General features: G+C 69.6%; 51 protein-coding genes and 1 pseudogene. 19 read left to right on the top strand and 33 right to left on the bottom strand.

The features are described 5' to 3' along the window. The 3 genes from ABZX92_RS23750 to ABZX92_RS23740 form a co-directional block, all read right to left on the bottom strand. Positions 1-1,461: HAMP domain-containing protein (locus tag ABZX92_RS23750; protein WP_355563198.1), on the bottom strand; the 1,461-nt coding region annotated here is incomplete at its 3' end. 104 nt (positions 1,462-1,565) lie between these two features. Further along, the gene (locus tag ABZX92_RS23745) at positions 1,566-2,381 is read right to left on the bottom strand and encodes a GAF and ANTAR domain-containing protein (RefSeq protein WP_355563195.1); all 816 of its coding nucleotides are present in this window, start codon (positions 2,379-2,381) and stop codon (positions 1,566-1,568) included. A gap of 342 nt (positions 2,382-2,723) precedes the next feature. Then, a complete protein-coding gene (locus ABZX92_RS23740) occupies positions 2,724-3,419 on the bottom strand; it encodes a GAF and ANTAR domain-containing protein (RefSeq protein WP_355563193.1) in 696 nt (231 codons plus the stop codon). Positions 3,420-3,446: 27 nt separating this feature from the next. Between ABZX92_RS23740 and ABZX92_RS23735 the strand changes: the two genes are divergently transcribed. After that, entirely contained in the window at positions 3,447-3,764 is a 318-nt protein-coding gene (locus ABZX92_RS23735) for a hypothetical protein (RefSeq protein ID WP_355563190.1), read from the top strand. Positions 3,765-3,806: 42 nt separating this feature from the next. Continuing rightward, positions 3,807-4,163, top strand: coding sequence for a DUF2267 domain-containing protein (locus ABZX92_RS23730; RefSeq protein ID WP_355563187.1), 357 nt, complete (start codon positions 3,807-3,809; stop codon positions 4,161-4,163). On the opposite strand, the gene ABZX92_RS23725 is transcribed toward ABZX92_RS23730, so the two are convergent. After that, complete coding sequence (locus ABZX92_RS23725) at positions 4,148-4,462, bottom strand: DUF5335 family protein (protein WP_355563185.1); 315 nt, start codon at positions 4,460-4,462, stop codon at positions 4,148-4,150. The genes ABZX92_RS23730 and ABZX92_RS23725 overlap by 16 nt on opposite strands. Before the next feature lie 38 nt (positions 4,463-4,500). Continuing rightward, complete coding sequence (locus ABZX92_RS23720; protein ID WP_355563182.1) at positions 4,501-4,941, bottom strand: DUF1931 family protein; 441 nt, start codon at positions 4,939-4,941, stop codon at positions 4,501-4,503. 38 nt (positions 4,942-4,979) lie between these two features. Between ABZX92_RS23720 and ABZX92_RS23715 the strand changes: the two genes are divergently transcribed. Then, positions 4,980-5,123 (top strand): hypothetical protein, encoded by a 144-nt coding sequence (locus ABZX92_RS23715; protein WP_355563180.1) that lies wholly within the window; start codon positions 4,980-4,982, stop codon positions 5,121-5,123. A gap of 109 nt (positions 5,124-5,232) precedes the next feature. Here ABZX92_RS23715 and ABZX92_RS23710 read toward each other — a convergent pair whose 3' ends face one another. The 12 genes from ABZX92_RS23710 to ABZX92_RS23655 are packed head-to-tail and all read right to left on the bottom strand — an operon-like array spanning position 5,233 to position 16,042. Further along, positions 5,233-6,162: a PrsW family glutamic-type intramembrane protease gene (locus ABZX92_RS23710; protein WP_355563178.1), complete on the bottom strand. Its 930-nt coding sequence runs from the start codon at positions 6,160-6,162 to the stop codon at positions 5,233-5,235. Then, a complete protein-coding gene (locus tag ABZX92_RS23705; RefSeq protein ID WP_355563175.1) occupies positions 6,159-7,823 on the bottom strand; it encodes an FAD-dependent oxidoreductase in 1,665 nt (554 codons plus the stop codon). Before ABZX92_RS23705 ends, ABZX92_RS23710 begins: the two co-directional genes overlap by 4 nt. After that, a complete protein-coding gene (locus ABZX92_RS23700; RefSeq protein ID WP_355563172.1) occupies positions 7,801-8,064 on the bottom strand; it encodes a UBP-type zinc finger domain-containing protein in 264 nt (87 codons plus the stop codon). The genes ABZX92_RS23705 and ABZX92_RS23700 overlap by 23 nt, the downstream gene beginning before the upstream one ends. Next, positions 8,061-8,486: a DoxX family membrane protein gene (locus ABZX92_RS23695; RefSeq protein WP_355563169.1), complete on the bottom strand. Its 426-nt coding sequence runs from the start codon at positions 8,484-8,486 to the stop codon at positions 8,061-8,063. Before ABZX92_RS23695 ends, ABZX92_RS23700 begins: the two co-directional genes overlap by 4 nt. Next, positions 8,483-8,914: a thioredoxin gene (trxA, locus tag ABZX92_RS23690; RefSeq protein ID WP_355563166.1), complete on the bottom strand. Its 432-nt coding sequence runs from the start codon at positions 8,912-8,914 to the stop codon at positions 8,483-8,485. The genes ABZX92_RS23695 and trxA overlap by 4 nt, the downstream gene beginning before the upstream one ends. After that, a complete protein-coding gene (gene clpB, locus ABZX92_RS23685; RefSeq protein WP_355563164.1) occupies positions 8,911-11,538 on the bottom strand; it encodes an ATP-dependent chaperone ClpB in 2,628 nt (875 codons plus the stop codon). The genes trxA and clpB overlap by 4 nt, the downstream gene beginning before the upstream one ends. Continuing rightward, positions 11,529-11,822 (bottom strand): chaperone modulator CbpM, encoded by a 294-nt coding sequence (locus tag ABZX92_RS23680; RefSeq protein WP_355563161.1) that lies wholly within the window; start codon positions 11,820-11,822, stop codon positions 11,529-11,531. Before ABZX92_RS23680 ends, clpB begins: the two co-directional genes overlap by 10 nt. Continuing rightward, on the bottom strand, positions 11,822-12,718 hold the full coding sequence (locus tag ABZX92_RS23675) for a DnaJ C-terminal domain-containing protein (RefSeq protein WP_355563158.1): 897 nt from the start codon (positions 12,716-12,718) through the stop codon (positions 11,822-11,824). Before ABZX92_RS23675 ends, ABZX92_RS23680 begins: the two co-directional genes overlap by 1 nt. 6 nt (positions 12,719-12,724) lie before the next feature. Beyond that, positions 12,725-13,261, bottom strand: coding sequence for a nucleotide exchange factor GrpE (locus tag ABZX92_RS23670; RefSeq protein ID WP_355563155.1), 537 nt, complete (start codon positions 13,259-13,261; stop codon positions 12,725-12,727). A gap of 3 nt (positions 13,262-13,264) precedes the next feature. Continuing rightward, the gene (gene dnaK, locus ABZX92_RS23665) at positions 13,265-15,136 is read right to left on the bottom strand and encodes a molecular chaperone DnaK (protein WP_355563152.1); all 1,872 of its coding nucleotides are present in this window, start codon (positions 15,134-15,136) and stop codon (positions 13,265-13,267) included. Then, on the bottom strand, positions 15,136-15,645 hold the full coding sequence (locus tag ABZX92_RS23660; RefSeq protein WP_355563149.1) for a general stress protein: 510 nt from the start codon (positions 15,643-15,645) through the stop codon (positions 15,136-15,138). Before ABZX92_RS23660 ends, dnaK begins: the two co-directional genes overlap by 1 nt. A gap of 10 nt (positions 15,646-15,655) precedes the next feature. Next, entirely contained in the window at positions 15,656-16,042 is a 387-nt protein-coding gene (locus ABZX92_RS23655) for an Hsp20/alpha crystallin family protein (protein WP_355563146.1), read from the bottom strand. Positions 16,043-16,148: 106 nt separating this feature from the next. Between ABZX92_RS23655 and ABZX92_RS23650 the strand changes: the two genes are divergently transcribed. Genes ABZX92_RS23650 through ABZX92_RS23635 form a run of 4 tightly spaced genes read left to right on the top strand, consistent with a single transcriptional unit; the run spans position 16,149 to position 19,749 of the window. Next, the gene (locus tag ABZX92_RS23650) at positions 16,149-17,885 is read left to right on the top strand and encodes a helix-turn-helix domain-containing protein (protein WP_355563145.1); all 1,737 of its coding nucleotides are present in this window, start codon (positions 16,149-16,151) and stop codon (positions 17,883-17,885) included. Then, positions 17,882-18,433: an MEDS domain-containing protein gene (locus ABZX92_RS23645; protein ID WP_355563142.1), complete on the top strand. Its 552-nt coding sequence runs from the start codon at positions 17,882-17,884 to the stop codon at positions 18,431-18,433. Before ABZX92_RS23650 ends, ABZX92_RS23645 begins: the two co-directional genes overlap by 4 nt. 38 nt (positions 18,434-18,471) lie before the next feature. Continuing rightward, positions 18,472-19,512: a hypothetical protein gene (locus tag ABZX92_RS23640; RefSeq protein WP_355563139.1), complete on the top strand. Its 1,041-nt coding sequence runs from the start codon at positions 18,472-18,474 to the stop codon at positions 19,510-19,512. A 12-nt stretch (positions 19,513-19,524) separates the two neighbouring features. Continuing rightward, the gene (locus ABZX92_RS23635; RefSeq protein WP_355563136.1) at positions 19,525-19,749 is read left to right on the top strand and encodes a hypothetical protein; all 225 of its coding nucleotides are present in this window, start codon (positions 19,525-19,527) and stop codon (positions 19,747-19,749) included. Position 19,750: 1 nt separating this feature from the next. On the opposite strand, the gene ABZX92_RS23630 is transcribed toward ABZX92_RS23635, so the two are convergent. From ABZX92_RS23630 to ABZX92_RS23610, 5 genes are all read right to left on the bottom strand, one after another. After that, complete coding sequence (locus tag ABZX92_RS23630) at positions 19,751-20,875, bottom strand: glycosyltransferase family 4 protein (RefSeq protein ID WP_355563134.1); 1,125 nt, start codon at positions 20,873-20,875, stop codon at positions 19,751-19,753. Between the two features lie 29 nt (positions 20,876-20,904). Then, positions 20,905-23,013 carry a glycogen debranching N-terminal domain-containing protein gene (locus ABZX92_RS23625; protein ID WP_355563131.1) on the bottom strand — a complete coding sequence of 703 codons (2,109 nt, stop codon included), beginning with the start codon at positions 23,011-23,013 and terminating at the stop codon, positions 20,905-20,907. Between the two features lie 58 nt (positions 23,014-23,071). Next, positions 23,072-23,557, bottom strand: a complete 486-nt coding sequence (locus tag ABZX92_RS23620; RefSeq protein ID WP_355563129.1) for an Hsp20/alpha crystallin family protein — start codon at positions 23,555-23,557, stop codon at positions 23,072-23,074. Positions 23,558-23,728: 171 nt separating this feature from the next. After that, positions 23,729-24,034, bottom strand: a complete 306-nt coding sequence (locus ABZX92_RS23615) for a hypothetical protein (RefSeq protein WP_355563127.1) — start codon at positions 24,032-24,034, stop codon at positions 23,729-23,731. Positions 24,035-24,046: 12 nt separating this feature from the next. Further along, a complete protein-coding gene (locus ABZX92_RS23610; RefSeq protein ID WP_355563124.1) occupies positions 24,047-24,478 on the bottom strand; it encodes an Hsp20/alpha crystallin family protein in 432 nt (143 codons plus the stop codon). Between the two features lie 327 nt (positions 24,479-24,805). Here ABZX92_RS23610 and ABZX92_RS23605 point away from each other — a divergent pair, with 327 nt between their 5' ends. Beyond that, positions 24,806-25,861 carry a hypothetical protein gene (locus ABZX92_RS23605; RefSeq protein WP_355563122.1) on the top strand — a complete coding sequence of 352 codons (1,056 nt, stop codon included), beginning with the start codon at positions 24,806-24,808 and terminating at the stop codon, positions 25,859-25,861. Positions 25,862-25,863: 2 nt separating this feature from the next. After that, positions 25,864-27,000 carry a hypothetical protein gene (locus ABZX92_RS23600; RefSeq protein WP_355563119.1) on the top strand — a complete coding sequence of 379 codons (1,137 nt, stop codon included), beginning with the start codon at positions 25,864-25,866 and terminating at the stop codon, positions 26,998-27,000. On the opposite strand, the gene ABZX92_RS23595 is transcribed toward ABZX92_RS23600, so the two are convergent. Together ABZX92_RS23595 and ABZX92_RS23590 are read right to left on the bottom strand one after the other, a co-directional pair. Next, positions 26,997-27,410 carry a hypothetical protein gene (locus tag ABZX92_RS23595; RefSeq protein WP_355563116.1) on the bottom strand — a complete coding sequence of 138 codons (414 nt, stop codon included), beginning with the start codon at positions 27,408-27,410 and terminating at the stop codon, positions 26,997-26,999. The genes ABZX92_RS23600 and ABZX92_RS23595 overlap by 4 nt on opposite strands. A gap of 18 nt (positions 27,411-27,428) precedes the next feature. Continuing rightward, entirely contained in the window at positions 27,429-29,972 is a 2,544-nt protein-coding gene (locus ABZX92_RS23590; RefSeq protein WP_355563113.1) for a tetratricopeptide repeat protein, read from the bottom strand. Between the two features lie 295 nt (positions 29,973-30,267). Between ABZX92_RS23590 and ABZX92_RS23585 the strand changes: the two genes are divergently transcribed. From ABZX92_RS23585 to ABZX92_RS23570, 4 genes and pseudogenes are all read left to right on the top strand, one after another. Beyond that, complete coding sequence (locus ABZX92_RS23585; protein WP_355563111.1) at positions 30,268-31,128, top strand: hypothetical protein; 861 nt, start codon at positions 30,268-30,270, stop codon at positions 31,126-31,128. A 146-nt stretch (positions 31,129-31,274) separates the two neighbouring features. Next, positions 31,275-31,883 (top strand): DUF4360 domain-containing protein, encoded by a 609-nt coding sequence (locus ABZX92_RS23580; protein WP_355563108.1) that lies wholly within the window; start codon positions 31,275-31,277, stop codon positions 31,881-31,883. Between the two features lie 187 nt (positions 31,884-32,070). After that, a pseudogene (locus tag ABZX92_RS23575) lies at positions 32,071-32,256 on the top strand (hypothetical protein); the annotation flags it as partial. Between the two features lie 77 nt (positions 32,257-32,333). After that, positions 32,334-33,158, top strand: a complete 825-nt coding sequence (locus ABZX92_RS23570) for a GAF domain-containing protein (protein WP_355563105.1) — start codon at positions 32,334-32,336, stop codon at positions 33,156-33,158. A 41-nt stretch (positions 33,159-33,199) separates the two neighbouring features. On the opposite strand, the gene ABZX92_RS23565 is transcribed toward ABZX92_RS23570, so the two are convergent. Then, positions 33,200-33,334, bottom strand: a complete 135-nt coding sequence (locus tag ABZX92_RS23565) for a hypothetical protein (RefSeq protein ID WP_355563102.1) — start codon at positions 33,332-33,334, stop codon at positions 33,200-33,202. 23 nt (positions 33,335-33,357) lie between these two features. Between ABZX92_RS23565 and ABZX92_RS23560 the strand changes: the two genes are divergently transcribed. Then, positions 33,358-33,495, top strand: a complete 138-nt coding sequence (locus ABZX92_RS23560; protein ID WP_355563099.1) for a hypothetical protein — start codon at positions 33,358-33,360, stop codon at positions 33,493-33,495. Positions 33,496-33,567: 72 nt separating this feature from the next. Continuing rightward, positions 33,568-34,065: a hypothetical protein gene (locus ABZX92_RS23555; RefSeq protein ID WP_355563097.1), complete on the top strand. Its 498-nt coding sequence runs from the start codon at positions 33,568-33,570 to the stop codon at positions 34,063-34,065. A gap of 6 nt (positions 34,066-34,071) precedes the next feature. Here ABZX92_RS23555 and ABZX92_RS23550 read toward each other — a convergent pair whose 3' ends face one another. After that, a complete protein-coding gene (locus ABZX92_RS23550; RefSeq protein WP_355563094.1) occupies positions 34,072-35,112 on the bottom strand; it encodes an acyl-CoA desaturase in 1,041 nt (346 codons plus the stop codon). Then, the gene (locus ABZX92_RS23545) at positions 35,109-36,290 is read right to left on the bottom strand and encodes an AI-2E family transporter (RefSeq protein WP_355563092.1); all 1,182 of its coding nucleotides are present in this window, start codon (positions 36,288-36,290) and stop codon (positions 35,109-35,111) included. The genes ABZX92_RS23550 and ABZX92_RS23545 overlap by 4 nt, the downstream gene beginning before the upstream one ends. A 210-nt stretch (positions 36,291-36,500) precedes the next feature. On the opposite strand from ABZX92_RS23545, the gene ABZX92_RS23540 reads away from it, so the two are divergent. After that, the gene (locus ABZX92_RS23540; protein ID WP_355563089.1) at positions 36,501-36,677 is read left to right on the top strand and encodes a CsbD family protein; all 177 of its coding nucleotides are present in this window, start codon (positions 36,501-36,503) and stop codon (positions 36,675-36,677) included. A gap of 52 nt (positions 36,678-36,729) precedes the next feature. Here ABZX92_RS23540 and ABZX92_RS23535 read toward each other — a convergent pair whose 3' ends face one another. Next, positions 36,730-37,338, bottom strand: coding sequence for a hypothetical protein (locus tag ABZX92_RS23535; protein ID WP_355563086.1), 609 nt, complete (start codon positions 37,336-37,338; stop codon positions 36,730-36,732). Positions 37,339-37,612: 274 nt separating this feature from the next. On the opposite strand from ABZX92_RS23535, the gene ABZX92_RS23530 reads away from it, so the two are divergent. The 3 genes from ABZX92_RS23530 to ABZX92_RS23520 all read left to right on the top strand — a co-directional run bounded on the left by ABZX92_RS23530 (position 37,613) and on the right by ABZX92_RS23520 (position 39,098). Next, positions 37,613-38,113: an STAS domain-containing protein gene (locus ABZX92_RS23530; protein WP_355563084.1), complete on the top strand. Its 501-nt coding sequence runs from the start codon at positions 37,613-37,615 to the stop codon at positions 38,111-38,113. Between the two features lie 290 nt (positions 38,114-38,403). After that, complete coding sequence (locus ABZX92_RS23525; RefSeq protein WP_355563083.1) at positions 38,404-38,946, top strand: DUF5994 family protein; 543 nt, start codon at positions 38,404-38,406, stop codon at positions 38,944-38,946. Next, the gene (locus tag ABZX92_RS23520; RefSeq protein ID WP_355563080.1) at positions 38,943-39,098 is read left to right on the top strand and encodes a DUF6307 family protein; all 156 of its coding nucleotides are present in this window, start codon (positions 38,943-38,945) and stop codon (positions 39,096-39,098) included. Before ABZX92_RS23525 ends, ABZX92_RS23520 begins: the two co-directional genes overlap by 4 nt. Positions 39,099-39,296: 198 nt before the next feature. On the opposite strand, the gene ABZX92_RS23515 is transcribed toward ABZX92_RS23520, so the two are convergent. The 5 genes from ABZX92_RS23515 to ABZX92_RS23495 form a co-directional block, all read right to left on the bottom strand. Then, positions 39,297-40,022: a GAF and ANTAR domain-containing protein gene (locus ABZX92_RS23515; protein ID WP_355563078.1), complete on the bottom strand. Its 726-nt coding sequence runs from the start codon at positions 40,020-40,022 to the stop codon at positions 39,297-39,299. A gap of 5 nt (positions 40,023-40,027) precedes the next feature. Beyond that, a complete protein-coding gene (locus ABZX92_RS23510) occupies positions 40,028-40,756 on the bottom strand; it encodes a GAF and ANTAR domain-containing protein (RefSeq protein WP_355563075.1) in 729 nt (242 codons plus the stop codon). Continuing rightward, positions 40,753-41,667: a hypothetical protein gene (locus ABZX92_RS23505; RefSeq protein ID WP_355563073.1), complete on the bottom strand. Its 915-nt coding sequence runs from the start codon at positions 41,665-41,667 to the stop codon at positions 40,753-40,755. Before ABZX92_RS23505 ends, ABZX92_RS23510 begins: the two co-directional genes overlap by 4 nt. Positions 41,668-41,763: 96 nt before the next feature. After that, positions 41,764-42,702 carry an acyl-CoA desaturase gene (locus ABZX92_RS23500; RefSeq protein ID WP_355563201.1) on the bottom strand — a complete coding sequence of 313 codons (939 nt, stop codon included), beginning with the start codon at positions 42,700-42,702 and terminating at the stop codon, positions 41,764-41,766. A gap of 160 nt (positions 42,703-42,862) precedes the next feature. Then, positions 42,863-44,243 (bottom strand): glycoside hydrolase family 130 protein (locus ABZX92_RS23495; protein WP_355563070.1); only part of this gene is annotated, 1,381 nt, incomplete at its 5' end.

Below are 44,243 nucleotides of genomic sequence, written 5' to 3'. Positions count from 1 at the left end.
CTGCGCGACGGCGGTGGTGACCTGGGCGATGTTGCGGACCTGGTTGGTCAGGTTGTTCGCCATGAAGTTGACGTTGTCGGTGAGGTCCTTCCACGTGCCCGCCACGTTCGGCACGCGCGCCTGGCCGCCCAGCATCCCCTCGGTGCCGACCTCGCGAGCCACGCGGGTGACCTCGTCGGCGAACGCGGACAGCGTGTCGACCATCGTGTTGATCACGCCGGCCAGCGCGGCGACCTCTCCCTTGGCCTCCACGGTGATCTTCTGGGACAGGTCGCCGCGCGCGACCGCGGTGGCGACCTGCGCGATCGACCGCACCTGGTTGGTCAGGTTGGAGGCCATGACGTTCACGTTGTCCGTCAGGTGCTTCCACGTGCCGGAGACACCGCGCACCGTCGCCTGGCCGCCCAGGTTGCCCTCGGTGCCCACCTCGCGGGAGACGCGGGTGACCTCGTCGGCGAAGCCGGACAGCTGGTCGACCATCGTGTTGATGGTCTCCTTGAGCTCGAGGATCTCGCCGCGCGCGTCGACCCGGATCTTCTGGGACAGGTCGCCCCGCGCCACCGCCGTGGTGACCTGGGCGATGGACCGCACCTGCGCGGTCAGGTTGCCCGCCATGAAGTTGACCGAGTCGGTGAGGTCCTTCCAGGTGCCCGAGACGCCCTTCACGTCCGCCTGCCCGCCGAGGCGGCCGTCCGTGCCGACCTCGCGGGAGACGCGGGTGACCTCGTCGGCGAAGGAGGAGAGCTGGTCGACCATCGTGTTGATCGTGTTCGCGAGTTCGAGGATCTCACCGCGCGCGGTGACGGTGATCTTCTGGCTGAGATCGCCTCGCGCGACCGCCGTGGTCACCTGGGCGATGTTGCGGACCTGGTCGGTGAGGTTGCCCGCCATGAAGTTCACGGAGTTCGTGAGGTCGAGCCACACCCCGCCGACGCCGGGCACCTCCGCCTGCCCGCCCAGCCGGCCCTCGCTGCCCACCTCGCGCGCCACGCGGGTGACCTCGTCAGCGAAGCTGGACAGCTGGTCCACCATCGTGTTCACGGTGTTCTTGAGTTCCAGGATCTCGCCGCGGGCGTCGACGTCGATCTTCTGGCTCAGGTCGCCCCTGGCGACCGCGGTGGCGACCTGGGCGATGTCGCGCACCTGACTGGTCAGGTTGCCCGCCATCGCGTTCACCGAGTCGGTGAGGTCCTTCCACGTGCCGGACACGCCCTTGACGTCCGCCTGGCCGCCCAGGTTGCCCTCGGTGCCGACCTCGCGGGAGACGCGGGTGACCTCGGAGGTGAACTGCGACAGCTGGTCGACCATGCCGTTGAACACGGTCGCGATCTCGCCGAGCAGACCGTCGGAGTCGTCGGGCAGCCGGATGCCGAAGTCCCCGTCGCGGACCGCGGTGAGGCCGGCCAGCAACTGCCGGAGCTCCGGGAGGTCGACGGCTCTCGGAGTGGTGGTGACGGTCATTTCCTGATGCCTCCACGGCATGGCGAAACCAGTGGGTGAGGGTGACCTGTTGGTTCAAGCGCGCCTCAGGAGCCCGGCTGACATTACTGGACCAAACGAGACGTTCAGGAGTGCCGGACCGAGTCGAGCAATTTCTGGGCCACGTCACGAAGTTTGACGTTCTGGTGCTGCGACTCCTCGACCAGCTTGGCGAACGCCTCGTCGGCGGTGCAGCCGTGCACCGCCATCAGCGCACCCTTCGCCTGGTCGATCGCCGCACGTGACTCGAGGGCGCGCTCCAGGTGCTGGACCTTGTCCTGGGCGTGCTGCCACCGCTGGGAGCTGGTGATCGTCGCCGACGCGGCCGTCGTGAACAGCAGCATGAGGCCCTCGTCGAACGGGTCGAAAGCGGCCGCGGTGCGGCTGTAGATGTTGAGCGTGCCCACGTGGCGCGCTTCCGAGGTGTCCGAACCCGGCAGGACGACGGGCACCGAGAGGTACGCGCAGATGCCCATCTCGGCCGCCACCGCCTCGAACTCGGGCCACGTGTCGTGGTGCTGACCCACGACCGCGCGCACCGGTCTCAGGGTTCTCGCGGACTCGAGACACGGTCCGCGGCCGGCGCTGTACTGCTTCTCGTCGACCCTGACCAGCTGCGAATCGGTGGCGGCCGCGGTGCGGGGCCGATCCGGCGCCATGACGGACACGGTCACGGCGTCCGCGTCCGCGATCGCCCTGGCCGCCGTCTCCACGAGCCTCTGCAACGCGTTGTCGAGAGGTTCCTCGCCGGTGAACGCGTCACGCAGAACCGTCAGCGCTTCAGTGGTCTCGTCCAGACGCGTGAGCAGATCAGGACGATCGTCTGCCGCTGGGCTGACGGGTTTCGGCACCGAGTAGTCGTCCATGCCGCGGTGCTCCTTCGTCAACGAGGTGGAGTCCACGACGCCGGCTGCTTGACGCGCGTTCGAGCATCGTACGTGTTCTGGTCGTGCGGGCGTCTTGTGACGGAACCGAACGGGCGCGCGGCGCTGGAGTGGTCGTCTCAGCAGCGCGCGGCCACTGCTCGGACAGGCCGGGTTGATGTTGCCGGTGTGGGCGGCGCGGCGGTGGGTACTCCGGTGATTGCCGGGCCGGTTCGCCGGACACGGTGGAGACCGCGTTTGTGGTCTGGCCGGGCTTGACGCGGTGCGTTGAGCAGCCAGCCTCCGCGCTGTCTGGTTGCGCGGTGCGGGCACCGGTTGCATCATCGCCCGCACCGCGCCCGCCCGGCTCCGGGGACACGGCTACCGAGCGTGCCGGTTCTCCACGAGCCACGTCGCGGCGTGGTGCAGCTTGACGTTGGTCGACTGGGAGGCCTCCACGAGCATGCGGAAGGCGGCTGCGGCGTCGAGGTCGTGGCGTTCCATGAGGATGCCCTTGGCGGTGGAGATGACGTCGCGGTTCTCGATCGCGATGCCGAGCTGTGCCTCCCGCTGCGCGCCGACCAGGGCGATCGCGGCGTGGGTGGCGAAGAGCCGGCCGTCCTGTTCGGTGTGCTCGTCGAAGGCGTGGGCACGCGACGAGTAGAGGTTGAGCGCGCCGAGGGTGCGGTCGGTCACGAACAGCCGGTACGACAGCAGCGAGTGGATGCCGTTCTCGGCCGCGGCCGGCCCGAAGGCGCGCCAGCGGGGCTCGTCGCGGACGTCGCCGGTGCGGTAGGTCTGGCGCTCTTTGATCGCGTCGACGCACGGGCCTTCGCGCAGGTCGTACTGCAGCTTGTCGATCGTCTCGACGATGGCGCTCGTCGGTGCGACGGTGCGGATCTTCCCGCTTTCGGCCAGGGAGATGCCGGCGTATTCGGCGCCCGGGATGTAGTCGGCGGCGGCTTTGACGATCGCGCGCAGCGTGGTGTCCACGTCCGGTTCCGCTTGCAGCGTTCGCGCGATGCTGCTGAGTGTCTCGGCGAGTCCTCTGAAGCCGCCGTCATCGGTTGCGCTCAAGATGCCTCCATCACCAGGTCGGCGCACGTGCAGGTTTCTTTACCCGGCTGGAACGGTGGATCAAACACGGGTGGTGTCGACCGGCTCGTGCGGATCTCCGGCGGGGCGGACCTGATCGTGCCGGAGCTGCGCGGGCGCCACGACGTGCATCCCGTCACGGTGGAGCTGCTGGGCAAGCTCACGGCCCGGCTGGGATCCCGCGACGTCGGGTTCTGCCTGGTGCAGCGGCACGAGAACATGGTGGGCGCGGAGCTGGCACAGGCGAGCGCGGAAGGCCTTGTCGAACTGCACGAGACCGTGGCGGACGCGTTGCGGCTCTCCGCTCCGTCGAGGTGTCGGAGGTGAGCGGAACGGGCAACCACGGCGACGACCGAAAGGAGCTGTCCCATGGAAGCTCGTGAGTTCTTCCACACCGTCGCGGAGCGCGCCGGGCTGTCCCGCGAGGAAGCCGCGGACCTGACCAGGGCCACGCTGAGCTCGCTCGCCGACCGCCTGAGCGAGGGGGAGACGCGGCACCTCGCCGGGCTGTTGCCGCCGTCGCTGAACGAGCTGCCCGCCGGCCGTGCGGAGACGTTCGGCTTCGACGAGTTCGTCCGCAGGGTCAGCGAGCACACCGGTCTGACCGTCCGCGAGACCACGGATGGCGTCCGCGCCGTGTTCACCACCGTGCACGACGAGATCGGTGACGAGCAGTTCGAGCACGTGACGGCCCAGCTGCCGCGGGAGTTTCAGCCGGCGTCGTAGAACGTCGCCAGCGTGGTCGTCCCGTCCTGCTCGACGATCCGCAGCACGGGTCCGGCGGCCACGTCGATCTCGTCGGGCCGCCACACCATGTGCCGCAGCACGACGGGATACCGCGCGGTCCCGCCGACGGCGATGATCGCGACGTCGTCCTTGGGGTCGTAGGAGGCGTAGGCGAACGGCAGCCGTTCCACCTCGTGCTGGTCCCCGAACTCACGATCGAGCACCTCGATCGTCACCGCCTTGCCCTTGGCCTGCGTGGTCAGTTCGTCCAGCGCGTTCTTCCAGTCCTCACCCGACATGATCACTCTCCTTGTCGTTCGGTTGACCCGAGACGCCGTCACAGCAGGAGGTCGAACAGCCGGAACGCCGTTTCCCAGTGCTTGGACTGCGGGTTCTTCAGGTCCGGTTCGATGATCTTGAACGTGCGGGCGAGGCCCACGCTCACTCCGCCCGCCACCCGCGGCACCCAGGCCTCGGCCTCGTCGGACAACACGACGTCCGGCGGCCGGGGCGCCATCTCGCCCAGCGCATCCGCGAGCTCGGGGAAGAGCTCGCCGAACTCGCGGATGCGCTCCTGCAGGCCCTTGGTGATCGGGAAGTCGTAGGGCTGCAGCACGTCCCGGGCGTTCGTCTTCGCGGTGACCTGGGCCATCAGGTACAGGTCGTGCAGCTTCCGGTCGACGAACTCGTTGTAGCGCTTGAGATCGTCCTTGTCGACGTCGAGACCCGCCGCGGTGCGGAAGAAGTGCTCGAACCTGGTCACGTTCATGACGGGCATCGGTGGCTCCTCGGTACTCTGGGGTGATGGGACTGGATATGCGGAGACGCACGTGCCCGTGGTGCACGGTGACGCACGTGTGGGCGGTGACCGAGGAACGGCTGACGATCGCGCTCAGCGACCACCTGAAGGAGTGCCAGGGCGACGGTTCGCAGCCCCGCGATCCCGAGCCGGCGGGCTAGGACGTCACGGCAGCACGCCCGCGTGGCCAGCCGAACTCCTTCTCGATCTCGTGCAGCATGTGGTTCGTCTTGTCGATGGTGGCGGTGAACGGGACGAAGCCGGTGCCGCTCATCGGATCTCTCCCTCCTGTCCGGGCTGGGTCATGGCGAACGGGCCGATGCGGATGTGCCGGGAGGACGCCGGCGGGCGCGGCTCGCGGCGCGACCGGCGGACGAGCGACCACAGCCACACCAGACCGATGACCGAGATCAGCGCCAGGCCCAGCCAGTCCGTGACGGTGTAGACCGTCACCTGGGACGGGGTCGGCTCGGGCAGAGCGCCTCGCAGCAGCAGCTGGTACTGCCACGGTTCGCCGGTCAGCGCCAGGGTCACGAGCACCGCGATCAGGGACATCGAGTCCCAGAGCGCGTGCAGCAGGGACACCCCGAGAAACGCGAGCAGCAGCGGCCAGGTCAGCACGAAGTGGCGCCGGGTGCTCCACGCGAAGAGCGTGCCTCCGAGGATCGCCGTCCACAGCCCGTGCCCGACCGGTGCCAGCACGCCGCGCAGCAGCTCCGTCGTCACGAGGTTGCTGAGCGACAGACCGGACGCGGTGAACAGCGACGTCAGCGCGTACCCGGCGGACTCGAAGGCGGCGAACCCGAAGCCGACGGACGCGCCGAGGATCATCCCGTCGCGCATGGACTTCACCGCGAGGTGCCGGGTCAGCAGCGCCAGCGCCGCCAGCTTGACGGCCTCCTCGATCAGCCCCACGCCGACGTACATCCACGGCGACGGGTTGAGCAGGTAGGCCTCCAGCACGGACGCGCCCAGCACCCCGAGCACACCGCCGACGACGAACGTGCCGAACACCAGCTCCGCCGTGATCTCACCGGTGTCGCGGCGCCCGAAGGCCCACGTCACGAAGGTCACGGGCACGAGGAAGCTGCCCAGCAGCACCACGGTCGGGATCAGGATCGCGTTGCCGGTCAGGTACGTCACCCCGACCGCCAGCAGCCACAGCACCAGACCGGCCAGGAACATCCGCCGCCACGTCATGTCGTCGCTCCGAACGAGAGGTGTTCGTGGACGAGCCGGACCACCATCGCGCCCTCGCCGATCGCGGAGCCCGCCCGTTTGATGGATCCGCTGCGCACGTCCCCGATCGCGAACACACCCGGTCGGTTCGTCTCCAGCGGAAACGGCCTTCTGCCCTTGTGCCACCAGGTGTCGTCGGTCGCGACGTGCTCGCCGGTCAGCACGAACCCGTCCTCGTCGAGTGCGACCAGCCGCGAAAGCCAGGCGGTGCACGGAATGGCGCCGATGAACACGAACAGCGCGCGGACCGGCAGCGCGTGCCGGCTGTGGCTCTGGTTGTCCTCGACGACGACGCCCTCGATGTTCTTGTCACCCCGCAGTTCCACGATCTCGTGCCGCAGCAGCACTTCGATCCGCGGGTGCCGCATGACCCGGTCCACCAGATAGCGCGACATGTCCCGGTTGAGGTCGCCGGAACGCACGACGAGGTGCACCTGAGGGACGCGCTCGGCGAGGAACACCGCCGCCTGACCGGCCGAGTTGCCGCCGCCCACGACCGCCACCGGGTTCCCCTCGCACGCGCGAGCCTCGTGGATCGTCGCCGCGTAGTGCACGTCGGTCGCCTCGAAGTCGGCCAGCCGCGGCACGTCCAGCCTGCGGTAGCGCGCCCCGGTCGCGATGACCACGGTCCTCGCCGGCACCTGGGAGGAGTCGTCGAAGCCCACCACGTAATGCCCGTCGCGCGGGGAGAAGGTGATCGCCTCGACCGCGACGTTCACCTGCACGCCGAACTTGCGGGCCTGCAACACCGCGCGTTCGGCCAGCTCCGGGCCGGAGACACCGGAGGGGAAGCCCAGGTAGTTCTCGATCCGCGACGTCGTGCCAGCCTGACCGCCGACCGCCACCGAGTCGACGGCCACGACGCCCAGCCCGTCCGACGCGCCGTACACGACGGCCGCGAGCCCGCCGGGCCCGGCGCCGACCACGAGCAGATCGGTCACATCGCTCGGGGGCGAGGTGGCGTGCAAGCCGAGTATCCGTGCCAGTTCCCGGTTGCCGGGGTTGCGCAGCGTCTCGCCGCCGGGTACCACCACCACGGGTGTTTCCGCGGTGGTCACACCGAACTGGCGCAGCAGGTCCTCGGCCTGGCCGTCGGAGTCCGTGTCGACCAGCCGGTGCGGAATCCGGTTGCGTGCGGCGAACTCCAGCAGCCGCTTGGTGTCGGGGGAGAAGCACGACCCGACGATCTGCAGCCCGTTGCCGCGGCCGATGAGCACCGCGCGCCGCATCAGGTACGCACGCAGGATCACGTCTCCCAGCACGGGATCGTCCTGCACCACCGCGCGCAGCTGGTCCGCCGTCAGCCCGACCACTTCGCCGGGCTCGGCGACCACGGCCGTGGCGAACGACGGCTGGTGTTGCAGCAGACCGAGTTCACCGAGGAACCGGCCAGGCCCGTGCACCCGCACAACCTGACCGTTCTCCAGCACGTGCACGACGCCGCTGACGATCACGAAGAAGTCGTGGCCGCGGTCGCCCTCGGCGTACAGCACTTCCCCTTCTCGCACCGGGCGACGAGTTCCGTACCGCGCGAGCTGGTCGATCTGCTCGGAGTCGAGGCGGGGGAACGCCCCGTGCTCGTCCGGTGTCTCCAGCAGCTCAGACGTAAGTTTCGTGGACATAGCACCACCGCCAGTTCTCGCCGGGCTCGAAGGAGCGCACGATCGGATGGCCACCCGCGAACGCGTGGCGGCGTGCGTGCTTCATCGGCGACGAGTCGCAGCACCCGACGTGGCCGCACGTCAGGCACAGTCGCAAGTGGACCCACGGGGTCCGGGCGATGAGGCATTCCCGGCAACCCTGCGGTGTCTGCGGTACGACCTCGCGCACGAGGGCGAGGTGTTCGTCCACTACGGCGGTCATCGGTCCTCCCTGGTCGCGTCGTCGAGCACCAGCGACAGGCCGATGCCCAGCAGCCACACGTCCTTCGCGAGTGAGATGCCTTCCTCCGTCGGGCGCAGGCTCCCTCGCTTGCGCATGCCCGGTGTCCTCAGATAGAGCCCGAGCAACCCGGCGGCGAACCCGGTGAGCGCCGCGCCGGCGACCACCGCCGGTACCAGCGGCACCAGCAGCAGAACGCCGGTCGTGATCTCCCCGGCCGCCAGCAGCCGCGCGAACTGCTGGGGATCGAGCTTGCCCAGCACCGGATAGGTGCTCGCGGCCCAGCCCTGCATCGACTCCGCGGCCTGTTGGTCGGCGTGCAGCTTGCCCACGCCCGAGTTGAGCACGTACGCGCCGGTGGTGACCCGCGCGGGCAGCTGCCTCAGCAGAATGCGGTTGATCATGTCTTCACCTCCGGGGTGAGCGCCTGGTCCAGCCAGGCGCGCAGCTGGGGTGCGGGCAGCGCACCGGGTTGCCGGGCGATCACCTCGCCACCGCGCAGGATCATCAGCGTGGGCACCGCGCGCACGTCGAACCGTTGCGAGAGCTGGGGCGCGCGGTCCACGTCGACCCGCACGAGCTTGATCTCGCCCGCGCGTTCGCGGGCGAGCTGGTCCAGCACCGGACTCACCATCCGGCACGGTCCGCACCAGGTCGCCCACAGGTCGACCAGCACGGGGACGTCCGCCTGCTCGGCCACCTCGGCGAAGTCGTCGTCGAGCGCGTCGGTGATCCACGGGAGTGGCTGCCCGCAGTTGCCGCACTTGGGTTTGCCTTGTGCGGCAGCGGGAACGCGGTTGGTCTTACCGCAGTTCGGGCACTTGATGGTCATGCGGCTGCCCTGCTCTGGCTGGTCGTGGTGATGGACAGCTCGCCGTCCACCGCGTCCACCCGGATCGTCGCGTCCTCCAGCACCTCGCCGGAGATCAGCGCCCGCGCGACACGGGTCTCGACCTCGTGCGCGATGTAGCGGCGCAACGGCCGGGCACCGTAGATCGGGTCGAACCCGCGCCGTGCGATGAGCTCACGGCCCGCCGGCGTGAGCTCGACGTCGATCCGGCGCTCGGCGAGACGGGCGCGCATTTCGGCGAACTGCAGGTCGACGATGCGTTCGAGCTGCTCCAGCTGCAGCGGCGTGAACAGCACGACGTCGTCGACGCGGTTGAGGAACTCGGGGCGGAAGTGCTCCCGCAGCGACGCCATCACCGCACCGCGCGCGTCCGGTTTGATCTCGCCGTCCGACGTCACGCCGTCCAGCAGGTACTCCGAGCCGATGTTGGACGTCATGATGATCACCGTGTTGCGGCAGTCGACCGTGCGGCCCTGCGAGTCGGTGATCCGGCCGTCGTCGAGCACCTGCAGGAACGTGTTGAACACCTCCGGGTGCGCCTTCTCGATCTCGTCCAGCAGGACGACCGAGTAGGGCTTGCGCCGCACGGCTTCCGTCAGCTGGCCGCCCTCGTCGTAGCCGACGTAACCGGGCGGAGCGCCGACGAGCCGCGACACCGTGTGCCTCTCCTGGTACTCGCTCATGTCCAGGCGCACCATGTTGTCCTCGCTGTCGAACAACGCGGCCGCCAGCGTCTTCGCCAGCTCGGTCTTCCCGACACCGGTGGGGCCCAGGAAGATGAAGGAACCGATCGGCTTGCGCGGGTCCTTCACCCCGGCCCGGGCGCGGATGATCGCGTCGGCGACCAGCCGCACCGCCTCGTCCTGGCCGATCAGCCGCTCGTGCAGGATCTCGTCCAGCTTCAGCAGCTTCTCGCGCTCGCTCTCCTTGAGCCGCGACACCGGGATGCCGGTCCACGCCGCGACGATCTCGGCGATCTCGTCCTCGGTCACGACCTCGCGCAGCAGCCGTCGCTCACCCTGTTTGGCCGCAAGCCTTTCCTCCTCGGTCGCGAGCTGACGCTGCAGCTCGGCGAGCCGGCCGTACCGCAGTTCCGCGGCCCGGTTGAGGTCGTAGGTCCGTTCCGCCTCCTCGGCCTCGCGGCGCACGCGTTCGAGGTCACCGCGCAGTTCCTGCACGCGCCGGATGGCTTGGCGCTCCGCCTCCCACTGCGCCGTCATCGCGTCGAGCTCGGCGCGGAGGTCGGCGAGTTCCTTGCGCAGCGCGTCGAGCCGCTGCCTGCTCGCCTGGTCGGTCTCCTTGGCCAGCGCGGCTTCCTCGATCTCCAGGCGGGTCACCCGGCGGGAGATCTCGTCCAGTTCCGCGGGCATCGAGTCGATCTCGGTGCGCAGCCGCGCGCACGCCTCGTCCACCAGGTCGATCGCCTTGTCCGGCAGGAACCGGTCGGTGATGTAGCGGCGGGACAGCACGACGGCGGAGACCATCGCGGCGTCCTGGATCTTGACGCCGTGGTAGACCTCCAGTCGTTCGCGCAACCCGCGCAGGATCGAGATCGCGTCCTCCGGCGTCGGTTCCTCCACCAGCACGGTCTGGAACCGGCGTTCCAGCGCGGCGTCCTTCTCGATGTGCTTGCGGTACTCGTCGAGCGTGGTCGCGCCGATCATGTGCAGCTCACCGCGCGCCAGCATGGGCTTGAGCATGTTGCCCGCGTCCATCGATCCCTCGGCGGCGCCCGCGCCCACGACGGTGTGCAGCTCGTCGACGAACAGCAGGATCCGTCCCTCGGCGGCCTTGACCTCGGCGAGCACCGCCTTGAGGCGTTCCTCGAACTCGCCGCGGTACTTCGCGCCCGCCACCAGCGATCCCATGTCGAGTGCGAAGACCGTCTTGTCCCGCAACCCTTCCGGCACGTCACCGCGCACGATCCGCTGCGCCAGCCCCTCGACGATCGCGGTCTTGCCGACGCCGGGCTCACCGATCAGGACGGGGTTGTTCTTCGTCTTGCGGGACAGGATCTGGATCACCCGCCGGATCTCGGCGTCCCGCCCGATCACCGGGTCGAGGTCGCCGGTCCGCGCGTCGTCCACGAGATCGCGGCCGTACTTCTCCAACGCCTCGTAGGTGCCTTCTGGCGTGGCGCTCTGCACGCGCTGATTGCCGCGGATCTTCGTGAGCGACTCCAGGAACCTGTCTCGCGTGATGCCGTGCCTGGCCAGGATCTGGCCCGCCTTGGTGCGGCTGCCCTCCTCGGCCAGCGCCAGCAGCAGGTGCTCGACGCTGACGTAGGAGTCCTTGAGCCGCTTGGCTTCTCGCTCGGCGGCGTCCAGCACGGCCAGCAGCCGGCGGGTGACGTTGATCTGTCCGGGCTGGACACCCGGCCCGGTCACCTTGGGACGCCTGCCCAGGTCGGCGTTCACCTCGTCGCGGAGGGCCGGCACGTTCACGCCCACGTGGGCGAGCAGGCGCGGTACGAGACCGTCCGGTTGGTCGACCAGCGCGAGCAGGAGGTGTTCGCCGTCGGTCTCGGTGTGGCCGAGCCGCTGGGCGACGTCCTGGGCGGACTGCAGGGCTTCCTGCGACTTCTGGGTCAACCTGTTCATGTCCACGGTCGTTCACTCCCGCGTAGTTGTGCTTCCAGGACACGGATCCGGTCGAGCAGGTCCAGCACGAGCCCGACCGCGGTGTAGTTGAGCGAGAGCCCGCCGCGCAGTCGCTGGATCCGGGCGAGGCGGACCACCGTCTCCGGCGGGAACCACAGCTGTCCGGTCTCGTCCGCCGCGCACTCGACCAGTCCCAGCGCGGCGAACCGGCGGATCAGCTCCGGATGCAGTCCGGTGTGGACGGACACCCGGCTCAGGCTCAGCCGGACCGGTCTGGTCAGCGGATACATCACGCACCCCTCGGGTTGAAGTCGGAAACGGCGGCCAGTTCCTCGAAGAGCTCGCGTTCCCGCTTGCCGAGTCGCTTCGGCACCATGATCTTCACGACCGCGTACAGGTCACCCGGTGTGCCGCGCGGGTTCGGCATGCCCTCGCCGCGCAGTCGCAACCGCCGTCCGCTCGACGACGCCGGCACCACGCGGACCTTGACCTCCCCGCCGGGCGTCATGATCGGCACGGTGGCGCCGAGAGCCGCCTCCCACGGTGTGACGGGCAGGTCCACCACGATGTCGCGGCCCTCCAGGCGGTACCGCGGGTCCGGAGCGATCCGCACCACCAGGAACAGATCACCCGCGGTGCCACCGCCGGAACCGCGACCGCCCTCGCCGGACAGCCGGATCCGCTGGCCGTCGACCACACCGGCCGGGATGGTCACGTCCAGCTCGCGGTCGCCGATGGTCAGCCTGCGCCGGCCACCCCGGTAGGCCTCCTCCACCGAGAGCGTCAGCACGGCCTCCTGGTCGGCACCGGGAATCGGCCCGCCCCGGCCACCGCGGCGGAAGAAGCCACCGAGCAGGTCCTCGACGTCGAAGTCCTCGAAACTGCCGTAGCCGGGCCCGCTGGTGTACACCGTGCGGCCACCGCGACCCGCGCCGGCAGCGGCTCGTTCCTCGTAACCTTCCGGGATCCGGCGGAAGTCGGCGCCGAACCGGTCGTAGCGGCTGCGCTGCTCCGGATCCGACAGGACCTCGTACGCCTCGCTGACCTCCTTGAACCGGTCCTCGGCGCCGGGGTCGTGGTTGACGTCCGGGTGGTAGCGGCGCGCGAGCTTGCGGTACGCCCGCTGGATCTCCTCGCCGCTCGCCCCGCGTGGCACGCCGAGTGCCTCGTAGAAGTCCGTGGCCACGGCAGCTCACCCCTGGGCGGTGCGAGACACGGCGACCGATGCCGGGCGGAGGTCGCCGTATCCCGGCCGCAGCACGCGCACGACCGTGTTAGGAGGTGTGTCCGGATCGTCCAGCACCGTCACGACCTCGTGCCGGCGCGGGTCGAACGGCACACCGGTCGCGTCCTGGCGCGGGTAGCCGAGCCGGGCGAGCACCTCGACCGCCTGGTCGCGGATCGCCCGGACGCCTTCGGTGAACGCGCCGCCGCCCGCGTGGCCGAGTGCGAGCTCCAGGTTGTCCAGCACGGGCAACCACGCCGACGCCACCCGTGCGCGTTCGGCCGTCCGTTCCCGATCCAGCTCGCGGCCGTAGCGCTTGCGCACGTTGTCCAGCTCGGCCACGGCGCGCAGCCACCGGTCCTCCAGCTCGGCGAGCTCCGGGACCGGCGCCGGAGAGGAAGTGGCGCCGGTCCCGGCCTCGGCCGCGGAATCCGCCACAGGGTCCACGCCGGCCTCCGGCGTGGAGTCCGTTGCGGAGTTCGCGGCTTTCCCCTGTGTGGTCATGGGTCACACCCGATCGAAGTCGGCGTCGACGACGTCGTCGTCCGAGGACGAACCCTGGTCCGCGGCGGGCGGGGGAGCCGACGTCCGCGCCACCTGCAGGCCCTGCAGGACCTGGGTCAGCTCTCCGGTCAGTTCCCGCACGCGCTCGACGGGTGCGTCCGACTCCAGCGCCTCGCGCGCGTCGGAGATCAGCATCTCGGCCCGCGCACGCTCGTGCGACGGGGCGGCGTCGCCGAGATCGGACAGCGTCTTCTCGACCTGGTAGGCGATCGAGTCGAGCGTGTTGCGCGCGTCCACGGCCTCCCGCAGCCGCTGGTCCTCCGCCCGGTTCGCCTCGGCCTCGGACACCATCCGCTCGACGTCGGACGCGTCCAGGTTCGAGCTCTCACTGATGGTGATGCCCTGTTCGGCGTTGGTGTCCTTGTCCCGGGCGGTGACGTTCAGGATCCCGTTCGCGTCCACGTCGAAGGTGACCTCGACCTGCGGCTCGCCGCGCGGTGCCGGCCTGATCCCGGTCAGCTGGAACCGGCCCAGCACCCGGTTGTCGGCCGCGCGTTCGCGTTCGCCCTGCAGGACCACCACGTCCACGGCGGGCTGGTTGTCCTCGGCGGTCGAGAACACCTCGGAGCGGCGGGCCGGGATCGTCGTGTTCCGCTCGATGATCCTGGTCATCACCCCGCCGCGGGTCTCCACGCCCAGCGACAGCGGGGTCACGTCGAGCAGCAGCACGTCCTTGACCTCGCCCTTGAGCACACCGGCCTGCACCGCGGCACCGAGCGCCACGACCTCGTCCGGGTTCACGCTCATGTTGGGGTCCTTGCCGCCGGTGAGGCGGCGGACGAGCTTCTGCACGGCCGGAATCCGGGTCGAGCCGCCGACCAGGATGACCTCGTCGATGTCGTTCTCGGACACCTTGCCGTCGGCCATCGCCTGCTTGACCGGTTCGAGGCAGCGTTCCACGAGGTCGGCGGTGATCTGCTCGAACGTCGACCGCGTGACGGTCTCCGTCAGGTGTTTGGGACCGTCCTTGTCCGCGGTGATGAACGGCAGGCTCACCTGGGTCTGGGTGACCGCGCTCAGTTCGACCTTGGCCTTCTCCGCGGCCTCGTAGAGCCGTTGCAGGGCCTGCGGGTCGGTGCGGAGGTCGATGCCGGTGTCGTTCTTGAACTTGCCGGCCAGGTGATCCACCAGCCTGCGGTCGAAGTCGTCGCCGCCGAGGTGGGTGTCGCCGGAGGTGGAGCGGACCTCGACCACACCGTCGCCGACGTCGAGCAGGGACACGTCGAACGTGCCGCCGCCGAGGTCGAACACGAGGACCGTCTCGTGCTCCTTCTTGTCCAGCCCGTAGGCCAGTGCGGCCGCCGTCGGCTCGTTGATGATCCGCAGGACGTCCAGGCCGGCGATCTTGCCCGCGTCCTTGGTGGCCTGGCGCTGCGAGTCGTTGAAGTACGCGGGCACCGTGATCACGGCTTCCCGGACCTTCTCGCCGAGGTAGTTCGACGCGTCGTCCACCAGCTTGCGCAGCACCTGTGCGCTGATCTCCTCCGGCGCGTACAGCTTGTCGCGCACCTTGAAGGCGGCCGATCCGTTCGGGGCCTCGACGACGTCGAACGTGACCGTCTCCGCCTCCTCGGTGACCTCCTGGAAGCGACGGCCGATGAACCGCTTGGCCGAGTAGATCGTGCCCTTGGGGTTCAGGATCGCCTGGCGCTTCGCCAGCTGGCCGACCAGCCGCTCGCCGCTCTCGGTGAACGCGACCACGGACGGGGTGGTCCGGGCGCCCTCCGCGTTCGAGATGATCGTGGGCTGGCCGCCCTCCATCACCGCGATCGCGGAGTTCGTCGTGCCGAGGTCGATTCCCACTGCCTTGGCCATCAGGAACCACTCCTCGTGCCGAGCTCGGCCAGCAGTCGCTGCGCCTCGTCCGCGACCTCCTCGTCCACGACGAGGTCGTACCGGCTCGGCACCATCGCGGTGACGGAGCTGAAGTCGCGCCGGCCGCGTTGCAACCCGTAGAAGATCGCGCCCATGATCGCGCCGATCACGGCGCCGAACACCAGGCCGTACAGGGCCAGCGTCAGCGCGGCGACGAGCGGGTTGACGAGGTTGAACAGGCCGAAGATCCAGCCGAACAGCAGTCCGGGAACGGCACCGGACGCGGCGCCGTTCAGCAGCGCGCGGCCCCAGTCGAGCCGGCCGACGACCTGCTCGACCATGCGGACGTCGTTGCCGATGATCGCGGTGCGGTCGACCGGGAACTTGTGGTCCGAGAGGTGATCCACGGCCCGTTCGGCATCGCGGTAGTTGGTGAACGACGCGATCGTCCGCCGTTGGCCGGCAGCGGTCGTCATACGCGCGTGCGCACCTGGGTGCTGGGTGGTCATCACGGCCTCCTCAGGAGATCTCGATCTGGCGAGGTTTGCTGGACTCGGCGACCGGGATGGTCAGCACGAGCACGCCGCGGTCGAAGCTGGCGGACAGGTTGGCGGCGTCGAGCATGTCGCCGAGGAAGAACTGGCGGCTGAACTCGCCGTGCGGCCGTTCGTCGATCAGCACCTCGTCGTCCTCCTGCCACAGCGGGCGCCGCGAGGCCTTGACCGTGACCACGTTGCGTTCCACGGTCACGTCGACGTCCTCGCTGCCGACGCCAGGAAGGTCGAGCGCGACGACGCACTCCTCGCCGCGGCGGAACGCCTCCATCGGCAGCGCTCGTGGTGTGCGGACCGTGTGCTCGGAAAGCCGGTCGAGTTCGCGGAACGGGTCGAAGCGCATCAGTGTCATGACCTCCACCGTGGCGAAGGCACTGCCCGCGGCGCGTCCGCCTGCGAGGACGAAATCAGCCCGCTGCGCTGGACCCGGCAGCACAGTGACGGCGGAGATAGGCTCCTTGACAAAACGCAACCACGGCTTGGGGGAGGGCATGGTCGGCGACGCCGGAGGCTTGGACAGTTGGGCACGCGCGCAGTTGTCCAATCTCTACGGCCTGTTCGTGCTGTCGATGATGATGTTCGACAGCCGGGACTCGGCGAAGATCCTTGCCCTGGCGGCGACTTCGGTTTCCTCACTCGGTCCGTGCGCGTCCGACATGACCTATCTGATGGTCGACGGCGAACTGGTGCGCACGCCCTCCGATCAGCCCGCCGGCCCCGAGCTCGACCGGATCGTGTCCGAACTGGACGATCACGACTCCGCCGTGACGCTTGCCGACGGGAAGTGGCGGTGGGCGTTCCTGTTGCGGGGCCTGAGCGGCGTCACCGGATGCCTGATCGTGGTCGCGCTGCAGGAGCCGACGGTCGACGAGTTCTTCCTGCTCAAGACGCTCTGCCAGCAGACGAGCGCGGCGCTGGCGAACGCGGCCCTGCACCGCAGGGAGTACGAGCAGCGGGTCGAGCTGCGCCGGTCCAACGACGAACGCGCGACGGTGAACGCCCAGCTGACCAAGACGGTGTCCCGGCTGCGGCAACAGCAACAGGTGCACGACGTGCTGACTCAGGTGACCGCTCTCGGCGCCGGTGAACCAGGACTCGCGCACGCGTTGTGCGATCTGACGGGGTTGCCCGTCGCCATCGAGGACCGGTTCGGAAACCTGCGCGCCTGGGCGGGAGCGGGCCGCCCGGATCCGTACCCGAAGATGTCCGCGCGGCGGCAGGAGGACCTGCTGCGCCGGGCCGCCCGCCTGACGCGCCCGCTGCGGGAGCGCGATCGGCTGATCTCACTGGTCAAGCCGCACCACGAGGTGCTGGGCGTGGTCGCCCTGATCGATCCGGACAAGACCGCGCGGGACCACGAGATCTTCACCCTGGAGTACGGCACGACGGTCCTCGCGCTGGAGCTGGCCCACCAGCGCAACCTCGCCGAGGTCGAGCTGAGGCTGCACCGCGACCTGGTGGACGACCTGGTGCTCGGCACGGACAACGAGAGCGCGTACGCGCGCGCCGACGCGCTGGGCCACGACCTGCGCGCCCCTCACCACGTCGTGGTCGTGCAGTGGCACGGCGTCCAGGCCGATCAGGCCGTGTCCGACCTGACCGCTCGCGCGATGGCCGAACTGGAGTGGAAAGCGTTGTGCTCACGGCGCTCCGGTGTGGTCGTGATGCTCGTGCAGGGCGAGCCGGACGGTGCGGCGCTGTTCGACGTGATGGCGCGGGAACTCGGGGCCGACACCGGTGTGATCGCGATCGGCGGGCGCAGTGTCACGCCGGACGAGCTGCCGCGCTCGTTCACCGAGGCGATGCGCACGCTGCGCATCCGGCAGACGTCACACGCACCGAACGGAGTCGCGTCGTTCGACCAGCTGGGTCTCTACCGGATTCTCGGCACGGGCAACAGCCGCGCCGATGTCGAGGCGTTCGTGCGGGAGTGGCTGGGCGGCCTGATCGACTACGACGACAGCAGGGCCGCGGACATGGTCCACACGCTTTCCCAGTTCCTGGAGTGCGGCGGCAACTACGACCGCACGGCGACCGCGCTGTTCATCCACCGCAGTACGTTGCGCTACCGGCTCGGCAGGATCAGGAAGATCACCGGTTTCGATCTGGGTGATGTGGAAACCCGTCTCAATGTCCATGTGGCGACCCGTGCCTGGCAGGTGCTGCAAGGGCAGCCCTGGGAGGAACGGCGATGATCGCGACGTTCGACGGTGTGAGCCTCGATGTCCACGCACATCTCTGCGTCTTCCACCACGGTCATGCCGAACGGGACTCGCTGCTGGTTCCCTTCCTGCGTGACGGATTGCGCCGCGGTGAGGCGTGCCGGTACTTCGCCCCCGAGGGGGAGCTGGACGACGCCCTGAGCAGCCTGGACGGTCCGGACCCGCTGCTCGTGGTGCACGAGCCGAAGGGCGGTCACCTGCGCGGTGACACGCTCGACAGCGACGCGATGCTGGCCGACCTCGACGACTGGGCGGCGCGTACCGGGACGATCTGCCGGGTGGCGGGCGACATGGGGTGGGTGGAGGGGTTTCTGCAACCCGGGGGAAAGATGGACGCCCTGTTCCAGCACGAGCTGAACGCCGAGATGTGGGCGCGCACGCGACCGGTGTACGTGCTCTGCTTCTACGACCTCGGGGTGTTCGGCGGTGACGTGGTCGTAGCGATGGTGAAGGCGCATTCGCAGATCTGGATGGGCGGCGTGCTGATCCAGAACCCGTACCACCAGCGAACATCGGTCTGAAGGTGTATCCGTCGCGGTGCTGAGGTACCCGACGACGCATGCAGAGGACCGTGGTGCTCGGCCTGCTCGCCGATCCCGGACTGGCCACCGACATCGTGCAGGACGTCGCAGGGGATCTGCCGCGCCGGTTGTCCCGTGACGTGGACGGTGACGTCGAGTGGCGGGTTGTGCCCGTGTGCGACCAGTTCGCGGCCGATGAGCACGGCACGGTCCGGCACGTGGTGCAGGCGGTGCGGGACCAGGTCGTCGAGGAGCGCTGCGATCTGTGGGTGTGCCTGACAGATCTGCCGCGCCGCGCGGGCACCGACCCGGTGGTGGCCGACGCGAGTGCTGACGACGGCCTGGCCGTGGCGTCCCTTCCCGCACTCGGCGGCTGGGGTCTGCGCAGGAAGACCGTGGACGTGGTCAGCGCGGTGGTGGGTGAGCTGACCGACCACGAGGTCCCGGTACCGCGGCTCGCCCGGCGGATCGACTCGCCCACCGACGACATCGGCGTGCGGTTCGTGGCCTCCCGTCCGGGTGGGAAGCTGCGCCTGATCGCGGGCATGATCAAGGCGAACCGCCCGTGGCGGCTCGCGATGGGCATGTCCAGCGTGCTCGTCGCCGCGTTCGGCACCGGCGCGTACGCGTTGATCAGCTCGACCATCTGGCAGCTCGGCGCGTCCGCGTCACCCGCCAGGCTGGTGGCGGCGATGCTGGTGTCCATCACCGCGATGGTGATCTGGCTGATCGCCAGCCACGAACTGTGGGAACAGCCGTCCGGCGAGGTCGAACGGGAACGGGCGCGGTTGTACAACCTGACCACGGTGATCACGATCGGCCTGGGGATCTTGACCCTCTACCTGGCCCTGTTCGTCCTCGTGCTCGCGGCGGGATGGCTCGTGCTCGACCCCGGCGTGCTGGCACGGCAGATCGAGCATCCTCCCGCCCTGCCGGACTATCTCGGGATCGCGTGGCTCGCGGCGTCGATCGGGACCGTGGCCGGTGCGCTGGGGTCGCGGCTCGAGAGCGACGAGGCAGTGCGCCGGGCCGCCTATGGTTACCGCCAGCAGCAGAGGCGCAAGAAACTCAAGGCGTGACACAGCAGGCCCATGGCGTACCGGGATTTGCGCCCGGCGGAACGAAGCGTCGCACCCGCGCGGTACGCGATCGTCCACGCACGGCAAAATGTGCTGGAGGTGAGCGTGGTGGTTCCCGTCGCCGCTGCGAAGGTGATCAGGGTCCACGTGCGCCGGGTGGGATCGAGGCTGTGCCTGATCTCCGCGACCACGGCGGTGCGGCGGTCGCTCGCGTTGCTGGACGTGATGCGCGTGTGACTCAGGGACGCCAGTTCGCTGTTGGCACATCCAACGTGTAGCCGTTTCCGTTGGTGGTGGGGACAGTCCGTTTGGACAGTTGCCGCACGCCCTCGCCGGCACGTCCGGCGACCGAGCGGTACAGCGACTCGTAGCGCGACGCCATCAGGTCCACGTCGAACCGGTTCCGCGCGTCCGAACGGCAGCGCAGCGGGCTCAGCGAGTCCACCCGGAGCAGGCCCGAGATCAGCTCCGCGGGGGTGTCGCACACGAACCCGGTCTCTCCGTGCACTATCACCTCCGGTACGGAACCCCGGCGCAACGCCACGACCGGTGTGCCGCAGGCCAGCGCCTCCGCCATCACGATGCCGAACGGCTCCGCCCACCGGATCGGGAAGAGCAGGCATCGCGCGGCCGCGAGCAGGGAGAGCTTGCGCGCCCGGTCCACCTCGCCGAGCCACTCGACTCCGTTGCCCAGCATGGGTTCCACCGCTTCCCGGAAGTACGCCAGCTCGGCGGGTTCCCGGCACTTCGCCGCGATCAGCAGTCGCAGACCGGCCGCTCGTGCGGCCATGATCGCGGCCGGGATGCCCTTTTCGGGGGTCGCGCGGCCGAGGAACAGCACGAAGTCCTCTTTCCGCGAGCAGTACGGGAAGTCCGCGACCCGCACGGCGTTGTGGACCGTGCCGGCCCAGTGCAACGACGGTGCGGCGACGCGCTGCGCGTCCGACAGCGCCACGAGGTGCACGCTGTCGCCCAGGTCCCGGTAGTAGCGCCCCATCTCGCCGGTCACCGGTCCGTGCGCGGTGACCACGGTCGGCACTTCGCGGCCGCGAGCCAGCAGAGGGCCTGCCAGCGAGTGGTCGTGCACAACGTCGACGTCGAGGCGGTCGAGCACGTCCGGCAGCGCGGCGGCGTGCACCACCTCGGGCAGGGCCTGCCCCATGCGTTCCGGTTGCGCCGCAGGGGAAACGGCGACGAACTGGGCGCGCGTCCTGCTGTGGCCGACGCCGATCAGGGTGACCCGCACGCCACGTCTTGTCAGCTGGTCGGTCAGATCGGCGCACATGGACTCGATGCCGCCGTACGCGGTGGGCGGAAGCTCGAACCACGGGGGCGCCACCATCGCGACTTTCAGTTGCTCCATTCCGGACGGATCCCCGCCGCACGCTCAGTTCAATCCGATGAGACGTCGTGGACGACCGAAATTCCTTCAGGCAGCCCGGAAACCCTGACTTCCGGGTCGACCTCCACAGTGACCCGGGCACCCGCGAGCGGCACGTTGTCGATCGCGAGTGGCAGGAACTCCTCGGGCAACGCGGGTGCGAGCCGGATCTCGCCCTCCGGCACGCACGGCTCGAGCCGCAGCAACACGCGGAGCAGGTGCACCGGCGAGGCGGAGGCCCACGCCTGCGGAGAGCACGACGTCGGGTACGGCACCGGGCGGGCGTAGGAGGCGCGGTCGAACCCGCACAGCAGCTCGGGCAACCGGCCGCCGAACGCGTCCGCCGCGTCGAACACCGCTCTGGCGACGCGTTGTGCGTGCTCGATGAACCCGTAGCGCATCAGACCGGCCGCGACGATGGTCGAGTCGTGCGGCCAGACGGATCCGTTGTGGTAGCTCATGGGGTTGTAGGCGCCCATGTCGGAGGCGAGCGTGCGCACACCCCAGCCGGTGAACATCTGGGGCGACAGCAGCGATTCCGCGACGTGCGGCGCCTTGTCGTCGTCGACGATGCCGGTCCACAGGCAGTGCCCGGCGTTGGACGTCACCGCGTCGACCGGCCGCTTCTCGTGGTCCAGCGCCAAGGCGTAGCGGTTCAGCGACGGCATCCAGAAGGCGTCGTTGAACCGCTTCTTCAACTCCGCCGCCCGCTCCAGCCAGTACCGGGGATCCGCGCCGGTCGCCCGCGCCAGACCGGCCCGTGCGCGGAACGCCGCGTAGACGTAACCCTGCACCTCGCACAGTGCGATCGGGCTCCGGGCGATCGTGCCGTCCGCGAAGTTGACTCCGTCCCAGGAGTCCTTCCAGCCCTGGTTCACCAGCCCGCGCTCGGTGGCCCGGTGGTACTCGACGAACCCGTCGCCGTCGCGGTCGCCGTAGCGATCGACCCACTCGAGCGCGCGGTCGGCGTGGGGCAGCAGCGCCTCGACCTGCTCGCGCCCGATGCCCCACCGGCTGAGCTCTCCGAGCAGCACCACGAACAACGGTGTGGCGTCGGCGGTTCCGTAGTAGATGTTCCGGCCGCCGAGCGCGAGCGACACGTCCGCACCGAACCTCATCTCGTGCGGGATCCGGCCGGGTTCCTCCTCGCTGTTCGGCTCGACCACCCGTCCCTGGTGGCGGGCCAGGGTCTGCACGGTGCCAAGCGCGGGTGACGGATCGATGGCGAGCGCCATGAGCGACGACAGAATCGAGTCACGCCCGAACAACGTCATGAACCACGGCGCTCCCGCCGCGATCACCGCGTCCTCCGGCCGGTCCGGGTCGAAGATCCGCAGCGCGCCCAGGTCCTCGCGGCTCTGCCGCAGCGTGCGCATCAGCGCGGGGTCGCCGAACACCCGCAGCACCGGTCCCAGCTCGTGCCATCGCCGCGCGCGCAGCACCGGCGCCGACTGCTCGACCGGGTGCTCCAGCGGGAACAACGGGGGAGCGGGCTCACCGTCCACCACCGGCCGCGCGACGATGCGGGTCGACCACTCGCCGCGCGCGGGCACGAGCGCGTGGAACGTCAACCGGTCGAGCGCGTACTCGGCGTGCTCACCGCTCACCCACAGGCCACGGCTGCCGCGACTGAGCCACAGCCCATCGCCGCGCACCTCCGCGGCGTGCCGGTCGTCGAGGCGCACGCGGTCCTCCTTGACCTCGAAGAGATCCGCGAAGTCCGCCTGGACGTGCACGGCCAGCGTCACCGGCACGTCGGCCGGGCCGTAGTTGCGCAGGACCACGTCCTCGCGCATGCCCGCGCCGACGTACCGGGTGCGTTCCACCAGCAGCGAGCTCTCGCCGCGCTGCCCGAGATGTGCGCGGCCGAGGAAAGTCGTGCGGAACGGCTCACCGGGCACCACGGTGATCGGCTCGATCGACGCGTCGTTGATCCGCACGCGCCAGCCGGACACGATGCGGGTGTCCATGAAGAAGGTGCCCTGCGGCCCCTCGGCGTGGATGTCACCGTCGTGCCCGCAGACGCAGAACGACGTGCCGTTGACGAGGGTCACCGTCCCGCCGGCGAGTCCCGACGACGTCACCGGCGGCTGTCCTTCGAACGCCCAGCCCTCGGTCATGCCGTCCTGGCGGAGGTGGTCGCGGGCATCTGCCCTCCAGTGTCTGCGTCGGACTCGTTCAGGAACCGGTGTTCTGCGGCTCGATCACGCGCGCCTCCTCGCTGCCGCCCGCGATCTCGACGCGCCGCGGCTTGCTCTCCTCCGACACCGGGATGCGCAGAGTGAGCACGCCCCGGTCGAAGCTCGCGTTGAGCCCGTTCATGTCGAGGTTGTCGCCCAGGAAGAACTGGCGGCTGAACTCGCCCTGCGGCCGTTCGTTGATGATCACCTCGTCGTTCTCGCCGTACAGCGGACGCCGGGTCGCGCGGATGGTGACGACGTTGCGCTCGACGGTCACGTCCGCGGCGCTGGGATCGACACCGGGCAGGTCGACGTGCACGCACACCTCGTCACCCCGGCGGTAGGCCTCGATCGGCATCGTGGAGCGCGTCCGCGTCCCGCCGAACGTCTGGTCGGTGACCCGGTCGAGCTCGCGGAACGGTCGAACCGCATGAGCGTCATTGTCCGTCTCCTCTCGTGGTTGCCTCCACCAGAAGGCTGGCAAACCTGCTCGCGTGCCCGCGTACTCCTGCTGGGTCGAACTTCCCGGCCCGAGTTGGTGCTCGCGAGTCAGGACGCGAGATGGCCCCGCACCGCGATCTGGGCGGTGCGGGGCCATCGGGTTGGAGAAGTCCGGGCGGTTCGCGGATCGCTGCGCCCCTGCGCTCCGGTGGCGTCAGGCGGACTGGCCACCACGGGATCGGTTCGACTGTGCGAACGGTCGACCGGACGTACTCCTCGGGGTCTGTCGCCACGACGGAGGAGAGCGTTGCCGCGCCGGCAGGCTCACCGGGACGCGGTCCTGCCCGTGCGAGCGGAAGGTGTTCAGGTACGGCGTCGACGGAAGCGGCGGGCGTGGCACCGAGGGCAGCGGAGGCTCTCCCCAGTTCGCTTCGATGATCGCGTCGAACTCGGCGCGCGTCAGCTCCTCGTCCTCGCACACCAGCGCGAAGAACTCCTCGTCCAGTGTCTGCGCGACCATGACCACTCCTGGTCAGGCGTTGATCTGCGGCACGTCCTGCCCGGTGATGGCGATCCTGCGCGGCTTGGCCTTCTCCAGCACCGGGATGCGCAGGGTCAGCACACCTGCGTCGTACGCGGCCTGGATGTGTTCGGTGTCGAGGGAGTCGCCGAGGAACAGCTGGCGGGAGAACACGCCCAGCGGTCGCTCCGCGACCTGCATCTCGACGTTGTCGCCGGTCCTGGCCGGGCGCCGCTCCGCCTTCACGGTCAGCACGTTGCGCTCGACGTCCAGCTCGATCGCCTCCGCGGACACACCCGGCAGGTCGAACGCCACGACGAACTCGTCGCCCGCGCGGTAGGCGTCCATCGGCATCGCCGCAGGCCGTGACCACGTGCCCGATCCGTTGAACACCTGCTGTGCCAAGCGGTCCAGCTCCCGGAACGGGTCGGTGCGCATCAACATCGGTACCTCCTCGATGTCTCGACTGCTGTCAACGCGCACCTCCGTTGTAGCATGTCGTCGGAACGATGACAAGTCAGAGTGTCGTCTAAAAGATGACTAACGGCCCATGGTGCTCGCGATCTTCGCGGGCTCGCGGCCGTTGACGGTCCCCGACCTGGGGCACGGTCGTGGTGGGCCGCTGCGATCACGTCCTCGCTGCCCGTCCAGAAATGTCCAGACGTATCCAGGATCGCCGGGCCGGGACCCCGCGAACCGCTCAACTGTGCCCACGGCCGATCAGGGGAAGACATACCGCGTCGGCCTCAGGGCACAAGTGAGAGGGGAAACATGAAGCTCTTCGTAGGGGCGCTGGCCGGGCTGGCGGCGATGGTCTCGCTGACGCCGGTCGCGACGGCGGCGGTCACCAAGCCGGACGCCGTCGCCCAGGAGATGATCAAGGGATCGCCGTCGGACACGCAGTTGCGCAACGCCGACGACGCCAAGCTCGCCGGCCTCGCGGCCCGCTGCGGGAACCTCGACGGCGCGATCTACTGCCTGCACGTCGGCTGGGAGGATGCCCCGCTGTCGAAGGAGGAGCTGGCCGCTCGAGTGCAGAACACCGCTCCCGAGCCCGGTGACGAGCCCGGTGAGGCCCCGTTCGCTACCCAGTTGCGGCAGTGGGCGGCTCAGCCCCAGGAAGACCGGATCTTCGCCGAGCAGGCCGAGATGAAGGAGGCGCTGGCCCAGCTCGGCAAGGTGAAGTACTTCCAGTACACGGCCAACGACGAGCCGTTGCCCGCGGACTTCTTCCAGAAGTACCCCGAGGTCGCGGAGTGGGCGAACACGGACCCGGCCGCAGCCGTCACCCCGACCACCTCGAGCACGATCAGCGCTTCCCGGACGATGAAGCAGCCCAACGGGTACTACTGCGGGCCCACGACCATGGCGATCATGGCGTGGAACGACCCCACCGGCGACAAGGGCCACACGCCGTCGGTGTGGGCGGGCCGGTTGGGCACCACCAGGTCCGGCACCAGCATCGGCGCCATGGTGCGGGTCACCAACTCGTACCTCACCTGGGACAACAGGGTCGGCGCGTACGTGACGCTGGGCATCGCGGGCTACACCACCGCGAAGTTCAGGGCCCTGTTCGTCAAGCACACGGGAGTCAAGAAGGCGCCGATCATCCTGCACCCGCGGTGGACGGCGAACCTCAACCCGTTCGGCCGCACCACCGCCGGCCACTTCGACGTCGGCGCGGGATACGACTTCCGCACGGGCCACGACACGATCCTGATCGCCGAGCCCGCGTGGCCCGGCACGCCGAACATGTTCTCCACCAGCACGGCGAACGTGTTGCAGGCGCAGAAGAACAACAGCAACTTCAAGAACATCGGCGTCTGACCATGCGATCGATCACGACGCTGATCGCGGGTGTCGTGGCGGCCGGCGCACTCGGGCTCTCCGGGTGCGCCGGTCCGGCATCCGCACCACAGCCTCCGCCCGCGACCGCGCAGGCCCACGGCTGGCAGTTCTTCGCCGACGACATCCCCGCGGACCGCCGCGGCACGTTCGAGACCGTCGGCCGCGAGTACGGACTGTCCTCGGACCCGCAGGCGCCCCAGAACGATCCCGACTCCCGGGCGTTGGTCGTGCGGCGCGCCACGGGCCAGGTGGTGGCGCGTTTCCAGCCGGAATCGCCGCAACGGCAGGCATATCGCGCGGTGTTCACGGACCGGTACGCGATGATCCTCGACGGCTCCTACGCCAAGGCGGAGGCTCCCGATCCGGTGAAGGACCAGAGCGTGCTGTGGCGCGTCGGCCTCGCGGACGGTCAGCGGACCCGGTTCCAGCCGGCGACCGTGGCGTCGTTGTCCTTGTCCGAGCAGATGACCGAGCACGTGACCGAGACGGGAACAGCGGTCGTGCTGCCCGCGGTCGGCCACGACAACCGCAGCTGCCTGGTCTCCGTGGACGTGGCCACGTTGCGGGACACGCTCCTGCACTGCGCGCCGGCCGGCGCGACGATCCTGCGCGTCGACAGCGCGGGCGGCGGGCTCTCCTGGTTGCAGGCGAGCGGTTCCGGTTACGCCGACTGCAAGTCGCGGTGGTGGCGCGACCCGTCCGGTGAGGTCACGCAGCTCGCACCCGAGGCCGGGTGCGGGATCTGGGACGGCGTGCGCCTCGGCGGGTGGACGTTCACCGCCGCGCTGGACGCACAGGGCGAGCACGAGTACGACTTCTCCCACGCCATCGCGCGCACCGAATCGTCCACTGTGGACTTCGGGCGGGTGCTCACGAGCACCGTGGTCGCGTGCGGCGACCACGTGTACTGGCTCGCCGCGGACGACCGGACCCAGCAGGAGTGGCAGGAGGTCCGCCGGTGGAAGCCCGGCGACGAACGGTACGAGACGGTGCTGCGCACCGAGGGCGACGCCGGCCGCAGACCTCCGGCGTGCACCCAGGGTGTGCTGACGATCTCCAACACCAGGCAGATCGCCGAGCCCTTCTACGTGCGGACGCGTTTTCTGGACCGCCCTTAGCAGACCTTCAGGTTGGAGGTCTCGTACTTGACGCCCTTCCACTTGATCCACCCGCTGGCGGTGACGCACGTGCCGGTGGGCTGAACGACGGCCACCGGGCCCGCGTAACCGCCGATGGAGTTGTGGTGAGCGGGTCCCTGGGTCTGGCGCCCCGCCCGTCCGGTGATCTCCACGTAGAGCTCCGCAGCGGCGCCCGTCGCCTCGCCGACGCGGTAGAAGCACGCGCTGGCGGTGCGGGCGGTCCTGTTGACGGCGACTACCAGCCGTCCGACGGGTCTGGTCCTGGGCACGCTCTCCTCGGTGAGCGTGCCGACCGAGCACGAACCTGTGACCGCTTGTGCCGCCGGTGTCGTGACCACGGCCGTCGTGATGGTGAGTGCCGCCGACAGCAGGATGGGAAGAACGCGCATGACTGCCCTCTCGTTGTGCTATCCGGGTTGCTGGTCTGGGGCGGGCACGCCGAGCCGGTCGTACATCGCCAGCGCGGCCCGCAGGTGGACACCGGCCTCTGCGGACAGTCCGGCCGCCCGCAGCGCGCGGCTGAGCCCGTGCGACGCCCTGGCCAGCTCCAGCCGGTCGTCGTGCTCCGCGGCGACGGCGAGCGCCGACTCGTGCGCCACGCGCGCGTCGTCGGCGCGCCCGGCGTCCAGCAGTGTCTCGCCGAGGTTGTTGAGCACCTCGGCGCGCAGGCCGGGCAACCCGATCTCGCCGGCGATCACCAGTGCCTGCTCGTGGCGTTGCACGGAGTCGTCGAGGTGACCCAGCCGATGCAGGTCCGCGCCGAGCCCGGCGAGCGCGAACGCCTCACCCTCGCGGCTGCCGAGATCGCGGTAGAGGGCCAGTGCCCGCTCGTGGTGGTCCAGCGCGCCGGCACCCTCGTCCAGCCGCCGCAGCGCGTTGCCGAGGTTGTTCAACGCGTGTGCCTCGCCGAGACGGTCGGCCATCTCGCGGTAGAGCCGCAACGCCTGGCGGTGCTGTTCGGCTGCCAGGTCGTGGTCGCCGCGCGACTCCTGGGCGATGCCGAGGTTGAGCAACGTCGTCGCCTCGCCGTGCCGATCGCCTGCCGTGCGCCGCAGGTCGAGCGCCCGGCGGTGACCGGAGATCGCCTCGTCGAACCGGCCCATCGCCTCGAGCACGACCCCGATCGTCGTCAGGACCGACGCCGTGCCCGCGTCGTCGCCGAGTTCGCCGCGGATCTTCAGCGACCGCTCGAAGTGCTCGATCGCGTCTTCGTACCTGCCCTGGTGTTCGGCCACGATGCCCAAGTGCCGCAACGAGCTCGCTTCGGCGGCCAGATCGTCGGCGGCGCGGGCGGAGGTCAGCGCGCAGGTGTGCACGGCGATCGCCTCCGTCCACCGGGCGGTCGTGTCGAGGTGCCGCCACAGCGTGCCCGCGAGGTCCGCGACGTGCTCGGCGAATCCCTGTGCGGCGGCGAACTCGATCGCGGTGGCCAGGTTGTCGATCTCGATGTCGAGCCAGCCACGGGCGTCCCGCGCACACGTCATGGACGGCAGAGCGGCGGCGGCGACGGGCACGACGGGACGACGGGCACGCTCGGACGGGTACACCTGGTCCATCGCGGCGGCCGCGGCGAAGCGGTAGTAGTCGAGCAGCCCGGTCAGCGCGGTGCGCCGATCGTGCTCCGGTTCGGCCGCGGCGAGTTCGGCGGCGTAGGCGCGCAGCAGGTCGTGCATCCGGTACCGGTCGGCGTCGAACGGCTCCACGAGGTGGGTGCGCACCAGTTCGGCGAGAGATCGACCGGCGCAGGCGAGATCGACGCCCGTGACCGCCGCGGCGGTGTGCAGGTCGAAGTGCCGCCCCGGCTGGCAGCCGAGCAGGCGGAAGAACCGTGCGGCACCCGGCGACAGGTTCCGGTAGGACCACGAGAACACCGCGCGCACCGCGGTCTGGTCGTCGCCGCCCGCGTCGAGCACGTCGAGGCGGCCGAGTTCGTCGGAGAGCTCGTCGACGAGGACCGCCAGCGGCCGGTCCGGCCGGCTGTGTGCCCGATCAGCGGCGATGCGCAACGCGAGCGGCAGGCGGGCGCAGCGTTCGATCAGCGCGTGCGCCGCGGCCGGGTCGTCGTCGACGCGCGCGCCGATCAGGGAGCGCAACAAGGCGAGCGCGTCGGAGGCCGGCAGCAGGCCGAGGTCGATGCGCCGGGCCCCGTCCCTCGCGACCAGCCCGGTCAGCGCGTCCCTGCTGGTGACCACGACGAAACAGCTCGGTGACCCCGGCAGCAGGTCGCGGACCTGCTCAGGGCTGTTCACGTTGTCCAGCACGACGAGCACCCTGCGGTCCGCGAGAAGCGTCCGGTACTGGTTCACCTGTTCGCCGAGCGTCGGCCGGATGTCCGCGCCGGGCACGCCGAGATCCCGCAACGCGATCGCCACGGCGGCGGCCGGCGGTACCGGGGCGGTCGGGTCGTAGCCACGCAGGTTCAGGTAGAGCTGCCCGTCCGGGAACCGGCCGGCCACCCGGTGCGCCCACCGCAACGCGAGCGCGGTCTTGCCGACCCCGGCGGTGCCCGAGATCGCGGCCACGGCCGGCCCCGCCCCGTCCAGCAGCTGGTCCAGCGCGGCGAGCGAGTCCGCGCGCCCGGTGAACCCGGAGACGTCCGGCGGCAGCTGCCGCGGCGCGAGCGGAGGCGGCCGGCCCGCGGGCGTGCGGGGCCGGGCAGCCACCCGATACCAGGCTTCGCTCCACCAGGCCTGCTCGTCGGGGGATGCGTCCAGCGCGATGACGATCCGGTCGAGCACGTCGATGGGCGGCACGGTGACCCCGCTGATGTGGGCGTGCACCGTGGAGCGGGGCATGCCGACCCGCGCCGCCAGCTCGTCGATGCTGACCCGAGCCTTGCGCGACCCCCGCGCCGCCCGCGCCCGCAGCAGGTCCAGCTCGCGCACCAGGTCGGCCAGCGTCTCGACCGAGCCCGGATCCGGTCCGCCCTGCACCGCCCGCACACCAGCCACGTGCTACCCCCGACGCCCCAGCCCCAGCCCCCGGACGTCGCCAGGGTAGCCACGGAGCATCCCGCCGTCCGGCGAATGCCGATTTCCCGGTCCGCACGGCCGCACCCCAACACGGCAGCGGCGCACGCACCCCCGGACACGGTGCACTCGTGTTCAGCGAACGTGTCCGACGCTCGGGCTGACCACTACGTCCACGTGCTCTACCAGCGGTTTTCTGTCAAGGGGAGGTGCTGGACCAGTCGCCCTCGACGGGGACCTTGAAAGCACCACGGCCACCGGCTGACACAATGGACGGATGGCTCTGGGTTACCTCCTCGCTGTGCTGGCGACCCTGGCGTCAGGCAGTGGTTCGATCCTGGAGTCCATAGGTGTCCGGCGTGCGGGCGCGTACGGCGGAAGGTCTCTCGATCTGATCGCTCTCCGGCGTCAGTGGCTGTACTTCCTCGGACTCGGCGTGGATCTGCTGGGATTCGCCTGCGCGGCTGCCGCGTTGCATCGGCTGCCGTTGTTCCTCGTCCAGTCGATGCTGGCGTTCAGCGTCGGCGTGACCGCCACGATCAGCGCCTTCCTGGGCGCCCACCTCCGTGCTTCGGGATGGGCCGCGCTGGGTGTCGGCGCGGCCGGTCTGGTCCTGCTGGGCGTGTCCGCGGAGCCAGGCCCGGCACAGACCCTGCCACCGCAGTGGCGCTGGATCCTCGTGGGTGTCGCGATTCCGGTGGCGGCGATCGCGATCTACGCCAGGCGCCACCACCACGTCTGGGCGACGGTGGCACTGGCGTTCGGCTCCGGTGTCGCCTACAGCGTCGTCGGCATCTCGGCCCGAACACTCGATCTCCCGGACGCCGCCTGGCGACTCGTCCTGGAACCGGCGGCCTGGTCCATCGTCCTCAACGGTGTGATCGCGGCGGCGCTGTTCGCGATGGCGCTGCAGAAGGGCGGTCCGACCGGGGTCACCGCGGTCATGTTCACCACCAACACGGCGCTTTCGTCGTTCGTCGGACTGATCTACCTCGACGACCGCGTCCGCGACGGATACGTGACCGCCGCGACCATCGGGTTCGTCCTGGCGATCGCCGGAGCGATCGCGGTCGCCCACTACGCGGCCGGCACCCGGCAGAAGGAGCCCGCGGCGACGCCGGTCGGCACGCGGGCGTGAGGCGTGTCGGTTCACACTGGTGAACAGGACGCGGAACGGCGGATCGTCAAGTAATCGCAAGGTGGCAGGAATCCCACCAAGCCTCCGTCATCGGGTTGGGTACGTCTTCTCCGCCGCTGCCCAGCGTACGAGCCGGAAGGTATCCAATGATCCACGCGATTGTCGCCGCGGCCATGGCGATGTCCACCGTCGTCCTCCCACAGGCCGACGTCCCGCCGCCCGGCGCGGTCACCGTCGACACGATCAACGGAAGTGGCTGTCCCCGAGGCACGACCTCGGTGTCGGTGTCACCGGACAACTCCGCGTTCCACGTCGTCTTCAGCAGCTATGCCGCCAAGGTCGGCCCCGGTGCGTCACCGACGGACTTCCGGAAGAACTGCCAGCTGAGCATCAGAGTGAACGCGCCGGAGGGCTGGGTCTACGGCATCTCCAAGGTCGACTACGCCGGCTACCTCCACCTCGAACGCGGTGCCACCAGCACCCTGAGGTCCAGCTACTACTTCCAGGGCATGACGGACACGGGTTACCGCAGCCACAACTGGCAGGGCCCGGTGGATGACGAATGGCAGGCCACGGACGTGGGCTCGCCGATCATCTACCCGCCGTGCGGGGTGAACAGGAATCTGAACATCAACACCGAGCTGCGGGTGAACGCGGGCTCGTCGGATCCGAAGAAGACGAGCTTCATGGCGATGGACTCGCTCGACGGCCACGCCAAGACGGACTACCACTTCTCCTGGAAGCGTTGCCCGTAACCGAAAAGCCTGGTCGCAGGCCCGGGACCGTCGTGGCTCCGGGCCTGACGACTGATCGCGACGAGCGAGCCGCCGGCGATGGGCAAGTCTGCCGCCAGTGATCACCACGATCGCGAAAGGCGTCCAGCCGTTGAGCGGTGTCAACTGACCGGCTGAAAGCCTTGCGCAGGAACGGTTCCACGAGAGCTTGCGCCAGGACGTTCTGCTGGGTTCCTACTGCGAACCGGGCCTGGTCCACATCGGTCACGCAGGTACCGGCTTCACTGACAAAGCACTGACCGGCATGCGCCGACGTTTGACCGCGCTACGGCATTCCACCTGCCCGTCCGGCAACACGCCTCGATCCGGCGCTGCTACCCACTGGTGTCGGTGGTCAAACGTGGCACGCGGCACGGTCACAAGATTGCTCGCGGCCCGGACCTGCGGTGATCGTCGGTTATCGTTGCTCGCGTGCCTACTCACACCAATCCGGAGCGTCTGGCGGCGGTCCGTCGCTACCACATTTTGGACGCACCCGCTGACGGTAGTTTCGACAGCGTCGCCCAGGTGGCCGCGCTGGTCTTCGGCACACCGATCGCGACCGTGACGATCGTGGACGTCGACCGCGTGTGGTTCGCGGCCTGCCACGGTCTGTCGGGCGTGACCCAGATCGGCACCGAGCCCGGCCTGTGCGCCTCGGCCGTGTTGCAGGACGAGGCGTACGTGGTGAACGACGGTGCGGTCGACCCCCGCACCCTGGACCACCCGCTGGTGCGCGGCGAGCTGGGCCTGCGCTTCTACGCCGCCGCGCCGATCATCACCGCTGACGGGCACCGGCTGGGCACGGTCAACGTGATCGACCGCGAACCCCGCGAGGTCACCGACGCCCAGGTCGCGACGCTCACCGCGCTTGCCGGGATCGTCGCCGACCAGCTGGAGTTGCGCCTGGCCGCCATCCAGGCGGTGCGTGCCGAACGCGGCCTGGACGAGGCTTCCGGAGCGCACGCCACCGCGTCGGCGAAGCTGGCGGGCCAGCTGCGCCACCTCGCGGCCGACCACCTCGACGGCGAGCACCCCCAGACGTGCCAGCTCGGCCTGTCGAGCCCCTGCGGCAACCCCGTCGAGGTCAAGATCGCCGATCCGTGGGGTGACTCCGCCTGGGCCTGCATCCGGCACGCCGAAGACGTCATCATCAACGAGCGGTCGACGTTCATCGCCGACCAGAAGCTCAACGGACTGGAGCGCTACCTGCGACCCGCGACGCGCCGCACTGCTCAACCGGCGCGCACGCCCTGATGCACTGACCTGTCGCACCAGCAGCCCGTACCTCGTGGCTGTCACGCGGCCTTGGCCGGGTAATGGGTCCAGGCGCGGACGAACGAGCCGATGGCGGCGTTGTGTTCGGCGTCGGACCGGTGGCTGACGGCGATCTCCGCCGACACCTCCCGGCGCACGGCGCGGCAGAAGGTCATCGCCAACCGGCTCGCGGACCTGAGTGACGGTGCTGTCTGTCGGCACGCAACGGATCCAGGAGGAGCTGACCTGTCCGCCCGGCGGCCGGTGCGGCGCGGCCTGCCCGGTGGCCGCCAACCACGCGCTCCACCAGCGGTTCTCGGTGAACCTCGATGCCTGAACAGTGCCGAGGCACGCGCGGCCCCTGACCGGCCGGACGTTTCACCGCCCCGGCCTCGGGTACCGCACCGGTATGGCCATGTCCTCCTCCGCCGGTTCGGCCGAGCACTTCGGGATCGCACTGCACTGCCGCGCCGACGGGATCGAGGTCACCCTGCGCGCCAGGACGATGGTGCTGGACCTGACCGGGGGGTGCCGCCTCGAGCGCGGTCCGAACACGTTGCGGCTGACCGGGTTGAAGCTGGTGGCCGAGTTGCCGGACGCGGGTGGGGAGCAGGACGGCGGCACCGTGGCGCTGGAGCAGGTGAGTGACGTCAACGCACGCCCGCAGGGTGGCGGCCGGTTGGCGTACGACCTGTCGGTGCCGCTGTCGGCGACGGTCACCCAGCCGGACGGCGTGATCCGGTTGCAGGCCAGTGCGCCCGCGCGCTGGCGGGTGACCACCGCGGCGTTCCCGCCTCAGGGGGAGTTCGAGCTGGCGGGCGACACCATTGACTTCGTGCTGCCGGAGAGCCCCGAGTCGGCGACTCTTGTCGTTCGGGGCCTCACCTTGCGCATGTCGGAGGGCTGAGCCGGGTCACCGCACCGGGTGGCGCAGAGGTGCTCCCGCGTCGTGCAGGTGACGCAACACCTGGGCGTAGGAGCGGACCATGGTGGTTTTGCTGTAAGGGATTCCGTGCCGGAGGCAGAAGTCCTCGACGACGGGCTGCGCGCGGCGCAGGTTGGGCCGGGGCATGTGCGGGTAGAGGTGGTGCTCGATCTGGTGGTTCAGGCCGCCGAGCAGGGCGTCGACCCACTGGCCTCCGGTGACGTTGCGCGAGGTCAGCACCTGCTTGTGGAGGTGGTCCAGGCGCCGGCCCTCCGCGATGATCGGCATGCCCTTGTGGTTGGGCGCGAACGAGCATCCGAGGTAGACGCCCATCAGGCCCTGGTGCACGACGATGAACATGACGGCCTTGAGCGGTGAGAGCACGAGGAACGCCGCTGCCAGGTAGGCCGCCAGAGGCACGATCTGGAGCGCGGCTTCCCGCCACGGGTTGCGCAGTTCGTTGCGGCACAACGCGACGAGGCCGGAGATGCGCAGCACGGCCGCCTCCGCGAGCAGCAGCGGGAAGAACAGGAACGCCTGGTGCTTGGTGATCCAGGCGTACAGGCCGTGTTTGCCGGATGCTTGGGCGCGGCTGAACGCGAGGGCGTGGATCTCGATGTCGGGATCGTGGCCCTCGTGGTTGGGGTTGGCGTGGTGGCGGTTGTGCTTGGCCACCCACCACTGGTAGCTGATCCCGGTGAGGCTGCCGTGCAGGTGCCCGACGACGTTGTTGTTGCGGTGGCTGCGGAAGATCTGCCGGTGCCCCGCGTCGTGCCCGATGAACGCCAGCTGCGTCGAGGCGAAGGCCAGGACCACCGCGGTGAGCAGCTGCCACCAGGAGTCGCCCAGCAGTGCGTACGTCACCGCGATGGCGCCGAGCAGCACTCCGTTGATCGTCATTCGCAGCAGGTAGTAGCCGCGGCGGCGGTCCAGCAGGCCGGCGGCCTTGAGCTCCAGCGTCAGCCGGGAGAAGTCACTGCCACGAGGACGGCCGGCCGTCTCCGGCAGCGCGTCGTGCGTTGAGGTCATGGAGCTGCTCCGGGTTTCTGTTGTTCGGCTTCGGTGTCGAGGCCGGGTTCGTCCGGCCCGGACTCCTCCGGCTCACTGGTGTGCACGTCGGCGGGTGCCACGTGTTCGTCCGCCTCGCTGCGCAGGGAACGGATCGCGGAGTTGAGCACTGCCAGCAGTGGTACCGCGAGCAACGCGCCGGCGATGCCCGCGACGAGCAGTCCGGACGCGATGGCCAGCACGACCGCGAGCGGATGCAGCTTCACCGCGCGTCCCAGCAGGAACGGTTGCAGGACATGGCTTTCCAGCTGGTTCACCGCGATGACGATGATCAGGAGGATCGCGGCGGTCACCGGGCCGTTCGCGACGAGCGCGATGAGCACGGCCACACCGCCGGCCACCACGGCACCGAAGATCGGGACGAACGCGCCGATGAACACCAGCGCTGCCAGCGGAACCGCCAGCGGCACGCGCAGGACGGCCAGCCCGATGCCGATGCCGAGCGCGTCCACCACGGCGACCGCTCCGGTCGCGCGGACGTAGGCGACCAGCGCGGCGAGGCTGCGCCTGCCGGCGACGTCGACCCGCCTGCGAGGCCCGTCGGGGACGACGCGGATGAGGAACTGCCAGATGCCCGGCCCGTCGTAGAGGAAGAACGCGAGCGCGAACAGCACCAGCAACATCTCGACCAGGGTCTCGCCGACCGTCGCGGCCGTCGTGATCGCGCCCGACGTGATGCCGGACTGGTTGTCCTGCAAGGTTTTCACGATTCGCGCGGCGAAGTCGCTCAGCTGCGTCTCGCTGAGTTGCAACGGGCCGTGGACGAGCCAGCCGGAGACCGCGTCGATGCTGCGGGCCAGTTGTGCCGCGAGGTCCGGGACGCCGTTGACGAAGGTCATCACGACGAACGTGAGCATCCCGCCCAGCACCACCAGGCCGCCGACGAGCACCACCACGGTGGCGAGACCGCGGGGAAACCGGTGTGCCATCAGGAAACCGACGGCAGGGGCGAGCAAAGCCGCCAGCAGCAACGCGATCGCGAGCGGCACGACGAGCGCCGCCAGCCTGCTGAAGATCACGCCGATCACGTAGAGCGAGGCCACCACGACGAGAAAGCGCCACCCCAGCGCGGCACTCACGCGCAGCACGGAAGGCACTGTGGTCCGCGTGGGCGACGTGTCCCCGCGGTCGGTGGTCACGACGGCTGTACCTCCGGTGTCGGTCTCCGACGCCGGGGTCCGGGGTCATCGGTGAAGAGCGGTGCGTGCCTGCACGCCTCTGCACGGAATTCCCCGCCGTGCAGAACACAAACCCTTCCGTCGTGTGACGAGTTCGAAGGTTGAGGACGGCCTGCGGGGGCATCCGTTGGTGGACGTCACACCTGACATTCGGGTGGAGGGAAGGAACACATGGGCACCGACGACAAGTTCGACGCCAAGGCCGATCAGGTCAAGGGCAAGGTCAAGGAAGGCTTCGGCGACGCCACCGGCGACCGGAGCGTGGAGAACGAGGGCAAGGTGGACCAGGCGAAGGGTCACCTCAAGGAGTCGGTCGAGAAGGTCAAGGACGCCTTCAAGAAGGACTGACTTCTGCTCTCTGCGGGAGCGCGCATCCTCCGGTGCGCGCTCCCGCCGGCGTTCAGCCGGGGCTGGAGGCGAACAGCCCGGCCAGCAGGAGGACCACGCTCACCACGGCGCCGAACAGTTCGACCGGCACGAGCCGTTTCCGCGCCCACCGCGCGAACCCCATGTTCACCACGGCGTGCGACGCCGCGGTCGCCAGCACCCACCACGGTCCCGCGGTCAGCAGTAGGGTCGCGCCGAGGTGGAACGAGATCGACGTGATGCCCCTGACGGCGCGGTGAGCGGGATGAGTGCTGAGGAAACCGCCCTGAGCCTTCAGTTGTTCGGCGGCCTGCCGCCCGATGGGCCAGCCGAACCTCGTGAGGTCGGTGGCCGAGATGAACACGAGCTGCGCCAGCGCCCAGCCGAATCCGGCCCAGAGCGCGGACGGGAAGCCGCTGACGGCGACCACGACCAGCGCGAGCCGGACCACCTCGTCGGTGATTCCCGACGACACCGCGAGAATCGTGTCGCGCCGCCTGGCCGCGTGCAGCCTGCCCGCCGAGCCCAGCACCGGCAGATGCGCCGCGAGTGCGACCAGCCAGCCCAGGACTCCCAGCAGGGCCGTACCCGCCTGGGAGACGCCGAGCAGCACTGCGAACGTCACCCCGAGCAGCACGAGCACGCCCGCCACCGCGATGGCGCCTGCCCAGACTCTCCCCGTGAGCCGAGCCGAGTCCGTGTCTGGCCGTTGGACTTCCGCTGATTCGTCGATGGTTCGACGCTACTCCTCCGCGTGACCGTTCGGGGCCCGCGCGGTGATCGTCCACTGTGGATCGTGAGGCGAGCTGGGCCGACGCAGGGGCGGCAGAGCTTCCGCGTCCGCCTCCGGCGGGTGTAGCGTTACCGGTGAATGCCCTGGACCCAGGCGTGGCGCACTGCCGACGAGGGAAGGTTCCATGGCACTTGTCGATGTCACCACGACCGTCGGCCCCTGGCCCGCTCAACTGAGCCGGTGCGACCTCGAACTTCTGACCGTCACCGCACGGACGACCCGGTCCGGAGCGGTCCTGGTCGCCGTGCGAGGTGACGTGGACATGACCACCTGCGCGTTGCTGCGCGAGCGGCTCGTCGAGCAGCTGCGGTCCACCCATCACCTGGTCGTCGATCTCGGCGAGGTGAAGGTGCTCTGCGCCGCCGGCCTCACCGCACTGGTCGTCGTCAGGGAGATGGCGCTGCTGACGGGCACCGGCCTGTGCGTGGTCGCGAACACCCGCCGGGTGTGCCGACCCCTGATGATCACGGGCCTGGACGACGTCTTCGACCTCCACGCCGACGTCGCCGAAGCGCTGTCGTGCTCGTCCCCACGCCGGTCGCGAGGAATGTCCGGAGCGCCGCGATCTCTCGCAAGGGAGAAGCAGCCGCAGGACCGGGCGATTTCCCCCAGCTTGGCGTTGTAAGGGCCGATATCACACTCTTCGGATCATTTCGTGCCGCCGGCTCGGCGCATCGCGGCAACCGTCGGAAATCCGGCGTCGAGAGTTCTCGACGACCTGACGAAGTCCTGCTAGCAGCGCGGACAGTGGAATCACGGCTCCGGGAAACATCGGGATCCCAATTCGTCCAACGCGCTGAAAAGGGTGTACTGTTAATTCTGTCGAGAACATCTCGTATGTGAGCGTTCAAGCTCGCGTCGTACTCGGCTAAACCTGAACCGGCCTTTTTTCTGGCCGGAGACGGGAGTCCCGGCATGATGTCGGCTCCGCACCAGTCCATCGCCTCACCGGCCGTCACGGCCACCGAGCAGCCTCGGCATCCGCTGCGATTGCGGCTGCGGCCGAAGGCGCTCACCACGGGGTACGTCGACGGTGCCTGGTGGCCGCGTTCCCGGGACCTCGCCGCCGAACTGCCCGCGCTGCTCGCGGTGCTGGCAGTTCGGCTGGGCGTCGTACCGCGGGTGAGCTACAACCTGCAGGAGTGGGACACCGCGCCACGCAAGATCGCGGCTGAGGGCGTCCGCGTCCGGCTCGACGGGTTCTGGTCCAGGCCGGCGCACACGCTGGACGTCATCGCGGGGGACCGGCGCCGCCTCACCCTGCTGCTCGTCCAGCCGGACACCGACCCGTCGGCCGCCCACCGCACGATGATGCGCGCTTCCGAGCGCGACAACACCGACACCGTCGAGGAACTGCTTCGCGCGGATACCCGGGATTCCGCACAATCCACTGTGGACGCGTGGGAGGACGAGGGCGGCCGCATTCCCCGGCAGAAACTGAGAGAAGAAGCCCTATGACCACATCGACCTACACGTCCGCCTACGAGCGCAGGCTCAAGATGGTGGAGGACGTGCTGTCCGGCGGCACGAAGCTCGGCGACAAGGCGGCGAGGGTCCTCGCCGTGCAGGTGTTGCAAGTGCTCGACCACATCCCGGAGCGGGTGCGTTGACCTCGCACCACCACGGCGAGGTACGTCCGGCGCGGAGCACTCGACTGCTTCGCGCCGGTTGTGCGTTCACTTACGTGCGGGTGAGCTCCGAGCATCTTGCCGTCGAACCGAAACCCGGTACGGCACTGCATCGACCTGTACGGCAACGGAGGTGCGCGACAGCGACGAGGACGCACAGGAGCGGTGAGCTTGCGGGCTTCACGACGTGGCGGCCTTCAACGCCGTCATGTCGATCGCGCCGGCGATGACGTCCTCCGCCACGCCGCTCAGATGCAGGTGGTGACTTCTCGAGTACTGCCGCAGGACGTGGAAGGCCTCACTCACGCTGATCCGCAGGCGCTCGGCCAGCACGCCCTTCGCCTGTTCGATGAGCACCCTGCTCTGCAACGCGTTCTGCAACTGCCCGGCGAGCAGCTCCTGGTGGCTGATGAGCTGGGCCTGGAGCAGGCCGATGGTGGCGACGTCCGCCATGGCGCGCGCCACCGTGAGTCGAGTCTCGCTGAGCGCGCTTTCGTTGACGGTGAACAGGTTCAGCGCGCCGACGGTCTGCTCGCGCAGCCGCATCGGGAGGGCGTGCACCGCGCCGAACCCGGCGGTCACCGCCATGGAGGAGAACTCCGGCCATCGTTGCGGCGGCTCGGTGAACCCGGTGACCGTCACCGGCTCGCTGGTGAGGTAGCACTCCATGCAGGGACCCCGCCGGTCCTGGAGCTCGAAGAGCTCGCGCACCCTGGCACGGTCGCTGGAGACCCCGACCACCTGCAGCTCACCGCGGTGGTCCGCCAGCAGGATCCCGGCGGCGTCCACCCCCAGGGTGGTGACGGAGCGGTTGGCCAGGAGATGCATGAAGTCGATCGGGTCGAAGTCGGCGACCAGGGTGTCGGCCAGCTCGACGAACGTCTCCGCCAGGTTCTCCACGGACATGACTGTCACCTCTGTTGTTCGGTCGCCGGACCCAGGCGCAGGCGCCCTGTGACGATGTCGCGCGCGACCTCGACCACCGGCTTGTCGCGGACGAACGCGTGCGCGCGCAGTCGCACCAGTGCTTCGTCCATGCCCACCCCGATCTGGACGGAGGCCATCCCGGTGGCCTGATGCACCTCGGCTCGGCTGAGCGGCATTCCGTCGAGTGCGGGAACCTCGGCGTCGAGATGAACGCGAGTCAGTTCGTCCAGCACCAACGCCATGACGATGTCGGTGACGACATGTCCGTCAGCCACCTGCTCCGGCGTCAACGGCCCAGGACTCGTTCTGTGCAACACGAGCGCTCCCAGCCGGATGGCGCCGCTGCGCAACGGGAACGCGAACATCGCCCGCGCCCCGGTGGCGTCGGCGGACGGTGTGAACAGCGGCCACCGCTGGTTGTTCTCCCAGGAGTCCAGCACACCCGCCAGGACGGGAACGCCGGAGCGCAGGCAGTCCTCGCACGGCCCTTGGCCGAGGGTGAACCGCATGTTCTCGAGGAGGGTGCCGATCTCGTTCGTGGAGTACCGCGACTCAGCCCGGCCCGTGCCGTTCATCAGGGTCAGCTGAGCGCCGGTCACCCCGATCAGCGTCACGCACGCCTCGCACGCCGCTTCGCTGGACGGCGCGACGCCGCGGAAGGCGGCCTCGTCGGAGAGATGGCTCAGCACCCTGGCCAGCCGGTCACCGTTCATGGCGCTGCGGCGTCGATCTGCTCGGCGAGGTCGACCGCACCGGTGTGGGTGCCGTGCCGGCGTGCTTGCGCGGCGAGCGGGCGGAAGCGGTCGCGCATGCGGGCCGAGCCGACGCCGCCGGCGGACTCCAGGGCTCGCAGCCCGGCGCCGACGCCGATCTCGACGTCTCCTTCGATCAGGTGGTCGGTGGCCAGCAGCACCAGGCTGAGAATTCGGCTGCGAATCATGTCCTCGCCGTATCCGTTGACCGCGGCCAGGAGCAGCGGCACGGCCGTGCGCGCGTGATGTCTTCCCGCGGTGTCGGCCAACGCGGTGTGCACGGCCCCCGCCATGGCCGACAGATCGGCCTCGGTGAAGAACTTCGCCCAGCCGGCCACGTCGGTGCGGTCGGCGGCGCTGAACTGCTCCTGCCCGCGGTCGAGCAACGTGAGCGCACCGTGTTCCGCGCCCTTCTTCGCGCACGCCCAGGCCGAGTTGACGGTCAGGATGCTGGCCGCGAGATGGTCGTCGGTCCTGGCCACCGCCAGCCGCCCGAGGTCGAAGTACCGCAACGCCTCGTCGAAGTGCCCGTGGTGCAGGTACACCCGTCCGAGCCGGTAGCACACGTTGGCGATCAGCCCGTCGTCACGGGCGATCCCAGCCAGCGCGAGTGCGTGCGAGAAGTGGTTGTGCGCGTTGGTGACCAGCCCGGCGTCGAAGCACACCCAGCCCGCCAGGTTCCGCAGGTCGGCCACAGCGACGTACAACCGCCGCCGCACCTCCTGCGACGCGGGTGCGTCGATCAACGGGAGGCTCTCGCGGATCCGCAGCCGCACCTGGTCGAGACAGGACTCGCCGCCGTGGCGGTAGTCCATCTCGCGCAGTGTCCGGGTTTCCTGCTCCAGTCGCGTGACGTCGGACAGGTCGATCATTGCGGGCAACACTCCAGACCAGGGGTGGTGAAGTGGCACCGCCGGGGGCCGGGGCGGTCGAGATGTCACCTGACCGGGCCAGGCACGTGATCGATCCTAGAGCGATGCCTGCTCGGGGTCCGCCGCCGTTCGGTCGGTTCCGGACGGCTTGAGCTTGCGCGCCAGCCGTTCCGGCCTCGGCCAGCGGACGGCCGTCGCCCAGCCGAAGATCTCGAACACCCGGATCAGCCGTGCGGAGATGTCGATCTGACCGCGCCGGACGCCGTGCCGGGCGCAGGTCGGGTCGGCGTGGTGGGAGTTGTGCCAGGACTCGCCCATCGACAGGATCGCGAGCGGCCAGAAGTTCGCGGACTTGTCGCGTGCCTCGAACGGCCGGTCGCCGATCATGTGGCAGATGGAGTTGACCGACCACGTGATGTGGTGCAGCACGGCCACCCGCACCAGACTCGCCCAGAAGAACGCGGTGAGCGCACCCCACCAGCTCCACGTGATCAGCCCGCCTGCCAGGGCGGGCGCGAGGAGCGTGACGGCGGTCAGCGCGGGGAACCAGCGGTTGACGCGCTGGATGTCGGGATCGGCGAGCAGGTCGGGCGCGAACCGCGCGGCGTTGGTCAGCTCGCGGCGGAACATCCAGCCCAGGTGGGCGTGCCAGAAACCCTTGGCCAGTGCGACGGCGGACGTGCCGAACAACCAGGGGGAGTGCGGATCGCCCTCGCGGTCGGCGAAGGCGTGGTGCCGGCGGTGGTCGGCGACCCAGCCGATGATCGGTCCCTGCATCGCCATGCTGCCGGTCACCGCGAGTGCGACCCGCAGTGCCCGGTTGGCCTTGAACGCGCCGTGCGTGAAGTAGCGGTGGAAACCGATCGTCACGCCGAGACACGTGAGGGTGTAGAAGAAGACGGCGAGACCGATGTCGGTCCAGCCGAGGCCCCAGCCCCACGCGAGCGGCACCGCGGCGGCCACCGCCAGCGCCGGAACCACCGTGAAGAGCTTGATGAGGAATCTTTCGAAGGGAGTGTTCTCACCCGCGAGCATCGGCTGTGGTGCGGCCTGCACGCGGGGAACTGTCGTGGTCACGTCGCGAACCTCCGGGACGGCGTTCTCGTCTGCGTCGCCGAGGTCCAGGGCGATTCTCAAGTGAGTCAGTAGCGGGCTACCCGCTGTGCGGCGGTGACGAAACCCGGGGCCGGCAACGTCACGGCGCCATGGCGGCGATCAGGTCGCTCACCGACGTCGTCGCCAGGCCGATGGTCGCGTCGCTCGCCCCGTACGGGATCACCAGGGTGTCGTCGTGCAGCAGGCCACCGCACGAGTAGACGACGTTGGGCACGTACCCGTCCCGTTCGGTGGCGCTGGGCACCAACAGCGGTTCTGCCAGTGTCGCCAGCACTTTCGCGGGCTCGTCGAGGTCGAGCAGCATCGCGCCCATCGAGTAGAGCCGCATCGGGCCGACACCGTGGGTCAGCACGAGCCAGCCCTCGGGGGTCTCGATCGGCGAGCCGCAGTTGCCGACCTGGACGAGGTCCCAGTCCCTGCCCGGCATCGCCACGGGCTGTGGTTCCCTCCACGTCCTGATGTCGTCGGAGAAGGACACGGCGCTGCTCTCGCCGTCGCCACGGGACAACGCCGCGAACTTCCCGCCGATCCGCCGGGGGAACAGCGCCATGCCCTTGTTGCGTGCCGCGGCACCGGTCGTCTGCGTGATCCGGAACGTGCGGAAGTCGTTGGTCTGCAACAGCTGCGGTGCGACGTCTGTGCCGTCGTACGCCGTGTAGGTGCCGTAGTAGGTCTGCGAGCCGTCGTCGTCGGTGAAGCGCACGAACCGGGCGTCTTCCATGCCGTGGCGTTCAGACGGGCCCGAAGGCCACAGCACCCGCCCGCTCACCACCGAGTCCTCCGGGAACTCGGTGGTGTAGTTGCAGGCGGCGATCCACCTGATCAGTTCGACGGTCCGGTGCGCGGCCTGCCGCGCGACCAGCTTCGGGTGCAGGCCCGCCAGCAGCTCGTCCAGCTCGGCACCGGTGAACCGCGCGGGCAGCCACCGGTTGAGCACGGCGGAGACCTCGTCGTCGTGGCCGCGTTCGGTGAGCGTGCCCAGGAAGAGGCTCTTCTCGTAGTCCCCGTCCCTGTGCTGGCCCGTGCTGATGACGCTCGGCTGCGGGTCCACGGTGAGAACACCACCGGCCCCGGCCACCCCGGTGCGGAAACCGATCGAGGACAGGTGTCCCTCGCCGATGCCGCGGACGCTCAGCACGAACCGCAGCTGTCCCGGTGTCAGCCCGCTCTGGTCGGGGTGGGCGACCATGGAGGGGTTGCACAGCGCGGCGCCCTCGACGGCGTACTCGTGGGTGAAGTACGCGCCGATCAGCAACCGCCGCGACTCGGACAGCTCGATGTCCGGGGACAACCGGTGGCTGACGCTCGCGAAGTTGTCCGCGAACGTCACGCGGACGTCCCGGTGCCGGCCCGCGAACAGGCGGACGGTGCGGTCGAGAGCGGCGCGCACGGTGTCCTCGTCCAGCGCCATCACCCGCCGGATGACGGCGGCGGACCGCGACTCGTGCTCGGGAACTTCC

The organism is Lentzea sp. NPDC006480, assembly GCF_040611995.1.
Lineage (GTDB): Bacteria > Actinomycetota > Actinomycetes > Mycobacteriales > Pseudonocardiaceae > Lentzea.
Note: the sequence above shows the minus strand (reverse complement) of the source record. Positions and strands in the feature narration are given on the sequence as shown.

What these genes read in the sequence shown, in the direction of transcription:
- ABZX92_RS23730 (WP_355563187.1), top strand. Translation starts at nt 3,807, where the DNA reads ATGGAAGCTCGTGAGTTCTTCCACACCGTCGCGGAGCGCGCCGGGCTG.
- ABZX92_RS23725 (WP_355563185.1), bottom strand. Translation starts at nt 4,462, where the DNA reads ATGTCGGGTGAGGACTGGAAGAACGCGCTGGACGAACTGACCACGCAG.
- ABZX92_RS23720 (WP_355563182.1), bottom strand. Translation starts at nt 4,941, where the DNA reads ATGCCCGTCATGAACGTGACCAGGTTCGAGCACTTCTTCCGCACCGCG.
- ABZX92_RS23715 (WP_355563180.1), top strand. Translation starts at nt 4,980, where the DNA reads ATGCGGAGACGCACGTGCCCGTGGTGCACGGTGACGCACGTGTGGGCG.
- ABZX92_RS23710 (WP_355563178.1), bottom strand. Translation starts at nt 6,162, where the DNA reads ATGACGTGGCGGCGGATGTTCCTGGCCGGTCTGGTGCTGTGGCTGCTG.
- ABZX92_RS23705 (WP_355563175.1), bottom strand. Translation starts at nt 7,823, where the DNA reads ATGTCCACGAAACTTACGTCTGAGCTGCTGGAGACACCGGACGAGCAC.
- ABZX92_RS23700 (WP_355563172.1), bottom strand. Translation starts at nt 8,064, where the DNA reads ATGACCGCCGTAGTGGACGAACACCTCGCCCTCGTGCGCGAGGTCGTA.
- ABZX92_RS23695 (WP_355563169.1), bottom strand. Translation starts at nt 8,486, where the DNA reads ATGATCAACCGCATTCTGCTGAGGCAGCTGCCCGCGCGGGTCACCACC.
- trxA (WP_355563166.1), bottom strand. Translation starts at nt 8,914, where the DNA reads ATGACCATCAAGTGCCCGAACTGCGGTAAGACCAACCGCGTTCCCGCT.
- ABZX92_RS23680 (WP_355563161.1), bottom strand. Translation starts at nt 11,822, where the DNA reads ATGTATCCGCTGACCAGACCGGTCCGGCTGAGCCTGAGCCGGGTGTCC.
- ABZX92_RS23670 (WP_355563155.1), bottom strand. Translation starts at nt 13,261, where the DNA reads ATGACCACACAGGGGAAAGCCGCGAACTCCGCAACGGACTCCACGCCG.
- dnaK (WP_355563152.1), bottom strand. Translation starts at nt 15,136, where the DNA reads ATGGCCAAGGCAGTGGGAATCGACCTCGGCACGACGAACTCCGCGATC.
- ABZX92_RS23660 (WP_355563149.1), bottom strand. Translation starts at nt 15,645, where the DNA reads ATGACCACCCAGCACCCAGGTGCGCACGCGCGTATGACGACCGCTGCC.
- ABZX92_RS23655 (WP_355563146.1), bottom strand. Translation starts at nt 16,042, where the DNA reads ATGACACTGATGCGCTTCGACCCGTTCCGCGAACTCGACCGGCTTTCC.
- ABZX92_RS23645 (WP_355563142.1), top strand. Translation starts at nt 17,882, where the DNA reads ATGATCGCGACGTTCGACGGTGTGAGCCTCGATGTCCACGCACATCTC.
- ABZX92_RS23640 (WP_355563139.1), top strand. Translation starts at nt 18,472, where the DNA reads ATGCAGAGGACCGTGGTGCTCGGCCTGCTCGCCGATCCCGGACTGGCC.
- ABZX92_RS23635 (WP_355563136.1), top strand. Translation starts at nt 19,525, where the DNA reads ATGGCGTACCGGGATTTGCGCCCGGCGGAACGAAGCGTCGCACCCGCG.
- ABZX92_RS23630 (WP_355563134.1), bottom strand. Translation starts at nt 20,875, where the DNA reads ATGGAGCAACTGAAAGTCGCGATGGTGGCGCCCCCGTGGTTCGAGCTT.
- ABZX92_RS23625 (WP_355563131.1), bottom strand. Translation starts at nt 23,013, where the DNA reads ATGACCGAGGGCTGGGCGTTCGAAGGACAGCCGCCGGTGACGTCGTCG.
- ABZX92_RS23615 (WP_355563127.1), bottom strand. Translation starts at nt 24,034, where the DNA reads ATGGTCGCGCAGACACTGGACGAGGAGTTCTTCGCGCTGGTGTGCGAG.
- ABZX92_RS23610 (WP_355563124.1), bottom strand. Translation starts at nt 24,478, where the DNA reads ATGTTGATGCGCACCGACCCGTTCCGGGAGCTGGACCGCTTGGCACAG.
- ABZX92_RS23605 (WP_355563122.1), top strand. Translation starts at nt 24,806, where the DNA reads ATGAAGCTCTTCGTAGGGGCGCTGGCCGGGCTGGCGGCGATGGTCTCG.
- ABZX92_RS23600 (WP_355563119.1), top strand. Translation starts at nt 25,864, where the DNA reads ATGCGATCGATCACGACGCTGATCGCGGGTGTCGTGGCGGCCGGCGCA.
- ABZX92_RS23595 (WP_355563116.1), bottom strand. Translation starts at nt 27,410, where the DNA reads ATGCGCGTTCTTCCCATCCTGCTGTCGGCGGCACTCACCATCACGACG.
- ABZX92_RS23585 (WP_355563111.1), top strand. Translation starts at nt 30,268, where the DNA reads ATGGCTCTGGGTTACCTCCTCGCTGTGCTGGCGACCCTGGCGTCAGGC.
- ABZX92_RS23580 (WP_355563108.1), top strand. Translation starts at nt 31,275, where the DNA reads ATGATCCACGCGATTGTCGCCGCGGCCATGGCGATGTCCACCGTCGTC.
- ABZX92_RS23565 (WP_355563102.1), bottom strand. Translation starts at nt 33,334, where the DNA reads ATGACCTTCTGCCGCGCCGTGCGCCGGGAGGTGTCGGCGGAGATCGCC.
- ABZX92_RS23555 (WP_355563097.1), top strand. Translation starts at nt 33,568, where the DNA reads ATGGCCATGTCCTCCTCCGCCGGTTCGGCCGAGCACTTCGGGATCGCA.
- ABZX92_RS23550 (WP_355563094.1), bottom strand. Translation starts at nt 35,112, where the DNA reads ATGACCTCAACGCACGACGCGCTGCCGGAGACGGCCGGCCGTCCTCGT.
- ABZX92_RS23540 (WP_355563089.1), top strand. Translation starts at nt 36,501, where the DNA reads ATGGGCACCGACGACAAGTTCGACGCCAAGGCCGATCAGGTCAAGGGC.
- ABZX92_RS23530 (WP_355563084.1), top strand. Translation starts at nt 37,613, where the DNA reads ATGGCACTTGTCGATGTCACCACGACCGTCGGCCCCTGGCCCGCTCAA.
- ABZX92_RS23525 (WP_355563083.1), top strand. Translation starts at nt 38,404, where the DNA reads ATGATGTCGGCTCCGCACCAGTCCATCGCCTCACCGGCCGTCACGGCC.
- ABZX92_RS23520 (WP_355563080.1), top strand. Translation starts at nt 38,943, where the DNA reads ATGACCACATCGACCTACACGTCCGCCTACGAGCGCAGGCTCAAGATG.
- ABZX92_RS23515 (WP_355563078.1), bottom strand. Translation starts at nt 40,022, where the DNA reads ATGTCCGTGGAGAACCTGGCGGAGACGTTCGTCGAGCTGGCCGACACC.
- ABZX92_RS23510 (WP_355563075.1), bottom strand. Translation starts at nt 40,756, where the DNA reads ATGAACGGTGACCGGCTGGCCAGGGTGCTGAGCCATCTCTCCGACGAG.
- ABZX92_RS23505 (WP_355563073.1), bottom strand. Translation starts at nt 41,667, where the DNA reads ATGATCGACCTGTCCGACGTCACGCGACTGGAGCAGGAAACCCGGACA.
- ABZX92_RS23500 (WP_355563201.1), bottom strand. Translation starts at nt 42,702, where the DNA reads ATGCTCGCGGGTGAGAACACTCCCTTCGAAAGATTCCTCATCAAGCTC.